This is a genomic window from Fibrella arboris (assembly GCF_041321095.1).
Lineage (GTDB): Bacteria > Bacteroidota > Bacteroidia > Cytophagales > Spirosomataceae > Fibrella > Fibrella arboris.
Genome location: NZ_JBGGWE010000015.1, coordinates 57,334 through 115,004, shown reverse-complemented (window position 1 = coordinate 115,004; position 57,671 = coordinate 57,334). Strand labels below are relative to the sequence as shown.

Below are 57,671 nucleotides of genomic sequence, written 5' to 3'. Positions count from 1 at the left end.
GAGGCAACGTACCTGGCTGGCGAAGTCAACGAGTACCTGACACACGGTATTCGGCTGAAGCCCGGCGACACGGTTTTTGATGTAGGGGCCAACATTGGTATGTTTTCGCTGTGGGTCTGTCGCCAGTGCCAGAACGACGTGACGGTCTATGCGTTTGAGCCCATTCCCGCCCTTGTCGAGGTGTTGCGGCTCAATGCCCAGCGATTTGCACCCGGTCGGCTACACGTCATGCCTTTTGGCCTGTCGCATACGCCTCATACGGCCCCGTTTACCTTTTACCCGAAAGCCACCGTCTGGTCAACGGCCTATCCGGGACTGGCTTATCAGGAGCGCGGGCAAACCAAACAGGCCACGCTGACGAGCCTCGAAACAGCGCCCCGCTGGGTACGTTGGGTGCCCGTAAAAATCTGGTCAGCACTGATCGACGTTGTGCTGAATCAGGTGATGCGCAAAACGCAGACCGTTGTCTGCCAAGTACGCACCCTGTCGGAAGTGATTGATGAACAGCAGGTTGCTACAATCGATTTGTTGAAGGTCGACGTCGAACATGGGGAGTTGGACGTGCTGCGCGGTATGGCTGACAGACACTGGCCCATGATTCGGCAGGTAGTGATGGAAGTGCACGCCATTGAGGATCGCCTGGAACAGGTCACGACGCTCCTGCGCGAACAGGGATTCAGTCAGGTGATCACCGACCAGCAGGGAGTGCTCAAAGGAACAAACATTTACATGCTCTATGCCATTCGCTGAGAACGACATGAAACGCGTCGATCTGTTGTATTTCGATGCGGCATCGGGCCATCGATCAGCCGCAGCGGGCTTGCAATCGGCTTTGCAGGCGGGTTATCCACACTGGCCTGTGCGGATGGTGAATATCGTGGATATCTTCGATCATCATCCTCGAATGGGGCCGCTGGTTCGCCGGGGGATCGACCGCTTCAACCGGCAGCTTCAAAAAGACAAGGTGTTCGACCTGAGCGGGCAGATCAACCTGTCGCTGCTCTTTCATGACTTGCTGGGCGAAAAAGGCAGGACGCAACTGGCCCGTTTCTGGGGCAACACACCGCCCGACGTTGTTGTTTCGGTGACGCCCATGTACAATCCAGCCTTGTTTCGCAGCGTTCGGTTACTGAATCCGGCGGCGGTATGCATCACCATCCCGGTCGATTTTGACGAGGCCAAACCACGCTACTGGTTTACGCCGAAAGTGCCGCAGTATTACCTGAACGCCACTGACAGGCTATACGACCAGGCGCGCGCTCTGGGCATTCCCGACAGTCATAACCTGCGCATTTCGGGCATGCCCGTCGATCCGGCCTGTTACCAGCTGCCACCTACCGATCGTGCTGACACGCTGCGCAAGCTGGGGCTCGATCCCGCGCTGCCAACGGGTTTTGTCTCGTTCGGCGGGCAGGGATGTTCGCTGCTCACGGACATTGCCGAAGCGGTGGCCGAGGCAAAGCTAGCCGTTAACCTGCTGTTTATGTGCGGCCGGAACGAAGCTGTTCGGGAAGCGATCAGCGGCTTACCAACACCTTATCCGAAAGCGGTAATGGGTTATACCTCAGAAACTCCCATTCACTACCTGCGCCTGGCCAATTTCGCCATTGGCAAGCCGGGGGCCATGACGCTCACCGAGGCCATGTTGACACACACGCCCCTGATTGCGCTGAAAAGTCGAGGGATGCGGTTGGTTCAGCGCGGTAATGAAGACTGGTTGCTCAATAAACAGGTAGGGTTGGTAGTGAATGGCCCCCGGCAGGTTGCATCGGCAATCAAACAAGTTGTAGTTTCGCCAGAATACCGGCAGCGAGCGGCTAAGCAAAGCCACCGGGGCGTGTTTGAGGCAGTAACACAGATCGGTCAGTTGGCTAACCAACTGGCCATATCGCCTCGGCGTCCGGCTGTAGAATCCGGTAACACTTTATGAATTCGAGCCCAACTTCATCGGCTGATCTACTGCTCGTTAATGAAAAGGACGAGGTTATTGGCACATCCGAAAAAATGCAGGCGCATTATGATGGGGTGCTGCATCGTGCCTTTTCGGTGCTGATCTTCAACGACCGCGGCGACTACCTGCTTCAGCAACGGGCGCTTGAAAAATACCATTCGGGTGGTTTGTGGTCGAATGCCTGCTGCGGGCATCCAACCCAGCCTGCCAACACGGCGAAGCAGGCCGAGCAGCGCCTGGACGAAGAGATGGGTTTTCGCACCGAGCTGTCGCCATCATTTAGGTTTATTTACCACGCCTCCCTGCCCAACGGCCTGACCGAACATGAGTTCGACCACGTCTTCACGGGGCAATATGATGGGGATATTCCGTTCAACCCGGCCGAAGTGATGGCTGTTCGCTGGATTAGCCGGGAAGCCCTACTGCGTGAAATGGCCGATTCGCCCGAGACCTTTACGGTCTGGTTTCACCTGCTGGTCGATCAACTGGAAAAAGGCTCAACTCAGCGCGCGATCTGACGAATGCAGCAGGTACGTTTACCCAATGGCCTGGAGGTATATGCCCTGAACCAGACGGAGCCGGGGGTACTTTATCACGAAATTTTTTCGATGGAATCGTACCGTAAAAACGGCATCGACCTGGCCGACGGGGCCTGCGTATTCGATATTGGGGCGAACATTGGTATGTACGCGCTGTTTCTGGGGCACTCGGTTTCGTCGCTGCGACTGTTCGCTTTTGAGCCGATTCCGGCCATTTTCGAGGTGCTGCAACGTAACCTGAGCAAGCTGCCCGAGACTGTCAGCCATAAAGCCCTGAATAGGGGCCTGTCTGATCGCGACCGTTCCGAAACGTTCACGTTCGATTCGTCGCTGAGCATGACGGCGGGCATGTATAGCGACGAGGTAGCCGGTAGCGTGCAGACCACCGCCAGTTCGTATGCGTGGCTACAGGCCATTGTGCAGGATGCCGCCCGGGTGAATCAACTGCCCGCCCAACTGGCCAGCAGGCTGGTGCGCTGGCTCGATACCCCTTACCTGCGCGTACCCACCCGCCTGCTGCTCGGCCTGCCGCTAACGACGCTTTTAGCCTGGCAAAAACGAAACACCAAAACGGTGACCTGCTCCTTGACAACGCTCTCGGCGGTGATCGAAAAGGAGCAGATCAGCCAGATCGATCTGGCGAAGATCGACGTAGAAGGCAGCGAATGGGACGTGCTGATGGGCATTGCACCGGCAGACTGGCCTAAGATTCGTCAGTTTGTGGTGGAAGTGCACGACATCGACCAGCGTACCCAGCGCATCGCCGATCTGTTTCGCCAGCATGGCTACCGGGTAACCGTGGCGCAGGAAGACTGGTCGCTGCACAAACTCATGAACATCTACACCGTCTACGCCACATCGACTTGACGCGTCTCGGCGGCCTGCCCATCCTGCAACGTATCCAGCAGCGCCAAAACTGCCTCATAGGCTAGGTGCAACTGTGCCTTCGTGGTGCAATAGGGCGGCATAAAATACAGCACGTTGCCCAGCGGCCGCATCAGCACGCCTTTTCCCAGCAGAAAATTGTAGGCCACATCGCGGATAGTATTGAAGTACGACCGGGCGGCGTTCCGTGTTTGGCCGTTCGTCACCAGATCGAATGCCAGCAACGTACCCCGCTGCCGCACGTTGCCTACCACTGGTGAATGACGCAGTATATCGGCAAAAGCAGCGTGCTCGTTAGCAATCCGTTGGATATCAGCGTCTCGCTCGGGCGTTAATAGCAGATCAAGGCTGGCAAGGGCGGCGGTGCAGGCCAGCGGATTAGCCGTGAAGGAGTGACCGTGGAAGAGCGTCTTCATCTTGTCGGTCGACAGGAACGCGTCGTAGATGGCGGCGGTGCAGGTTGTTACGCCCAACGCCATGGTGCCGCCCGTAATGCCTTTTGAGAGGCACATCAGGTCGGGTTGCTCAGTCAGGTAATGGCTGGCAAATAGTTTGCCGGTGCGCCCAAAACCCGTCATCACTTCGTCGGCAATGAGCAGGGTGCCCTGGGTACGTGCCAGTGCGAACAACTCGTTTAGTACGGCGGGTTCATACATGTTCATACCGCCCGCGCCCTGCACCAGCGGTTCCACGATGAAAGCCGCCACTTCGTCGGTGAACAGCGTCTGGGCAAGTTCGAGCACCTCAGCTTCACGGCCGGGAACCGGCACGGGCAGGTACGTTACGTCGAACAGGAACGGTGCAAAAGGCGCGGTAAAGGCGCTGCGTCCGCTAACGGCCATGGCGCCAAACGTATCACCGTGATACGCATCCTCGAAGGCCACTACTTTCAGGCGTGGCTGACCGATATTATGCCAGTATTGAAACGCCATTTTCAACGCCACTTCGACGGCTGTCGAGCCATTGTCAGAATAGAAAACGCGGCGTTGATTGGTGGGCAGAATCGGTAGTAATCGCTCGGCGAGTTGTACGGCGGGTTCGTGCGTGAAATCAGCGAAGATGGCGTGTTCCAGCGTGTGTAGTTGAGCCGACACCCGTTCGGCAATATACGGATGCGCATGACCGTGGATATTCACCCACCACGAGGAGATCATATCGAGCATTTCGCGGCCGTCTTCCAGGTACAATACCGATCCTTCGCCGCGAACAACGGGAATGGGTATCGGCGCGGTTTGCATCTGCGTAAACGGATGCCAAATCACCGCCTGATCACGTTGAGCAAGTGTAGTCATTCCGCAAAGGTAATTATAGTGCCCTTGCCATCAGCTACAGCAAATTGGTCGAGTGACTAATTTCACTTATCTTTAAGAAATAATTCACAAGTACGTATGGCCACCCCTGCTATTGCTAAACCGATTTCTGCCCATTTCTCGCCGTTTAGCGTCGTCAGTTCATCTCGTCAGGGCATACCTCGTTCGCAGGTAGATGAAGTAGCTGGTCTGGTTGGACTGACTGATAAGGAAATGGCGTTTGCACTAAGCATGACGCCGCGAAATCTGCACCGGCTTAAAGAAGATCAACGCTTTGGTATTGAGGCATCCGAACGGCTCATCTTGTTGAAAAACGTGTTATTGCACGCTCTGGATACATTTGAAGGTCGCTCATCGACCGTTTTGACGTGGTTACGGACGCCAATCAGAGAATTAGCTAATCAGGCTCCACTGCAACTATTGGATACCGTAACGGGCTTTGGCTTGGTGGACGATGTATTGGGCCGGTTAGATTACGGCCTGCCTGCCTGATCGTCAACATGCCTACTGTTTACCGCATCATCAGGGACAAATTTCGGGATACGCCTTTATCGGTTGAAGGAAGCCGTCTATTTGGTGGACGCTGGAATCCCAAAGGAACCGGCGTTTTATATACCACATCAACGCCCGAGTTGGGTTTGGTTGAGACACTGGCCCATGCGCCGGGTATACGGTACGAAGAGTTGCCTACATACTGGGTCTTCTCAATCGACGTACCTGACGACATTCGCTATTATCACCGCGACGAATTGCCTGATTACTGGCAGGAGGATACCTACGAACGTACCCAGCAGTGGCTTATAGATTGGTTAACAAATCCGGATTGCCTAGGGATAGCAGTTCCGTCGGTGCTGGTCCCGCTCTCGTACAACATTATTCTGCATCCAGCTTATCCGACATTCCCGCAAGTCCGTGTACTAGCGCAGGAGATTCAGCCCATAGACCGACGACTGAGGCGGTAATATCGGTTAAATGATCTGTTACAAAAAAAGGGTAGCTAACCTTCCGATTAGCTACCCTTCCTGTATAACTGATAACTGTTTCCTACCGCTCGCCGATGGCTTTGAATTCGCGGAGGGTCGAACCGGTGTATATCTGGCGTGGCCGGCCGATGGGCTCTTTCTGCTCACGCATTTCTTTCCACTGGGCAATCCAGCCGGGCAGGCGGCCAATGGCGAACATCACCGTAAACATGTTGGTTGGAATGCCCAGCGCGCGGTAGATGATACCCGAATAGAAATCGACGTTGGGGTACAGCTTGCGTTGTACGAAATACGGATCGTTCAGCGCCGCTTCTTCCAGCCCTTTGGCAATCTCCAGCACAGGGTCATTTACGCCCAGTTTGCTCAAGACGTCATCGGCCGCTTTTTTGATGATCTTGGCGCGTGGGTCGAAGTTTTTGTACACGCGGTGTCCGAAGCCGAACAGCCGGAAGCCCGTTGTTTTGGCGTTCTTGGCCATGTCGATGTATTTGGCCACGTCGCCGCCGCCTTCTTTGATCTCCTCCAGCATCTCGATCACTTCCTGGTTGGCGCCCCCATGCAGTGGGCCCCACAGCGCGTTGACACCCGCCGCAATCGATGAGTAGAGGTTGGCTTGTGATGAACCGACGAGGCGCACCGTGCTGGTCGAGCAGTTTTGTTCGTGGTCGGCGTGAAGGATCAGTAATACGTTGAGGGCTTCGGCCACAACGGGATCAACTTTATACTCTTCGACTGGCAACGCGAACATCATGTTCAGGAAGTTGGCGATGTAGTCGAGTTCGTTCTTGGGGTAATTGGTGGGGTGACCCTGCGACCGTTTGTATGACCAGGTGGCAATGGTGGGTAACTTGGCCATCAGGCGGGTAATGTGCAGGTCTGTATTCTTCCCGTCCTGTGAATCGGGATAAAATGCACTCATGGCGTTCACCAGCGACCCAAGCACGCACATGGGATGCGCATTGACCGGAAAACCGTCAAAGATTTTCCGCATGTCTTCGTTCACCAGCGTATGCCGACGAATATCGGTAGCAAAGGCTTCGTACTGCTGTTGCGTAGGGAGTTCACCGTAGATCAGCAGGTACGATACTTCCAGAAACGACGCTTTGGCAGCTAAATCTTCAATGGAATAACCGCGGTAGCGCAGGATGCCCTCCTCGCCGTCTAGAAACGTAATGGCACTTTGAGTAGCACCCGTATTCTTGTACCCCCGGTCGAGGGTAACGTAACTTGTTTGGTCACGGAGGTTGGAAATATCAACGGCTTTCTCGTTTTCAGTTCCTTCCAGGGTGGGGAAACTATACGATTTACCGTCTACGATCAGTTCAGCGGTGCTTGCCATACGTGCGTGCGGGTGTAAAGAATGTCAGCGTTAATGGGTTGTATGCTTGTAAAAAGATAACGGGCGAAATTAGCACCAAAAGCAATCGAAAACCCTGTTCAATCGCCGAAATGTTCAAGGATGGGAGCGGTTGGTTATACAACGCCAAATGTAAGCAAGCGGTTTCTACACCCGGCATCAATACGGCGGTTTGCTACATTTGCTTCATGAATCTATTGCCCCGCGTAAAAATATGCTGCATCAGCAGCCCGCAGGAAGCACAACTGGCTATCTCGATGGGCGCCGCTGCGCTAGGGCTGGTTGGCCCGATGCCCAGCGGCCCCGGCGTGATCACCGACGAGCAGATTGCCGCCATTGCCCGGCTGGTGCCGCCGCCCGTTGCTACCTTTTTGCTCACCAGCGAAACCGCCGCCGACCAGATCATTGCGCATCAGCAACGCGTACAGACCAATACCGTGCAGATCGTTGATGCGCTGCAAACGGGCGACTATGGCCAGATCAGGGCTGCTTTGCCTGGTATCAGACTCGTGCAGGTGATCCATGTGAGCAATGAACAGTCGGTAGCCGAAGCCCTCCGCATTGCGCCCCATGTCGACGCGCTCTTGCTGGATAGCGGCAATCCGAACCTGACAATCAAAGAGTTAGGTGGAACGGGGCGTGTTCATGACTGGGCGTTGAGCCGTCAGATACGCGACCAGTCGCCCGTGCCGATTTTCCTGGCGGGTGGTTTGCGGCCCGATAACGTACGGCAGGCCATCGAAGCCGTTCAGCCGTTTGGCCTCGATCTGTGTAGCGGCGTTCGCACCAACGGACAGCTCGATCCGGTGAAACTGGCGGCTTTTTTTAAAGAGATAAGGGGCGAGAGCGTGAAAGAGTGAGTGGTGAACGAGCGAATGGCGCTCTGCTATATTCCGTTTCGTATGTCAGCGAAGCTCTTTCGCTCGTTCACCATTCGCTCTACTTCATCTTCACCAGCGTAACGCCCTGCCCACCGCGATCGGCGTGTTCATCGGCCATACTAGCCACCTGTTTGTACGAGCGCAGGTGATTGCGGACCAGCTGACGCAGAATACCATCCCCTTTGCCATGCACGATGCGTAGTTCGGGGTAGCCGAGCATCAGGGCGCTATCCATGAACCGGTCGAGTTCACCAAGCGCTTCTTCGCCCCGGCGGCCACGGATGTCGAGATTAAACGAGAAGTTCATCATCTTCTCGTTCAGGTCCATACCCTGGCTACGGGGCGTTTCCCGAATACCCACGGCTTCCCGGTACGCTTTGCGGCTCACCTTCTCCAGGCGGTTCAGCTTTATGTTCGATTTGAGATCACCAATGCGAACTTCGGCGTCTTTTCCCCGAATGGCCAACACCTCGCCAATCGTTGTTTGCCCGTCAATACGCACGAAACTACCCACGCCGATGGGGCTGGTATCATGCTCGAATTCCTCTTCCGGCTCTTTCGGCTTGGCTGGCTCAACAATGACCTCCGGTTTCAGCTCTTTCTGGTCAAACTGCTGTAGGTCGGCACGTACCTGGCGGGTCGCTTCCTTGTCGGCACTGGTCTCCTTAATTTCCCGAATCGTGTTCTCAATCTTCTGATTAGCCTCCTGGACCAGTGCCTTCGCCTTGGCTTTCGCCGTGTTGAGCAACTGTTTCTGCTCGTTGTCGAGCTTTGTTTTCAGGGCGGTGTATTCGGCCAGTTGCTGGGCTACTTTGCGCTGCTTGATGCTGATGTCGAGGTTCTTCTCCGAAAAAACGCGCTTCTCGATGTCCAGCTCTTTCAGCAACTTCTCGAAGTTCACCTGCTGGTTGCCCAGTTTCTCTTTAGCCCGGTCAATAACCGCATTAGGCAGGTTGATTTTCCGGGCAATTTCAAACGCGAACGATGAGCCCGGGCGGCCCATTTCCAGCTCATAGAGCGGCTCCAGCTTCTCACCATCGAAGCGCATGGCCCCGTTGATGAGCCCGGGCGTTTTATCGGCAAACACTTTCAGGTTGGTGTAGTGCGTATTGATGACGCCATACGCGCCCGACTTGTTGAGCTCTTCCAGAATCGCTTCGGCAATGGCGCCGCCCTGACCGGGTTCGGTACCCGTACCAAACTCATCGATCAGGAAGAGCGTACGTTTGTTTGCGCTGACCAGAAACTTCTGCATGTTGGTCAGGTGCGACGAATACGTACTCAGGTCGTTCTCCAGCGACTGTTCATCACCAATGTCGATAAACAGGTTCTGAAAGACGCCCATGTCTGAATACTCGGCCATGGGCACCAGCAACCCGCACTGCATCATGTATTGCAGCAGGCCAATGGTTTTCAGGGCAATCGATTTACCACCGGCGTTAGGCCCCGAAATAATCAGAATGCGTTCGGCAGACGTTCCGGGCTGTTCGTCGAGGCGAATGTTGAGCGGGACAACGCTCTTCTTCTGCTTCTGGTGCGAGAGGTACAGCAATGGATGGCGGGCGGCAGTCCAGTTCAATACGGGCCGGTTCATCACCTGCGGCATGCCAGCCTGTAATTCACCCGCCAGCTTCGCTTTGGCCCGAATAAAGTCGATCTGCGCCAAAAAGTTGATCGCCTTACCCAGATCGGGCAGAAACGGACGAATCTGATCCGTTAACGCCAGCAGGATCCGGTATACTTCGCGGCGTTCTTCATACTCCAGTTCGCGCACTTCGTTGTTGCCGTCGAACACTTCAGCCGGTTCGATATATACGGTCTTACCCGTGTCTGACTCATCATGGATGAAGCCGCGGATCTTCCGTTTGTGCTCGGCGGCCAATGGAATAACCAGGCGGCCACCACGAATGGTCAGGCCCAGGTCGTCGGGAATCCAGCCTTGTTGGCGGGCGGTGCGGAGCATGCCATCCAGCTTCTTGCGGAGGTTCGCCTGCTCTGAAATGATGCGCCGACGAATGCTGGCCAGCTCGGGAGAGGCGTTGTCGCGTACGTGGCCCCGGTCGTCGATGACGCGTTCCAGGGCGGCCAGCAGGTTCTTGTCGACCGTGACAGGCTGGGCCAATTCGGCCAGGTAGGGGTATTGGCCTTCTTCCTGATTGGCCAGGAAGCGCAGGCAATCCTGAATGGTTTTCAGCGCCAGTTTCAGGTCGAAAAACTCGTCTTCCATCAGCGTAATGCCTTCCACGCGGGCCTTCTGAAGCTGAGGGCGCACATCGAGGTAATTGCTCTGCGGAAAATCGGGTTCGTACTGAACAATCTGCGTAAACTCGTAGGTCTGACGCAGCAGTTTATCAATCAGTTGATGATTGTCGGAGAAGCGAATTTTCTCCACGTAATCCTGTCCCAGCGGCGAGATGCAGGCCTGCCGCAGCAGCTCGCGGATTTTGTCAAAACCAAGTTTTTGTTCGAGGGTATTGGGGTAAAGCATTCAGGCGTCAAGGCCTTTCGTTTGTGGGCCTTATAGTATAACAGCAGGGTAGGGGCAGGGGTTCTGCCTAGCATGAAGATTGGCGAAGTAATAATGCAGCATGGCCCTGCCGCAATACCGTTCAGTACCCAGCAGAGCCATGCTGCATTATTACTTCGCTATTTACTACTTCACACTCTTGCCCACATCGATCAGGTCTTCAGCCGACATATACCCGATGGCTTTTTTCACCACGCGGCCGTTGCTGTTGATGAACAGCAGGGTCGGGTAGGCTTCCAATGGATAGACCTGGGCAAGCGACGGGCCTTCGCCTTTTTCCATATCCATTTTCACATTGATGAACTTCTTGTTGAAGAGGTCACCGACTGTTTTCTGCGTGAAAACATTCTTTTGCAACATTTTGCAGGGGCCACACCAGCTGGCATACGCATCTAAAAAGATGACCTTATTTTCAGCTTTTGCTTTCTTCAAAATGTCGGCCCAGCGAGCGCTGGTAAACTGAATGCCCGCTCCTTTTTCATCATCACCAACCGGCGTAAATGATGAAGCAGTCAGGAGAACAACAAGGCACAGGCTAAATAGTCGAAGCATGATTGGGAAACGGTTATGATACGTACCTAACGAACAGACAACACACTTTCGTTTCTGAAACAAACGGGATCACCAAATTTACCCCATTGCCTGCCAGACAAAAAGGTTTTTCGATAGGATTTACAGCGACCTAATGGCCAGATCGCTGTAAATCCTATCGAAAAACCTTTTTGTCTGGCAGGCAACGATGTGCTTACTCTTCGGTGCTGCGATTCCAGTCGGCATCAGCCACATGGGTTGGCTGATTGGCGTCGTCGGCCTCGGCAATAACATCGTCGATTTCTTCCACGTCTTCGGCTACCGATGTACCATTGGCCTGGTCATTCAGCCGTGAAGGCAGCTCGTTATCCAGATTTTTATCGTTTAGCTGACTAACATTAGGGTCAGTGCCCATTGTGCTGTGCATTTGTTGAGCCGCGTGTGACTCGGTGCTTTCTTTGCGGATGTTGCTTGATACGCTCATGAGTTCGTTGAGTTTACGTTAGAAAAAAGTATGGTTTATTGGTGTAAAGCCAGAGTATAGACAGCAAACTAAGCTAGCCAACAGGGAGAAGTAGCGTCAGCTAATAGGTTGGCTGGTGATCAGTAGACGTACCTGTCTGTGCTACGTTTTCATCGATTTCATCTTGCGAAGCCGGCGAATCAACAGCATCTTTTTGGGCGCTCGACTCCCCGCTGTCCTGTTTTTTGGCTTCTTCCTGCGCGTTGGGAACCGCTACCACATCGTCTGAGGCATAATCGTCGGGCCCTGCCGTTGTTACGCTAACGGTTGATGTGTTGGTCTTTCCCTCGCTGGCGGCGGCGTTGGCCAGTGCTTCGTCAGGTACTTCCATGGTGCTGTTGTCCATATCCCCCATGCGTAGTACGCCGTTCTTACTATCCATATCCTGGCTTCCCATTCCGCGGATATTGCGGCCATTCTCTCCGCCGCGAACTTCAGTGCTGTCTAACCCGTTGGCTGAGTCTTCCTGCTCTTCCCGGTGAAGGTTGTCACTCTCGTAGTCTTTATTCGCTGCGTCGTCGCTACTGTACGACGTTCTGGTCTGATCTGTGTCCATAACGTGAGTCTGATTAATCTGGCAACTAAGTAGACAACTACGTTTGGCGTAAAAGGTTGGTTAATCTGACAGTACGAATTGCCCGTTAAATATCCTTTTAATAAATAATAACAGGGCAGTATGAGCAATGTACGGTATAAATACTGATATTTGGTAACTCAAAATATACAAGCGTCTTCATGTGTTAGTTAGTACATAAAGAATCTATAATTTATTGACAGGCTGCTCTATACGGCACCCTCTTCGATCTTAATAGTTGGATAAAGCGTAATTAAAAAGCGAGACGATATTTATCGACTCGCTTTTTTGTTTTCAGTAATAATCATTCTGAGCGCTGTTGACTATCATACCAGTTACCCAAACAAAAGGGCGCCCATATGAGCGCCCTTTTGCCTAATGTAGTAATCGACCGGTCATTAGTCGACGTCCCAGAAAATCTTAGTGCTAAATACGTCAATTGTACCTTGTGAACTGATGTTCGCCACATTTGAACCTGCTTCTGAGTTCGGATAGTACAGTCTCGTTGGCCGTTTGGCGTCAGGCACCTGAATGCTTTGGGGCGTAACAGGCAAGTTTGTACGGCGATATTCTGACCATGCCTCTAAACCGCTGAAGCCAGTCAGAGCAATCCATTTCTGAATGGCAATAGCAGCCAGTTTATCGGTCGTTACATCCCAGTCGTAGTTCTGGATTTTGCTTCCCTTGAAAGCAGTAGCCCCGGCGGTATTGGCGCCCAATAATCGGAACGACTGCAAAATACCCGCCTCAAAATAAGACTGAGCAGTACCTGGCAGGGTTACATCACTATACCGTTGTTTGGCCTCAGCCAGCAAAAACTGAATTTCAGCTCCAGTCATAAGAATAAATGACCGGTTGTAGTCACCCTTTACCAGCAGGCTCGGACCAACAGACGATGTATTGGCTGGCAAGTACCCAGAGCTAGCTCCGAAGGGAGTTCCTGAATAGTTGGCGGCAACTTCTGCTTTTGTGCTGACACCTGGGGTGCTGCTGTTTTCACCACCGGTGGCATACGCAATACGCTTCAGTCGCAAGGTATCATTCGAGGCTTTAAGGTTATTAATCAAAAACTGCGTTGGACGGGGGTAGTTATTCAAAGCCCGTTTTGCGCCCGTAGCGTCATAACCCCACCGGTCATAAATAGGATTCAACTGACCTGCTGCCGGCTGGTAGAAGGATGCCCCGCCAACCCCTACGTCTGCCCCCGTAATAAAGCCCGAGCCTTCGGTCACGATCTTGTTGATCTCCGTCTTTATGTACGTGTCACGGCCGGCGACTTTAGACTGCCGAATCAGAATGCGCATTTTGAGTGAGTTCGCAAACTGGATCCACTTTGTCAGGTTACCATTGAAGACGAGATCTGAGGAATTGACCGTGCTGCTGAATGGGTTTGCTTTCATATCAGCAATAGCCTCGTCCAGCGACGTGATCAGTGATTCGTAAACCGTTTTCTGATCATCAAGCTTGGGCGCCAGCACAGCAGCACCTTTAAGCGCATCGGTGTAGGGAATATTGCCATACATATCAACCAATTGCTGATACAGCATTGCCTTCATCACCTTTGCCGGCCCCTTTAAAAATTTCTGATTGGTAGCGTCTGCGTTGTTAATCACAAACTGATAATCTTCCAGATTATCATAGTAACTATCCCAATAGTTAAAATCACCGTTCGTGAAGTTGTAGGCAAATATGGTTGTCGAAATGATGTAACCATTCCCCTGCGACCATTGCCCTGCCCAATACGTACCTGTCTCGTTGGCATTGAGCATATTGACCGTCGTAACGTTCAACGCATTGGTGAACACATAGTTTGGCGACGCCGTCGGTAACTGGTTCGGGTTGGTATTAATGTTTAAAAAATCTTTGGTATTACAACCGGTACCAATCAGAGCCATCAAAGCGGCTATAAATAGTGGTTTGAATTTCATAGTAAGTCGAGGCTAGCTACTAAAAAGTGAGGTTGATGTTTACACCGTACTGGCGCACAGGTGGCGTTTGGCCGGTTGTGTTGATACCAATACCAACTGATGAGTTTGTGGTTGGCACAGAGGTGGCCTGGCTACCTGGCGTTGGGTTCCCCTGGTAGCTAAACTCAGGGTCCGTGTAGTAATTCAGCTTGTCGACGATTGTGAGCAGATTGCGGCCATACAGCGCGATGCTGGCGCCCGACAGGATCTTCGTCTTGCTTACCAGGCCTTGCGGTAGACGGTATGACAGGTTGATGTCGCGAAGCTTGATAAACCAGGCTGGCGTAACGAAGTTCTCAGAGATCAACCGGTAGTTGTCAACCCATAACGAATATTCAGCTTCCCGTACATTCGTTGTATTGGGTGATACGCTACCATCGGCGTTCAGAATAGCTGAGTTGGGATAGACGTGAGGCGCGCGATCTTCAGTCCATTTACCAGTTCCAGTGAAGGTCATCTGCCGCCCCAGATCACTAAACATGACGTTGCCACCCCGATACTCGAAGTTAAATGTAAAGCCGAAGTTGCCGTATTCCATTTTCGAGCCTAACCCTGCGATGTGACGGGGTAGTACACCGCCACGGGCCAGCAGTGAGGTATTACGGAGCGGGTAACCAGTTGTGGCGTTAACCAGCACCCGGCCTGATCCATCTGGAGCATATTGGTAACCATCCGTTTTCAGGACAGGGAAACGGCTATCCTTGATAACGTTTGTGTTGGCGTAGGAGAAACCACCAATCTGGAATTCATTAATACCAGGATACAGGTCGATTACCTTGTTATCATTGTATGAGTAGCGAACGCTGGCATCCCATGAGAATTTGCCACCACGAGCAATCAGGTATTTCAGTTCAGCTTCGTAGCCCCAGTTTTTGGTTTCACCTACGTTGATCAGCAGGTTGCTGAAACCCGTTGAGTTAGGCACACGCACAGTAATTACCTGACCTTTCGAGTTCTGCGTATAGGCTGATACATCCAGGGTAATGCGGCTATTTAGCAGTTGAAACTCACCACCTACTTCGGCCGAATACACGGTTTCGGGCTTCAGGTTGGGATCGGGCAGTGTGTTGCCTACCGTCAGACCAACCGTGTTGCCGTATGGGAAGTTAGCCCCGTTGGGGTACGTTAGGTCCAGGCCATAGAGCGGGATGTTGTCATTGGCGTTCTTATTGTAGTTTGCCCGTAATTTGGCATAGTTCAGGAACGAACTCTTGATGCCTGGGAAGGCGTCAGTGGCAATGAATGAGAGAGCGGCTCCATAATATGGATACGACCAATAATTAGATGGGCGATCTGGCTTGTAGAACTTCGACGTCTGATCGAAACGGAATGATCCATTCAGAATCAGCCAATTTTTGTAGTTGGCCGTATAGTCAGCGTAGTAACCCAGCCGACGCTCTTCCGTAAGAATCTGGCCACCTGTCAGGATACCCTGCCGGTTCGATACGTTGAATACCCCCGGCACCACGATTGAGCTCGACGCTTCAGAAATGTTATTGGTTGTGCGCTGATACAGGCTACTCCCTAAAACCAGTCGGTTCGATACAGTACCAATGGTTTTCGCCAACTGGATCTGGAATTCGTTGTTGATTACGTTTTCCGTGCCTGAATAATCCTGTACAGACCCTGGAATGTCTGAAATGGCCCGGTAAATGCCCGTGCCGTCACCATCCCGGAAGAATGGAGCCGGAATAAATGATTTGCTTTTAGCCCAGTCTGAATAAATGAACTTGCCCGTTGTGTTTTTGCCTGTCCGGGAGTTGTTCATAACCCCTAAACGCTCGGTGAATGTCAACCAGGATGTTGCCTTGAACGTCAGGTTTATATTACCATTCAGGTTCGCATCTTTGTAATTCAACCGGTTATTGTCAGCCTCAAAATAGGGGTTGTTGTAGTAGTCATTGTAGAATCCGTTCGGGTTGGCAAGCGGATTGTTCTGCCAATCGCGTAGGGTGCTAAGGGGCAGGTTCGCCGGCTGATTCAGTACGTTGTTATAAAAGTCAGACGACGTACGGTTATAAACCCCCTGGATGTAGGCCGCGTTGAAGCTGGCAATCAGCTTGCCATATTCTTTCGTTGCCGACAAACGGGCACTTGTCCGGTTACTCTTATCGCCAGGTACGATGCCATTGACTGACTGGTTCTCCATCGACATATAGAACGAACTGGTTTCATCGCCGCCTTGGAAATTGACCTGATTATTCACTGATACCCCTGTATCAAAAGCCTTCCGGCGGGCATCTGGAACAGCCGAATAGGGAATCAGAAGCTGACTGCCATCTTCAGCCGTACGACCCTGAATGCGGGTTGAGCCATCAAATGCATCACCATACTGCTGGTTTTCATACGAACGCCAGTTGTCTTTCATACGCTCCAGGTAATCGGTCTTATACCCTGTTGTACCGAAAGCGGTGGCATAGTGTGAGCCAGAACCGTATTTGTCCTGAATCTGAGGCAAAAAGCTGATCTGCTCAAAGTTTGTACTATTCGAATAAGCCACTTTCAAACGGCCTTTCACGCCTCTCTTGGTCGTGATAATCAAGGCGCCGTTAATACCGGCCGACCCGTACAGCGTAGCGGCCTGACCACCTTTCAGAATCGATACGTTATCAATATCATTCGGGTTAATGGTTGACAATACGGTTGATGTCGTCTGCATACCGTCGAGCACCACAAGCGCTTCGTTGTTACCTGTTAATGACCGATAGCCCCGGAGTACGATTTTGACGGCTGGGTCAACACTGTTGTTCACGTTGTAGACAGCCAGACCGGTCACTTTGCCTGAAAGAGCCTGTGCCAGTTGTGGTGACCGACCGACGATCACGTCTTCATTATCTACTTTGGAAACAGCATAGCCAATTTCACGAGGATTCTTCCGAATACCCTGTGCCGTTACCACAACTTCCTGTAGTTGCGAGGCATCTGCTTTCATCGTGATATTCAGCGTTGTCTGGCTACCGGTAATCACTTCCTGATTGACGAAGCCGATAAACGAGAAGATCAGGCGGGCGGTACCTGATGGAACGCTGATTTTATACTGTCCGTCAACGTCGGTTGTAACCCCACGGGTAGTGCCCTTCAGGGCAATATTGACTCCTGGCATAGCTGCCCCGTCCTCAGATGAGGTTACCCGGCCGGTGATTGTCCGGTCTTGCGCTAAAAGAGGAACACTCACTAAGCACAGCAATAGCTGCGCTATCAGTAAAAGTTTTCTCATTGGTTAGAAAGTTGATTAGTTTGATTAAGTATTAAAGAAAAATTAACATTTCATCAAAACTACCAGATTGTTGCCAAGTGAACAAATTGTTGGTCTAGGTTTTTATATCTTCTTTATTCTGGAATATCAGAGAATAGCTTTATAATATTCTGTTTATGGCGGCTTTTTAGAATTTTTGGCGAATTAATTGTCTTTAATCTAGTAAAATTCAATAGTAAGTATAATTAGTATAGTTAAACAGTAGAATAAGTGATATGTACTAAAGGATACCCTCATATCTGGTTTGTATTTCACGTAAATACACAAAAAACAGGAAGCGGTACCCATCACACTGGGCACCGCTTCCTTAAATTAGTTAAACATTTCAGGGCCTGCCGGGTTGGCCGAAGGCAACGAAGATGCTATTTCCGCGTTAGCGTTTCATTAATCACCCGATCGCCCCCGGCACCAGCATATTTGTAGTTCAGCGTATATGTTTTGGTCGCCGGGTTGTACCGGTTCACGCCAAATTGAACAGTACCCGTGTTGGCGGCTCCTTTCGGGATCAGCGTAACCGTATTGTCGGCATTCACCCGCAATTGCATCAGCCAACCGCTGCCTCCTAAGTCAGCGAAGTTGGTCTGCACCGTGTTCAGGTCGACAGTTTGTAGCTCTTTCTCTTCGTTGATATTACGAGGTCCATTCACGGGGTGGTTAAATACACCGGTGGCCAGGTACGTGCCATCGTACTGATTTTTTAGTTTCAGCGAGATAATCTTGTACCCATAGTTGCTGCTTACAGCCAGGTTGTTGTTCGTTCCAGTAACCCGGACGGCCAGCGCGTAATTGGCGTCATTATAGGCCGTCGGGTTGGTGATCTTGTCGGCACCTGAGTAAAACGTGATCGACACAGGCGCGAGCCGTTGACCCGCTTTGATGGTCGTACTCGTCGTGGATAGCTGATAGAGTGTCGACGGAAGGGGCTTATAAGCAGTCCCGTTCGCGGTATTGTAGGCAGTTAGTACGGCGGGGTCGACGGCCAGATTCACCGTCACATCCTGACCCAGGGTTTGTGGCCCCGACAGGTTGACGTTGAAGGAATAGCTGAGCGGTGTACTCTGAATGGTCAGCCCGTTATTGGCTACTACGCCATAAAAGGCCGACGTGGGAATGTCGATCACCGAGGCGGCCCCGGCAAAATCGACATAGTGGGCGTCGTCTTTGAGGCAGGAGGTCAGGCTTAAGGCAAGGCTGCCGATAAGCGATAAACTGATAAGTCTTTTCATGGTATTTGATGTCTTGAATTACTTGATCCAGAAGATCTTGGTCTTGTCGAACTGGCTGTCGGCGCCCTGGGCTTTCACGGCCGTTTCGTTGTACTGGGTCTCAGTCTGCGGATACAGCAGGCGGGCCGGGATCTGTTTCACCGAGGTGCTGGGGTCCTGCGAGATGGGGACGGCCGGAATGCCGGTGCGACGGAAATCGCTCCAGGCTTCAAAGGGCGCGATGCCGTTGAGTGAATTCCATTTCTGGGTCAGAATCAGGGTGAGCTTGTTCGTCGCTGCATCCCAGGTGGCATTCGGGTTGCCACTATCGAGGAGTAGCCGGGCATAGTCTTCCGCTGTTCCTGAGTCATCGAAGATACCCAGGTACGTATACGACTGGATAATGGCCGTTTCGTAGAGTGTTTTGGCATTGCCTGTAATGTAGCCTCGTTGCACTGCCTCGGCCTGTAACAATAACGACTCCGTACTTGAGAGAAGGATAGCGGCCTGCGTTGAACCTTGAAGCAGTCCGGGCCCAATGCTGGAAACCTGGCTATTGACCAGGGGCGAAATGGTGCCGAAGAAAGTCGCGTTGAAGCTGCTGCCGCTCACCGGGTTGTAGAAACCAAACACACGGGTGTCCTGGGTGCTAATCAGGAAGTTCAACGCGTAGCGACCTGCCCGATAGATGTTGTTGTTCTCTACCGGCTGACCGTTCACCCCGTTACCGTAGGTGGCATAGAACGGATTTTGCTGGTTGGCCGAATTGGTGTAACCTGGATTGACCGTGGCATACTCGTCGGCTTTCAGGAAACCATAGGGCGATGCTTTTAACGTGGCTAATGCAGCCTGGACGAAGGCCTGCCGATCAGCGCGCTCGCTCTGGCGCAGGATCATCTTCAGCTTCAAGGTGTTGGCAAACCGACGCCACTTATTGATGTCGCCTTTAAACATGATATCATTATCGCCCGGATTGGTGATCGTCTCGCCGGCGCTGGCTCGTTTCTCGCCACTGGCAAACAGGGCCAGGGCCGCATCCAGCTGCTTGAAGAGATCTTCATACACCGCCACCCCGTTGTCGTAGGTGGGCTGAGCCACCGTCAGCCCCTGCAGGGCATTGGTGTAGGGGATGTTGCCATAGGTGTCGACCAGGATCTGAAAGTGGAACGCCTTCATGATCTTGGCCATCGCCTGCAGGTTGGGCTGGTTCTGGGCCGCCGCCTGCTGCTCGATGTAGTTGTAGTTCTTTAGGTTGGTGTACGCATTGTTCCAGATGCCCTGATTGAACGTGTTGGTGAACTGGTAGTTCTTATCCGAGGTAGCGATCGAATAGTTCCCACTGTAGTTCCAGTAGCCCATCCACAGGTTCAGAAAGGTGAAGCTGGTCTGGTAGTAGGTCGCCGTGTTGGCCAGGGCGTTGGGCAGCACCAGCTCGGGCGTAGCCGCCGTGACCTGGTTGGGGTTGTTGTTCACATCGAAGAACTCGTCTTTACAGCCCGATGCGGTCAATAACAGTAAGACCAGTGATCCAAGGACTAATTTTGTATTGCTCATGATAATGTCTTGGTTGGAAGTTAGAAACCGATACCTACGCGGAAGCCGTAGAAGCGGGTAGGCGGTGTCTGGTATTCGTCGGTCGTACCCTGGGCGTTGGAGTTGTCCAGCGAGTACTCGGGGTCGGTGAAGACGTTGGTCTTGGGCCGCAGCATCAGCAGGTTGCGGCCCGTCAGGGCGATGTTGAAGGTCTTGACAAACTTGGTGAAGCCCAGGATCGAGGCGGGGATGTCGTAGCTGATCGACACTTCACGCAGCTTCCAGAAGTCGGCCGAGGTCACGTAGCTCGAGCCGGCATTGTGGTAGCCCGAGTTGGTCCAGAACTCCAGGTTACCATCACGGGTCGTTACGCTGCTATTATTAACGAAGCTGTTGCTGCCATCTGCGTTGGCTGTGGCCAGCACCGAGCCGGGGAAGATAAAGTTCTGCCGGTCGTTGTAGGTGGTCCGAATGCCGGCTCCGGTGAACTCCAGGGCGTTGCCGATGGCATTGTAGATCACCGCCCCACCCCGATACTCGATGGTGGTATTCAGCGATACTCCTTTGTATGCGAACGTGTTGGTCCAGCCGAATCGGTGCTTGGGCTGAGTCGTGCCCTGGTATTTGAGTTCTGTATCCAGGATAGGGTATCCGGTAGTGGGGTTCACCACCGGCCGTCCCACAAACTGACCGGAGGCGTCGTAATAAGCCCCTGTGGGGTTAGTGTTCTGCACCCGGGCGATGTCGGTGGTGTAGAGGGCGGGGTAATTCTGCCCCTTGGCTGCATACACATCTGACCCCGCGCCGTTCGAGAGCGGAATGTTGATGCGGTCCAGACCGGGATACACGTCCGTCACCACGTTGTTGTTGTAGGTGTAGTTGAAGCCCACGTTCCAGCTGAAGCCACCAGCGTTTACCACCGGACGAGTTGATTTCAGTTCTACTTCAATGCCCTGGTTCTTCATGGTGCCCGTGTTGATCAGGGCGGTTGAATAACCCGTCGAGCGCGACACCTGGATGGGCACCGTCTGGTTGGTGGTCTCCGTGTTGTAGACCACCACCTCGGCGTTCACCCGGCTGAACAACCCGAACTCGATGCCGGCTTCGATGTTGGTGGTGAACTCGGGCTTCAGGTCCGGCGAGTTCAGGCGGTCGCTGAGCACAAAGCCCGGCTGGCTGCCGAAGGGGAAGAAGGCCCCCACCCCCGTGCCGGGGTTGAAGGTGTTCTGCAGCTGGTAGGCCGCCACGTTGACGTTACCCGCCTTGGCATAGCCCCCCCGCAGCTTCAGGTACGTCAGGGTGTTGTTGCCTTTCAGAGCGGGGATGGCCTCCGAGAGCACCGCCGAGACGTTGGCCCCGGGGTAGAAGAAGGAGCGGTTGGCCGGGGCCAGCAGCGAGGTCCAGTCATTGCGGCCCGTCAGGTTGACAAACAGGAAGTCTTTGTAGCCCAGCGTCAGGTCGCCGAACACGCCCACCAGGCGGCTTTGCGAGATAGACTCCGAACCCACCAGCTGGCCCAGCCGGTTGGCTACGTTATAGACGCCGGGCACCACCAGCTGCCCTGCCGAGGTGCTCACCTGGCGGGCGTACTGGATGCGCGTTTGCTGGCCCAGGATGAGCCGGGTGGTGAAGTCGCCGAACTTGGGGGAGAGCGTCACCAGCAGGTCGCCCGTAAAGCGCGTACTGATAAAGCTCTGATCGGCCACGTTGCCATTGACCTGCTTGACCGACGAGGCGATGTTGCCCGCGCTCCAGGGGTCGGACTTAGCGTAGTCGCTGAACGACACCGCCGAGAGGTTGCTCTTGAACTGGCTGGCGTTGATCTGGCCGCCCAGGCGATACAAGACGTTGAACCAGGGCTTGACCTGGTAGGCCACATCAGCAAAACCCTGCACGGCGTAGGCATCGGTTTTGGCGCGGGAGTTGTTGCCCGACACCTGCCACCAGGGGTTGGGGTAGTAGGCATTGAAGTAGCCGTTCACGTCGCCATACGGACCGTTGATGTCCATGATGCGGGGATCGCGCAGGGGGGCGTGGGCGGGCTGGTTCAGCACGTTCCAGTACACCGGACGGCCTTGGCCAAAGTCGCCATTCTCTTTATTATAGTTCGAATACGTGAAGTTGATCTTGCCATTGGCCGAGAACTTACCGATGGTGCGCCCCCCGTTCATCAGGAAGTTGGTCCGCGAGTACTTGTCGTTGGGCACTACCCCGTTCTGGTCCACCCGCTGGATGCCCAGCCCGAAGTACTCCGAGGCATCCCCGATGCGGTACGACAGATCATGCTGCACCGTACTGCCCGTGTTGAAGAAGGCCCGCCGCGGGTCCACTCCCGTCGAGGCGAAGGGCACCTTCAAGGTGTCGAGCCGGATGGAGCCATCCGCGTTACGGACCTGCACCCCGTAGCCCAGGGGCTGGATCGAGCCATCGTAGCGAGGACCGAACTGCTGGTTTTCGTAGGGTACGTACAAGCGGTAGCCATTGGCATCCAGGAAGGGGTTGCCCTCTCCGCCGTTGGAGCTGAAGGTACGCTGCAGGTCGGGCATGTAGGAGATGCTCTCGAACTGGGTGTTGTTGGTGTAAGACACCTGGGCCTTGTTCTTGCCGCCCCCCCGCTTGGTGTTGACGATCAGCACCCCGTTGGAGGCATCCGAGCCGTAGAGGGCGGCGGCTGAGGGTCCCTTCAGGATGGAGGTGTTGTCGATGTCGTTGGGGTTGATCGAGCTCAGGAAGGAGATGTCGGTCAGCACACCGTCGACCACCAGCAGGGCCTGGTTGTTGCCCAGGAAGGAGCGGTTGCCCCGGATGGTGAGCCGGGGGTTGGCCCCCACCCCGTTGTTGGTGAGGTTGACCTGCAGACCGGCCACCTTGCCGGTCAGACCCGAGGCGATGTTGACGGGGGCTGCCTGGACGATCTGCTCGTTGTTGACCCGGGTGACGGAGGTACCGATCTCGCGGGCGTTACGCTGGATGCCGAAGGCGGTGACGACGACCTCGTTGAGGTTGGTGGCGTCGGGAGCCAGGGTGACGTTGAGGGTGGTCTGGGTGGAGGTGACCACTTCCTGGGTGACGAAGCCGATGAAGGAGAAGACCAGCCGGACGGTACCGGCGGGGACCGAGAGGCGGTAGTTGCCCTCGGCGTCGGAGGAGACGCCTCGGGTGGTGCCCTGGATGGCGATGTTGACGCCGGGCAGGGGGGATCCGTCTTCGCCGGAGGAGACGCGGCCGGTGATGGTGCGGTCCTGGGCCAGCAGCGGCAGGCTGACAAGGCACAGCAACAGCTGTGCGATCAGTAAAAGTTTTCTCATTGTTAGAAAGTTGAATGGTTTACATGAAAAAATACAATTTAATAGTACTAATCTAGTGAGTAGTTGTACATGAACAAAAAGTAGTAAGCCTTTTTAATTAATTATAATCGGTATTCTATTCGTAGAATAATGACTAGTATGGTGAGTAGTTTACAAAGGTTGCCAGTCTGCAATGGAGAATCGATTTTATTTATTCCTGTTAGATATACTCGGGTCCGTACAAGTATGGTTACCTAACACGTGTAAGTCACATGGGCCAGTGTATAAACCGGAAAGCGGTGCCAGATCTGATCTGGCACCGCTTTCCGGTTTATACACTGGCCCATGTAATAGGTACGTTGCTGATTACTCAATGGCAACGTACCTGAACCGTTCGCTTTGCTTGGTTAACACATGTATTGTCAAATTTCAATGAGCTGTTGTGTCAACTACCTACCGAATTTATGGCCTATGTATCCACCCGACCGAATAGTCGTAATGGACAGACTACGCTATACAATGTACTGCGTAATTATTGCCATTATATTAAACTTGACCTTACCGATACAGATCGGACAAGTAGCGGAAGTTGGATCATACTAACTCGATATTCGGAGCTACTCGACACAGTATGTTGGCTTAAGCCTACTCATACAAACAGAAAGCGGTGCCAGATCTATTCTGACACCGCTTTCTGTTTGCAGACTATGCGTGTGATTAACACATACCGGGTAGTTGCCGATGTACATGAGTGGCAACGTACCCAACCTGACTATTCTATTCCCGCGTCAGGGTCTCAGTAATTACCCGGTCACCACCTGCGCCTGGGTATTTGTAGTTCAGCGTATATGTTTTGGTCGCCGGATCATACTTGTTCACGCCGACCTGTACAGTGCTTGCATTGGCGGCTCCTTTCGGAATCAGCGTAACCGTATTGTCGGCGTTCACCCGCAGTTGCATCAGCCAGCCGCTGCCGCCCAGATCGGCAAAATCGGTCTGCACTGTATTCAGATCAATCGTCTGAAGCGTTTTCTCCAGATTAATGGCTCTGCTCGAGCTAGGCGTGGGGTGCGTAAAGTATCCTTTAGATAGGTACGTGCCATCATACTGGTTCTTGAGCTTGAGCGAAATGATCTTGTAGCCGTAATTGCTGCTCACGGCCAGGTTGTTGCTGGTTCCCGTCACCCGGATGGGTAAGGCATAGTTAGCATCATTGTACGCCGTCGGATTGGTGATCTTGTCGGCACCCGAGAAGAAATTGACCGTTACCGCAGCCAGGCGCTGACCCGCTTTAATGGTCGTGCTCGTCGTGGTAAACTGATACAAGGCAGCAGGCAGCGGTTGATAGTTTGTGCCGTTGGCTGCATTGTAAGCCGTTAATGCGGCGGGATCAACGGCCAGATTTACCGTCACATCCTGACCCAGGGTTTGTGGCCCCGACAGGTTGACGTTGAAGGAATAGCTGACTGGTGCGGTCTGGATAGACAGCCCCTGGTTGGCTACTACGCCATAGAAGGCCGACGTGGGAATGTCGATCACCGAGGCGGCCCCGGCAAAATCCACATAGTGGGCGTCGTCTTTGAGGCAGGAGGTCAGTCCGAAGGCCATGCCTGCTGCGACGAATAGACTAAGAATTTTTTTCATGGTCTTTGATGTCTTGAATTACTTGATCCAGAAGATCTTGGTCTTGTCGAACTGGCTGTCGGCGCCCTGGGCTTTCACCGCTGTTTCGTTGTACTGGGTCTCAGTCTGCGGATACAGCAGGCGGGCCGGGATCTGTTTGATCGACGTACTCGGATCCTGCGAGATCGGTACGGCCGGAATACCGGTGCGACGGTAGTCGCTCCAAGCTTCGAAAGGAGCAATGCCATCTTCAGAAATCCACTTCTGGGTTAGAATCAGGGTGAGCTTGTTCGTCGCCAAATCCCAATTGACGTTGGCACCTCCGTTTGACAGGAATTCACGTGCATAGTCTTCTGCTGTGCCTGCTTCATCCTGAACGCCCAGGTACGTATACGACTGAATGACGGCCGATTCGTAGAGCGTTTTGGCGTTGCCGGTCAGATAACCGCGCTGAACCGCTTCAGACTGCATAAACAGCGACTCGAACGCGGACAACAGAACGGCATCCTGCGTTGAGCTTTGGAGAACACCGGGCCCAATGCTTGAAACCTGGCTGTTCACCAAAGGCGAGATCGTGCCGAAGAAGGTCGCATTAAAGCTGTTCCCGCTCACTGGGTTGTAGAAGAACGATGTACGGTAATCCTGATTGCTGATCAGGAAGTTTAATCCGTACAGACCAGCCCGATAGATATTGAAGTTCTCTACCGGCTGACCATTTACCCCATTACCAAACGTAGCATATAACGGATTTTGCTGATTCGTTGAGTTCGTGTAACCCGGGTTCACCGTTGCCGCTTGATCAGCCGTCGTAATAAAACCATAAGGCGACGCTTTCAACGTAGCCAGCGCGGCCTGAACAAACGTCTGCCGATCGGCGCGCTCACTCTGGCGCAGGATCATCTTCAGCTTCAAGGTGTTGGCAAACCGACGCCAGTTGCCGATGTTACCCTGATACAGGATATCGTTAGCACCCGGATTGGTGATCGTCTCGCCAGCCGCGGCCCGCGTTTCGCCACTGGCAAACAGGGCCAGGGCCGCATCGATCTGCTTGAAGAGATCCTCGTACACCGCTACCCCGCTGTCATAAGTAGGTTGTGCTACGGTCAGCCCCTGCAACGCACTTGTGTATGGAATGTTGCCATATGTGTCGACCAGGATTTGAAAGTGGAACGCCTTCATGATCTTGGCCATTGCCTGCAGGTTGGGCTGGTTCTGGGCCGCCGCCTGCTGCTCGATGTAGTTGTAGTTCTTTAGGTTGGTATAAGCATTGTTCCAGATGCCCTGATTGAACGTGTTGGTGAACTGGTAGTTCTTATCCGAGGTAGCGATCGAATAGTTACCACTGTAGTTCCAGTAGCCCATCCACAGGTTCAGAAAGGTGAAGCTGGTCTGGTAGTAGGTCGCCGTATTGGCTAGGGCGTTGGGCAGTACCAGTTCGGGCGTGGCCGCCGTCACCTGGTTAGGGTTGTTGTTGACATCGAAGAACTCGTCTTTACAGCCCGACGAAACGGCGAGCAGCAGAGCGAGGGACCCGATGGCTATTTTTTTGCTAAACATGATCTTGTCTTGATTGAGGTTAGAAACCAATGCCTACGCGGAAGCCGTAGAAGCGGGTAGGCGGTGTCTGGTATTCATTCGTTGTACCCTGGGCGTTGGAGTTATCCAGCGAGTACTCGGGGTCGGTGAAGACGTTGGTCTTGGGCCGCAGCATCAGCAGGTTCCGGCCCGTCAGGGCGATGTTGAAGGTCTTGACAAACTTGGTGAAGCCCAGGATCGAGGCGGGGATGTCGTAGCTGAGCGACACTTCGCGTAGCTTCCAGAAGTCGGCCGAGGTCACGTAGCTCGAGCCGGCATTGTGGTAGCCCGAGTTGGTCCAGAACTCCAGGTTGCCGTCGCGGGTCGTTACGCTGGTGTTGTTGGCAAACGAGTTGCTGCCATCTGCGTTGGCTGTGGCCAGTACCGAGCCGGGGAAGATGAAGTTCTGCCGGTCGTTGTAGGTGGTCCGAATGCCGGCTCCGGTGAACTCCAGGGCGTTGCCGATGGCATTGTAGATCACCGCACCACCGCGATACTCAATCGTCGTATTCAGCGACACACCTTTGTAAGCGAACGTGTTGGTCCAGCCGAAGCGGTGCTTAGGCTGTGTGGTGCCCTGATACTGCAACGTCGTGTTCAGGATGGGGTAACCCGTGGTTGGGTTCACAACGGGTCGGCCCACAAATTGTCCCGTCGCATCGTAGTAAGCCGCATTAGGATCCGTGTTCTGCACCCGGGCGATGTCAGTCGTATAGAGCGCAGGGTAGTTCTGACCCTTAGCCGCGTACACATCCGAACCCGCACCGTTCGAGAGTGGAATGTTGATCCGATCAAGACCTGGGTATACGTCCGTTACAATGTTGTTGTTGTAGGTGTAGTTGAAGCCAACGTTCCAGCTAAATCCGCCGGCATTTACCACCGGACGGGTGCTTTTGAGTTCTACTTCAATCCCCTGGTTTTTCATCGTGCCCGTGTTGATCAGGGCGGTTGAATAACCCGTCGAGCGCGACACCTGGATGGGCACCGTCTGGTTGGTGGTCTCCGTGTTGTAGACCACCACCTCGGCGTTCACCCGGCTGAACAACCCGAACTCGATGCCAGCTTCGATGTTGGTGGTGAACTCGGGCTTCAGGTCCGGCGAGTTCAGGCGGTCGCTGAGCACAAAGCCCGGCTGGCTGCCGAAGGGGAAGAAGGCCCCCACCCCCGTGCCGGGGTTGAAGGTGTTCTGCAGCTGGTAGGCCGCCACGTTGACGTTACCCGCCTTGGCATAGCCCCCCCGCAGCTTCAGGTACGTCAGGGTGTTGTTGCCTTTCAGAGCGGGGATGGCCTCCGAGAGCACCGCCGAGACGTTGGCCCCGGGGTAGAAGAAGGAGCGGTTGGCCGGGGCCAGCAGCGAGGTCCAGTCGTTGCGGCCCGTCAGGTTGACAAACAGGAAGTCTTTGTAGCCCAGCGTCAGGTCGCCGAACACGCCCACCAGGCGGCTTTGCGAGATAGACTCCGAACCCACCAGCTGGCCCAGCCGGTTGGCTACGTTATAGACGCCGGGCACCACCAGCTGCCCTGCTGAGGTGCTCACCTGGCGGGCGTACTGGATGCGCGTCTGCTGACCCAGAATCAATTTAGTGGTGAAATCGCCGAACTTGGGCGAGAGCGTCACCAGCAGGTCGCCCGTGAAACGAGAGCTGAACGAGCTTTGGTCGGCTACGTTGCCATTGACCTGACGCACCGACGAGGCGATGTTGCCCGCGCTCCAGGGGTCGGACTTAGCGTAGTCGCTGAACGACACCGCCGAGAGGTTGCTCTTGAACTGGCTGGCGTTGATCTGGCCGCCCAGGCGATACAAGACGTTGAACCAGGGCTTGACCTGGTAGGCCACGTCGGCAAAACCCTGCACGGCGTAATTGTCCTGGCGGGCGCGGGAGTTGTTGCCCGACACCTGCCACCAGGGGTTGGGGTAGTAGGCATTGAAGTAGCCGTTCACATCGCCATACGGACTAGTGATGTCCATGATGCGGGGATCGCGCAGGGGGGCGTGAGCGGGCTGGTTCAGCACGTTCCAGTACACGGGACGACCCTGAGAGAAATCACCGTTTTCCTGGTTGTAATTGCTATAGGTGAAATTGATCTTGCCGTTGGCCGAGAACTTACCGATGGTGCGCCCCCCGTTCATCAGAAAGTTGGTCCGCGAGTACTTGTCGTTGGGCACTACCCCGTTCTGGTCCACCCGCTGGATGCCCAGCCCGAAGTACTCCGAGGCATCCCCGATGCGGTACGACAGATCATGCTGCACCGTACTGCCCGTGTTGAAGAAGGCCCGCCGCGGGTCCACTCCCGTCGAGGCGAAGGGCACCTTCAAGGTGTCGAGCCGGATGGAGCCATCCGCGTTACGGACCTGCACCCCGTAGCCCAGGGGCTGGATCGAGCCATCGTAGCGAGGACCGAACTGCTGGTTCTCGTAGGGTACGTACAAGCGGTAGCCGTTGGCATCCAGGAAGGGGTTGCCCTCCCCGCCGTTGGAGCTGAAGGTACGCTGCAGGTCGGGCATGTAGGAGATGCTCTCGAACTGGGTGTTGTTGGTGTAAGACACCTGGGCCTTGTTCTTGCCGCCCCCCCGCTTGGTGTTGACGATCAGCACCCCGTTGGAGGCATCCGAGCCATAGAGGGCGGCGGCTGAGGGTCCCTTCAGGATGGAGGTGTTGTCGATGTCGTTGGGGTTGATCGAGCTCAGGAAGGAGATGTCGGTCAGCACCCCATCGACCACCAGCAGGGCCTGGTTGTTGCCCAGGAAGGAGCGGTTGCCCCGGATGGTGAGCCGGGGGTTAGAACCTACCCCGTTGTTGGTGAGGTTGACCTGCAGACCGGCCACCTTGCCGGTCAGACCCGAGGCGATGTTGACGGGGGCTGCCTGGACGATCTGCTCGTTGTTGACCCGGGTGACGGAGGTGCCGATCTCGCGGGCGTTACGCTGGATGCCGAAGGCGGTGACGACGACCTCGTTGAGGTTGGTGGCGTCGGGAGCCAGGGTGACGTTGAGGGTGGTCTGGGTGGAGGTGACCACTTCCTGGGTGACGAAGCCGATGAAGGAGAAGACCAGCCGGACGGTACCAGCGGGGACGGAGAGGCGGTAGTTGCCCTCGGCATCGGAGGAGACGCCTCGGGTGGTGCCCTGGATGGCGATGTTGACGCCGGGCAGGGGGGATCCGTCTTCGCCGGAGGAGACGCGGCCGGTGATGGTGCGGTCCTGGGCCAGCAGCGGCAGGCTGACAAGGCACAGCAACAGCTGTGCGACCATTAAAAGTTTTTTCATTATTAGTTGACCAGTTTATATGAAAAGATAACGAACTATATCCTCTATAGAACATATCTATAAGACTCACCAAAATTACCTGATAGTTGTCAAGCGAACAAATCGTTTTTACATGTATTTAACTAAGATTTGTATGGTGATCAGTAAAATAATCTATATAAAATTCTGCGAATAGATTAATTAAGAATAATACTCAGAATAAAAAAAGCTTCGCAAAAAAATACGAAGCTTTTTTTAGTGCTATATACTTGGGTTAAACTACTCCCGCAACTGATCGGGCTGCCACGCGTCCACCAGTTAACTCAGCTAGTAGTTCGTCGACGTTGACAGTCGCGAAACTGCTGGCGTAATCCGACATGGCGTAGGGGATAATGAGGGTGTTTCCGTGGACCTGTCCGCCGCAGCTGTATACCACGTTGGGTACGTATCCCTCCCGTTCGTTCTCGTCGGGGCTTAGCAGTGGTTCTTTGGTTCGACCGATCACTTTTGAGGGGTCATTGAGGTCTAATAAAAAGGCACCGATCGCATACTTACGCATAGGGCCTACACCATGACTCAGCACCAGCCAGCCGGCCGCTGTTTCGATGGGCGAACCACAGTTTCCCAACTGGACATACTCCCACGGGTACGTTGGTTTGGCGATCAACTCTTTAGTCTGCCAGAAGTACAGATCGTCGGAGTACATTAAGTAAATATTTTCTCCATCCTGCCGCGACAGGGTCGCGTAGCGCCCGTTGATTTTGCGCGGAAACAGGGCCATGCCTTTATTCTGCACTTCGGCACCGTTCAGTGTGCTAATTGAAAAGTGCGTAAAATCCTTGGTCTCCAGCAGTTGTGGAAAAGTTACCCGACCATTGTAAGCCGTATAGGTTGCATAGTAAGTGATCTCACCATCATCATCGCAGAACTCCACAAACCGGGCATCTTCGATGCCATTTGTTTCGTTGGGTGAATGTGGGAAAATGCAACGTTCATCAATGCTCTGATCGTCGTCGAAGTGCATTTCGTAGTTCGACCGTGCCAGGGCCAGCAGTCCACTGGTAATGGTTTCGTATTCGGCATTGTGCCGAAACTGGCTCATTACCCGTTTTACCTGCGCGTCGATATCCTGCAAGGTAAACTCATCACTCAGCCCCGCCAGAATGCCTTCCGAAATACTGTTGATCAGCCGGAGTTCATACAATTTCTTCACAAAGGTGGCCTTGTCGAACTTTTGACTGACAATGGCTTCGGGTGAGGTAACGTACCTGGAAGGCTTTTGCAACACTACCTTGCCTTCCTCATCAATGTAGCCTGTTCGAAACGAGATCGACGAAATATGGCCTTCGCCCGTCGCGCGCAGACTGAGCACAAACCGCTTATAACCCGGTGGCAGATTTGTCTGATCGGGGTGCCAGACCATCGATGGGTTGAACAACGCCGCCGATTCCAGCGAATATTCCATGGTGAAATAGGCCCCCAGCAGCAGCTTCCGCTCATCGGTCAGGGGTTCGTCAGTCAACAACTGTGATTTGACCTGATCGAAACGACCGAGGAAAAAGGTGTTCAGTTTATGGTGACGATTGCCAAACTCGCGGATTACCTCTTCGAGTTTTTGCTGCACCTCTTCTTCGGTTAGTGAATTAACCCGGGCAATGATTTTCAGGGTGCGGGTACTGTTGCCCAGGTCAAAAGGACGAAACAGTACACGAGCTGGGTCGGGACGTAATACAACGCCTGTACGGGTGGCTTTTAGGCTCATAGGTCAGTAATCAGTGAACGGTAATCAGCTATCAGCAGCTACCAATAATCAGCCAACGGGCGCGTTGGCTTTATCAATATGATTTGCCAGATGAACGATCGAACAATGACAACTGATAACCGATTGCTGATAAAATCTACAGATTAATGTAGCTAAGATAATACGCTGACCACGGAACGGGCTATGGATTTCTCAATTGTGGGCTGAAAGGCCAGTTGCAATTCAGCCAGCGATAGCAAATAAGCCAACGTAGATTCAGCTCCCTGGTTCTGGTTAACGCGGTCGATGTGCAGACCGTCCCGACAGCCACCCGTTAGCGAATCATAAAGCGGTAAACCCAGGTCGTTCAGGCCAGTGAACCAGCGGAAAATGCGCATGGCTCGCCGTTGCCAGTCAATGTCTCCGGTAATGCGCCAGGCCGCCAGGCAGGCCGAAATGGAACTGTAGGCCTCAAGTGGCTGCTGATCGAATTCGGCCCTGTGTTTACCTTTTTCATGAAAACCATTTGAGCCAATTGGCTGAAAATGGGTCCGATTATCGGCTGGCAAATTGGTTTTTTGAGTGTCTGATACCGGTTTCGAGGTTTGCAGTTCCATCAACCAGGTCAGGGCCTTCAGGCCCACAGCAACGGCGTCTGAGTCGCCGGAAACGATAAGGGCATGGCATAACACCCCGTTATCGTAGGCCACCGTGTTTTCAAACCACTGCCAGTCTGGGGTCGCTGTCTCGTTGAAGCGGAACATCAGGTTAGCCACCAGTTTTGTGCGGATGTTCTTCGCCAGCCGGTCGTCGCTGAACCGTTTCAGGTATTCGTGAATGCCCAGCAAGGCAAAGGCCCACGCCCTGGGCGACTGCATCGTGAGCGTGGAGGGCAACACTTGTTCCAACAGGCTCATAGCCCACACCAGCGAATTTTGCTCGTCGGTACGCCCAATGCACGTACCCAGCGCCCAGATTGTACGGCCGGTGCTGTCTTCTGATCCCACGTCTTCGAGCCAGCGCCGGTCATAACTCATGAAGTTTCGGAACTGACGATGCTCTTCCGAATAGGCATAATTCAGGAAAGCCATGTATGTATCGGCCAGCTGATCGATGTGCCGGTCGTGAACACCCGATTCTTTCAGGAGCAGGGTCAGCATCAGGGCCCGTGCGTTATCATCGGTACAATAGCCTTCCTGGTAGAAAGGCAGGTGATACCGGGCGTGCTGCACCATCCCCGTTGAATCGGTCAGGCGGTACACATGATCGAGCTTGATGGTAGGCAGGTGAAGCCCACCGCTCAATCCTCCCGGATACAGCCCCGGCGTATAGGTTGCGCTCATCCGCTCATGCCGGGCCTGCGCAAATGAATCGGCATACTGCCCTATCACGTGCTCCCAGGTCATACCGCGACCCATCAGGTAGGCCCGTTTGCGCATGGCATGCCGGGCAGGCTCGTCGCTCAGGAGATCAATGACTTCGCCGGCAATGGCGTCGGCATCACCAAAAGGAACCAGCCTGCCCCGATCGTCGGCCAGCAATTCTTCGGCATGCCAGTAAGGCGTCGACACCACCGCTTTGCCTACACCTACCGAATAGGCCAGCGTACCCGAGGTAATCTGGGCCGGGTTCAGGTAGGGAGTGATATAAATATCGGCCGCGCCCAGAAACTCGAGCAAATCGTCGAGTTCAACAAACTGGTTATAAAACTGGATGTTGTTCCGCACACCGTTTTCCTCGGCCAGTTGCTTCAATCGATCGCGGTAAGCTTCGCCTTCATGCCTGATCAGATGCGGGTGCGTGGCGCCCAACACCATATACACCACATTGGGGAACTGCTCGACGATGCGCGGCAGCGCGTTGATCACGTTCTCAATGCCCTTGTTAGGCGATAGCAGGCCGAAGGTGAGCAGGATCTGTTTGCCTTCCAGCCCAAAGCGATCTTTATAAAAATGCGGATCAACGAACGGCATATCGGGGATGCCATGCGCAATGACGTCGATCTTTTCGTCAGGAATTTCGTAGATGGTTGTCAGGAATTGCCGCCCTTTCTCCGACATGCAGACTACCCGCGCCGATAGGTCGGCAATGGCTTTCAAGGTCAGTAGCTGATCCTGGTCCGGGTTTTTCAGGATGGTATGAAACGTGGAAACGATGGGCATCGTCAGCCCGCGAAGCAACGTCAGAATGTAGTTGCCGGCGGGCCCACCATAAATGCCATATTCATGCTGAAGGCAGACAACGTCAACGTTTTTAGAATTCAGAAACTCAGCGGCTTTCCGGTAGGCCTCAAGGTCATGCTGGTAAAAGTCGTACCGGACTTCTTCCGGGTAGTCGTATCCTTCAGGCGTATCATTAACCGAAACTACCCAGGGTGTTGCCTCCGGGATGAACCGGGCATAGGATTGGTACATGTCGGACGTAAATGTGGCGATGCCGCATTGACGGGGCAGGTAGTCACCGATAAAAGCTACGTTTTTCGGGCTTTGTTTCCGGGGTAATAGGGGTGAAGAAGTTGACACCATAACTGATTGAGTAGCGAGTGTTTGTTGATGCATCAACCTAATAGGGTGGGTCCATGTTTGAATACTTTATAAACTGGCCCAACGCAAAAAGCCAGCACGATCGTGCTGGCTTCGTAAGGGCGTAGGTACGTTTGGCAGCCTACTGTTTGAGCAGCCGAATCGTTTTTGTCTGGTTGCCGGTCTGGAGCTGATAAATATACACCCCGGTAGGCAGGTTGGCCCCGTCGACGCCGATCCTGTGCACGCCGGCCGACTGAACATCCGTGGGAGTATCCTGGCGGAGTACCGCACCGCGGGCGTCTGTCAGGGTATGTTTGACGGTGCTGTTTTCTGGTAAGCTATATTCAACCGTTGTCTGATTCTGAAATGGGTTGGGCCAGGCCGAGAGGGTCAGCACTGAACTGGCCTCGGCGGACCGGGCCGAAACAGGCGCGATAGTTGCCGCGAACACAGAACCCGCCCGTGCCTCAAAACCAGGCTGAAGCACGATGGCTTTGCCCGCTGTGTAGGTAGCCGTCGCGGCACGTTCGACAACGTTTGTCGCCGTGATCTGTTCAACAGCCTCAACGCGAGCAGGGGCGGTGGCTTTTATGGCATCGACAACAACGGCCGACGTGTTGCTAAAGACCGATTTGGGTGCTGTCTGCTGCACAGCATTCTGCGCCCGGACGGCCACAGCGGTAAGGCAAAGGGAAAGAAGAAGTAGCGTCTGTTTCATGGAAGCCAATCGTTTTAACAAGTTTACAGAATTTCAGGCACATGTTTAGTTATTGCTTCGAAAAACGATTGTAGGGATACAACTGATTTTACGAACAAGGGGTTATTTTTAACCAATCAATAGTGTCATTAACAGACCTGAATACCCTGTCATGAAAGTAGAACACATCCGCGAACAACTCCACCTGCTCATTGAAGAGGTCGATGATATTTATGTCCTGAATGGGCTATACCGCAACCTGCTGGCCGATAAACGGCAACGGGAAGCCTATGAGCAGGAGCAGGTCCGTAAGGCCAAAAAGAACGAAAAATAAGGCATTGAGCAGGCTAAAACGGACCGGAGCGAGCTAGCTGTTTCGCTACAAAAATAGAGCCGGAAAAAGATGGCACGATGCCCCCCTTATCTTGCCGCTTTCACCCCCTGCCTGCCAGCTGCATAGGGCGTAAATTTGATCTGTAATCTTAAAACAACAACTACTTTATGACACAGATCAATGCCTACATGCACTTCAACGGCAACTGCCGGGAAGCCATGACGTTCTATCAGGAATGCCTGGGCGGGGAGCTAACGCTGTTGCCGGTTGGGGAATCGCCACTGGCCGACCAGATGCCTGCTGCTCTGCATGGCTGTATTCTCCATGCCTGCCTGAAACGGGGCAGTCTGGTACTATTGGGGTCGGATATGGGCGTCGGTCAGGAGCCCGCGATCGGTAACTCGGTCTCTATGGTGCTGAATTGCAGCAGTGAAGCCGAAATTAATCGACTGATCGACCAGCTATCGGCCGGTGGTGAAGTAGTTCATCCGTTAGAGAACACGTTCTGGGGAAGCATTTTTGGGGATGTGGCCGATCAATATGGCTTTCACTGGTATCTGAATTTCGACAACGTACAGCCTGCCCTGGCCACTCACTCGTCTATCGCTGCATTAGTATGAAAACTATAAACATCCTCTATTGGGCCTTTACGGGCCTCTTTGCATTTTTTATGCTTGGCTCGGCTATTCCCGATATACTAATTATGCCGATGGCCGTAGAAGGCTTCAAGGGAATTGGTTTTCCCGCTCACCTGGTTCCTTTTCTGGGTTGGGCCAAGTTGCTGGGCGTGATTGGTATTCTGGTGCCAGGGTATCCCCGTAGTAAAGAATGGGCCTATGCCGGGTTAATGTACGATATCATTGGGGCGATCTACGCGGTGGCCTTCGTAAAACCCATTAGCACCTGGATGCCTATGCTGCTTATACCGGCTATCGGGGCTGCCTCGTATAGCTATTATGTCAAACGCCAACAGGCGCTGGCAACAGGTGCATCAGTAGCTGCTTAGTAGTCATAAAATGGTCATTCGCTGCGCTGTCGTTGATCGTCATTAGTTGTCATTGGTATTCTTTTGATGAATGACAACTAATGACGATCAACGACAGCGCAGCGGATGACCATTCATTCGTTCACTCCTTCGATCTCTTCGACCAGCTTGTCGTACCAGGGCTGGCCGTAGGCACGCACAAGGGCTTCCCGAACGAATTTATAAACAGGTACGTGTAGCTCTTTGCCAAACCCACAGGCGGGCGCACAAATGGGCCAGCGGTCGTAGTTCAATGCGTGGTACTGCTCATACTTGGTGACCCGAATGGGGTACAGATGGCAGGAAATAGGCTTTTTCCAGTTGACTTTCCCATCGTTATAGGCGGCTTCGATACCACATTTAAGAATGCCCTGCTCGTCGTAGATCGCATACACGCACTCGCGGCCACCAACCGTTGTGGTGACGTAGTCGCCATCTTCATCCGCTTCGTAAAGGCCTTGTGCCTCAATGGCCTGGATGCCCGCTGCCGACAGGTATGGCTTCACCTCGGGATACACTTCCCGCAGTTTTTCCAGTTCGCCCATCTCGAGTGGTGCCCCGGCGTCGCCTTCTACGCAGCAGGCGCCTTTGCACTTATTGAGGTTGCAGACAAAGAACTGTTCAGCAATGTCGTCGCTGATCACGGTATGGTCGATCAATATCATGGGCGCTACTGGCTTACTTTTAATTTTTGACCCTCTTTCACCCCCAGGTCAGGCAGGTTGTTCCACTGCATCAACTGTTCGATGGTGACATTATAGCTTCTTGAGATTCGGTACAGGGTCTCGCCCTTTGCCACAACGTGGTACGTTGGCTCAGCAGCGGGTGGAGCTACCGTAGCCGGTGGCGTTGACCGGGTCGAACCGGCGGGCGTAGGGCTCGTTGTGGGCTGGCCCGCAGGATAACCGACAGGTACGTTCGGTATGGTCAGCGTTTGCCCGACAGAGAGCTTGCTGTCAAGCGTCAGGTTGTTGGCCGCCAAGAGATCGTCAACAGTTACACCATAATACCGGGACAGGCTGTAGTAGGTCTGACCCGCTTCGATCGTGTGCTTCACCGCCCGGCCTTTGCTCGGTTCGGCCGAAGTGGGGTCTGCCGTAGTCATAGGCGGCAAGGGCGGAATCTTCACCGTTTGGTTACGCGGTAAAGGCGTTCGGTCGGTGGGCGGCTGCTGAGGCTGTTTTTCGGGCAGGCTGGTCTGAACAGGCCGTGTGTTTTGGTTGCTGGCTGTGCTGGCTACCGGGTCTGGCGTTTCCTGGAACGTACCTGATAGCTGCCGGGCGGGAGTAGTCCGTTCACGAACGGCTTCACCTTCCGAGCGAACAATGATCGTGCGTTGGGGTGAACCTGCGTCGCGCGGAGCGGCGATGGGCACTTCCACCGTTTCGCCCGGATTCGCCCGATCAGGCGTAACGGCTGTAGTCACTGTGGGGGTAGGCGTAGCGGCAGGGGCCCGGTTTACGGGACTACCCGTTGACTTCGATGACGCCGGACTGGTATCGGTTACGCGCTCTTCGTCGGACTGGCTCGTAGGTGTTGCGCTGCCAACCAGTTTGGGCTGGTACCGCTTGCGTTCTGAAGCATTGCGCGGAATGGCATTGGCCGTTTGGCCCCCAGCTGGTAAGTCGCGGCCTGGGCGCTCAGCAACCGGGCGTGTAGCCGGTGTAGCGGGTGAGTTATCATAAACGGGTGGGGTAGGGGCCGTCATGATTTCGACCGGTGTTTTGGCCGGGCGACGTTCGCGCAGCCAGAGAACACGCCCTACCTGGAGCTTCTGCACCCGGTCCATGCGGTTGTAACGGAGCAGCTTTTTCAGCCGGAGGGCATAGCGTTGCGAAATGCCACGCATGGTCTCGTCGGGGCGTGCGGTATGGAAAGGGACCAGCGCCTTCTTGCGTTTTTTGGCCAGGTAGTACACGTCGCCAGCCGTGATTGCGTCGCGCTCACCCAGATCATTGTAGCGCAGAAAGCTCGACAGGCTGATCTTCGCCTTACGTGCCAGCGAACCCGCATTATCACCGCCCTGCGCCTGAATGCCGGGCAATCCGTTGATCTCATACAATACCGGGTCATTCACGGAGGCCGTGGCCAGCGTCACGCGTTTCAGAACCGGGAAGCCGATATCGTCGGTCACGATGGCTTTAATGGGTTTATCTGTCGTTTGAGCAATGCGCTGCCGCAGGTCGTTGATCTGTCCGTTGGGCGTGGGGATCACCAGGACATAGGGCTTGTCGATGGGCACGTGATCGATCAGGAGCCAGCGGTTGTAGGTACGTATGTCGTTGGCGTTCAGGCTTAATTCGCCCGCAATTTCGTCGATGGTTTTGCCTGCACCGCCCGAGTATTCAACCAGCGAAAAAGTGTTTACGGGCTGGTATGTGCGAATGGCGTACTCAACGGCTAGCTTATGGGCAAAGAACCGGAGCATGTAGCGGTCGGTGCGGCCGTCGAGGGTAATATCCCGAGCGTTGGCCCAGTCGGGCGAGACAATCTTGCTAATGCCGCCGGTTCCCAGGTAAAATGAGAAGAGCGACGACAGCCAGTTGGTGTACATACCATTGCTACGACGCAGATACCGGGCCGCCGCTGCCGTTGAGGCCGATATGTTCTTCCGCTCATCCACCTCTTCATTCACCACCATGCCGTAGTCCTGCGCTGTTTCGCGCTTGAACTGCCAGAACCCAACGGCCTGCGACGACGATACGGCGTCGGGCGTGAGTGAGCTTTCCTGCAAGGCCAGGTACTTGAAATCGGTCGGTATTTTCTCCGTCAATAAAACCGTTTCGATGATCGGAAAATACAGCAGCGCCCGGTCGAGTTTGGCGTTCCAGTATTGCCGGTTGCTCATCAGGGCATTCACATCCTGCTGGATCAGCCGCCGGGCGTCGGCATCAAAACGGACCGTCAGATCGGCAAAGGTTACCTGATCAGGAACGGTCGGTGTGGGTAAAGGCTGGGCCGTAGCCGCCAGGGAAAGCCAGAAAAAAAAGAAGGACAGGGCGTGTTTCATAAGTTATAATTTGCGGGCAATGAGCACGCCATCACGAACGGGCAGCAGTAGGTTCTCGACGCGCGGATCACTGTGAATTTTGTGATTGAAGGCAATAACGGCCTGTGTGTCTTTGTCAGAAGGTTTCACTGGTTCAACTACTTTACCGCTCCAGAGTACATTGTCGGAGAGAATAAAGCCACCGGACTTAACTTTATCGAAGACGAGATCATAATACAGCGCGTAGTTTTCTTTGTCGGCGTCAATGAAAACCAGATCGAACGTCTCGTCCAGGGTGGGAATAATGTCACTTGCCCGGCCAATATGCAGGTCGATCTGGCTGGCGTAGGGGGTTTCGGCCCAGTAGCGGCGGGCGATCGACTCCAGTTCTTCGTTCTTGTCGATGGTGATTACCCGGCCACCGTCGGCCAGGCCTTCGGCCAGGCAGATGGCCGAATAGCCAGTATAGGTACCGATCTCGAGTATCCGGTTCGGCCGGATCATGTGGGAGAACACAGACAGCATCCGCCCCTGTAGATGACCCGATAGCATGCGCGGGTGTAAGACGTGGGCGTAGGTGTCGCGGTTAAGCCGTTGTAGCACACCGCTTTCGGGCGACGTGTGCGCATCGGCGTAGTGGGCAACATCGGTCGGCAGGAAGTTCATTCAGTGCGCTGCAAAGAGGAATTAACTATAAAAGTACGGTTTTATCCAAAAACGGCAGAAACTGATTGATACGTATACCTGGTTCGATACGTCCTGAGTGGGAACGTACCTGATGGCCGTGAGGCAGGCTACGGTTTTTGGGTGTCGATGATGATCGTGACGGGCCCATCATTGACCAGCGACACCTGCATATCGGCGCCAAACGCGCCAGTCTGAATCGGATGACCAAGCGTTGCCGATAATTGGGTGATCATCTGCTCATAAAGTGGAATGGCCACCGCTGGCCGGGCGGCGTCAATGAAACTGGGGCGGTTCCCCTTTTTTGTGTCGGCATGCAGGGTAAACTGACTAATCAGCAGGATACTGCCGCCTACCGTGGCCAGGTCCAGGTTCATTTTGCTGGGGCGGCCTTCTGTAGCTTCGTCGTTGAAAATGCGCAGGCCGGTAATTTTTTTCGCCAGCCACACTACGTCGTCTGACGTATCGGTATGGGTTATGCCCAATAACACTAAGAAGCCGCGCTGAATCTGGCCATGTACCTGTCCGTCAATGCGCACAGCCGCCTCGGTAACCCGTTGAATAACTGCAACCATATAAAAGGCATTAGATGAATAGTACGCCAGGCTGCCATGCCGTGCCTGGCTATTTCTTTGCGAAACAGGACCCGGAACGCTCGGGCAGCGTACTGACGACAAAACTAACCCTTCGGCTGGCCAGTTCTGGTATCAATAGCGATCATTATCTTCATATCACCCAACCGACTAACTGTCCCTCACTATGGCTACGCTCGCTGCTCTTCGCGACTTCCCTCAGTTTGAGAACGTACCTGACGCCCAACTGGTCTGGCTGCTCGAACGCGTCGACGAGGAAAATTTCCCGAAAGGGCACGTGATCAATGAACCCGGCAAACCGGTTGACTCCCTGCGGCTGCTGCTCGCCGGGCAGATCGTCATAACCGGTCAGGCATTGGAAGACATGATCACGTACCTGGCACCGGCGGTGCTGGGCTTGCTGCCGTACTCCCGGATGGCGGAAGCGCGGTTTCCCATCGTTGCCGAAACCGATGTGCGCACGCTGGCCCTGCACCGGGACCACCTCCGCGACATGACCAGAGACTGTTATGAACTGACCGAAACATTCGTACAGCAGATGACTGACCGGGTGCGCACGTTTGCGCATCAGGTGCAGCAGGAAGAGAAAATGGCTTCGCTTGGGCGGCTCTCTGCCGGGCTGGCACATGAGCTGAATAACCCGGTTTCAGCAATCGTGCGCAACGCCGAAGCACTAAAAGGGCATATGCGGGCCACGCCCGAACGATTTAAAGAAATAATGCGGCTGTCGCTCACTGATGAGCAAACCGACACGGTGGATGAATGGCTTTTCGACAAGCTGGACCACCGCGCCAAGCCATTATCGCTGCTGGAACGGAGCAGCCTGGAAGATGACCTGACCGACTGGCTCGACGACCATAACGTCTCGGTTGATGATCCTGGCACGGCTGATCTGGCCAGTACGCTGGCTGATTTTAGCTTCTCCGAGGCCGATCTGGATCATATTCTGGAGCAGGTGGGCGATCAGAATCTGGCGGGCGTGCTGTCGTGGGTGAGCAACAACCTGATAACCGAAAAGCTGGTCATCGATATCGGTGAAGCGTCGGGCCGGATGGCTACGCTGGTGGCGTCGATCAAGTCGTATACGCATATGGACCGGGGCACTGGTAAAGAATCCATTGACCTGGCCGAAGGTATTCGGAGTACACTCACGCTGCTGGGCCATAAAGTGCGGGCCAGACAGGTAGCCGTCTCCATTGATATTCCTGCCGATCTGCCCGGCCTATGCGGCTGGCCCGGTGAGCTGAATCAGGTCTGGACCAACCTCATCGATAACGCACTGGATGCGATGCCGGAAAGAGGAGGTACGTTGGCCATTCGGAGTTATGTTGACAGCGAACGGTTTATCTATACCACGTTCACCGATAATGGTTCGGGCATTCCCGAGGCGATCCAGAAGAAGATCTTTGAGCCTTTCTTTACCACCAAAGGCATCGGAAAAGGCTCCGGCCTGGGCCTCGACATTGTACAGGGTGTGGTCAAACACCATAATGGCAGCATCAACGTTCACTCAAAACCGGGTGAAACGACCTTCACCGTCTGCCTGCCGATCGAATAAGGTGTTTAGTGTCAGGTTTCAGGCTTCAAGTTTCAAGTTTCAAGTTTCAAGTGCTTCGCTGATCTACAACACCATAGACCAGCGAAGCACTTGAAACTTGAAACCTGAAACTTGAAACTTGAAACCTGAAACTTTCCCTACTTCACCACTGCACCGCCTTTCATGACCAGACGTACCTGGCGAATGGCGTTGATCTGGCGGGTTGGGTCGCCTTCCACGGCAACGAGATCAGCCAGCAGACCCGCTTTAATGCGCCCCCGGTCGGCCAGATGAAAAACGTCGGCATTGACCGAGGTGGCCGATCGCAGCACGTCGGTCGGGGTCATGCCGTAGTCAACCATCAGCTCAAGCTCGCGGGCGTTTTCGCCGTGGGGGAACACGCCTACGTCGCCGCCGGCACAGATGGTCACGCCTGCCTGCAATGCCTGTTTCACCGTTTGCCGTTTCTGGGTGATGCGGGCCGGCTCGGGGCTGTTTGGGTCGCCCTTTTTCCAACCCCGGTATTGCGCCACGGCGTCACCAGCGGCAATCGTGGGGCAGAGGGCCGTGCCGTGCTGCTTCATGAGGGCAAAGATTTCGGGGGTGCCCGCGTCGCCATGTTCAAGCGTTTCGCAACCGGCCAGAATGGCCCGCCGCATACCCTCGGCTGTGCCTGCATGAGCTACAACGGCCCGACCGCTGCTTTTGGCTACATCGACAATAAGCTTTAGTTCTTCGATGGTGTAGGTTGGGCGGGCGTCGGCCATCAACCCCCAGCGGTAGTCGGCGTAAACCTTCACCACGTCGGCTCCTTTGCCAATCTGCCGCCGCACCGCCTGAATCAGCTGGTCGTGTCCATCGGCTTCTTCGGCTCCCTGCGGAATTTCGATATCCGGGCTGAATCCTTTTGGGGCATAGCTGCCCGTAGCGATAAGCGCCCGCGTGGCCACAATCATACGCGGCCCCTGAATAACCCCCTGGTTGATAGCCTGTTTCAGCCCCACATCGTCGTAGTCGGCTCCTTCTGTACCCAGATCACGCACGGTGGTAAAGCCGGCACGGAGCGTCTTTTCGGCATGAACGGTGGCGCGGGCTACCCGCAACGAACGGGCTTCGCGCAACACCTGATCGTCCCAGGGTGTTTCGTTGTAAGGGTGCAGCAGCAGGTGCGAATGCCCTTCAATGAGGCCGGGGAGCAATGTTGTGTTTGGAAGGTCAATGACGGTTACCGATACACTGGTTCCACCCGTTAAACTGGCAACAGGCCCGGCGGCGTCAATTTTATCGCCCCGCACCCGGACGGCCCAGCCTTCGTGCATGGTTTCGCCATCGAAGACGCGGGCGGGCCGGAGGAGCGTAACGGGTTGGGCAACAGATGGTAAGCTAAAAAGAAAGGTAACTAGATAGCGGTAGATGAAGCGCATGGGCTATTGGTTCAGAATCCAAAGCCTAATGTAAGGAACAGCGGGCATATTGCCGTTGCAGGCAAACAACCTATCTACCTCGGTTTGGCCCGTTCGTACTGAACAGGCCACGGTTGATCAGCACCCAGCCGGGCGGCCGCATGAAGCGGAAAATAAGGGTTTCGCAGAAACTCACGCGCCAACAGAATCAGATCTGCCTGCCCACTGGCCAGAATGTTCTCGGCCTGGGCAACGTCAGTGATCAAGCCAACAGCACCGGTTAAAAGGGCGGTTTCGTGTCTGATGCGCTCGGAAAAAGAAACCTGATACCCAGGGGCGGTCGGAATTTTAGCGTTGGGTACGTTGCCCCCCGTTGAACAATCGATCAGATCAACCCCTTGCTGCTTCAGCAGAGCGGCGAGCGCTACGGAGTCAGCGGCCGTCCAGCCACCGTCGGTCCAGTCGGTAGCCGAAATACGGACGAAAAGCGGGTATTCAGCCGGCCATATCGCCCGGAGGTCGTCAACGATTTCGCGTACTAACCGGACCCGGTTGTCAAATGAACCGCCATACTCGTCGGTTCGCCGGTTGCTGAGCGGCGATAGGAACTCGTGAAGCAGATACCCGTGTGCCGCGTGGATTTCGGCCACCACAAAGCCGGCCAATAGAGCTCGTTTGGCCGCCGCCCGGAAATCGGCCCGCAGCTGTTGAATGTCTTCAATGGTCAGGGCAGTAGGGGTGGGCTCGTCGGGTGTGAAGGGTAAAGCACTGGGGGCCACGGTCTGCCAGCCGGTTGGTTCGTCAGGTTGGATGGCTTTGCCGTTATCCCAGGGGCGCTGATGACTCGCTTTTCGGCCGGCGTGCGCCAACTGAATGCCCGGCACAGCTCCGTTGGCGGCTATAAAATCGGTAATACGTTTCAGGCCCGGAATGTGTTCATCGGTCCAGATACCCAGATCGTGCGGGGTAATTCGGCCTTCGGGTGAAACGGCCGTGGCCTCGGTCAGGATCAGGCCGGCCCCGCCCACAGCCCGGCTACCGAGATGAACCAGATGCCAGTCACTGGCAAAGCCATCGATGCTCGAATACTGGCACATGGGCGACACAACCAGGCGATTCTTTAGTTGAATGCCGCGCAGCTTGAGGGGTGAAAAGAGGAATGACATCATCAGGTATGTGTTTCAGGCGTATGAGAACTGTGAATAGGGCGCCAGCGCAAACGGTCTGTTTGCGCTGGCGCGTCTGGTTAGTACCACTAACGCAAAGATTCGATTAACGTTTGGGGACTGGAGGATATATGCTTAAATAGCGTTATCAGGATCAATCTGCTTACCCGTTCAGCCCATACCCCCGTATTAATGACCTTTCGAGACCTGTTCAACTATGCCGCTGCCCAGCCAGGTGTCATGGCCTGTTTCCTGCTGCTCTGCCCCGCCCTTGCTTTTCTGTTGAATCGATGGGCAGGCGATACGCCGCAGGACATTTGGCCGTGGCGCTACGTCTACGCCGGCCTTGTGTATGCTGCCTGTATCCCCGGTATGTTTGCCGTTACATTGGCCATCTACCTGTTTCTCTTCGAGCGGCAGAGCATCTGGACTATGAACCTTGTGTTGCAGGTATTGCCTGTACTGACCATGGTTGCCACGCTCATGCTCATCAGGAAGAAGCTGCCCTTTCAATACATTCCCGGTTTTGGTCGGCTATCGAATTTTCTGACACTGATTGCCGGACTCATTGGTGTGTTGTGGTTCGTTGATCGGCTACGGTTGGTGGCGTTCACCTACGTGCCGTTCAGCTATATCCTGATTGGTTTCGTTGCCCTGTTGCTTATCATTCGCTTTGCCTGGAGCCGCATTTTTTAGGCATAGGCTCGCGCCAGACTGGCGATAAAACGTCTGCCCTCTACCAGCCAACAACACCTGTTTCTAGTTGTATAAACAGGATACCGACTTAGCGACGCATGAGTGACGATGGAATACAACTTCTGATTACCGGGATTCTGCCTGAAACCAGCGCTGCTGTCAGCTACTTCCTGGAGCCGGTTGGAGGTGGAGATATATCGTATCGGGCAGGTCAGTTTCTAACGCTACTGATCGCCCGGCAGGGTCATGTTGTTCGCCGTTCGTATTCGTTGAGTTCAGCGCCCGACGAGCCTCTTCGGCTGACCATCAAGCGAGTGCCAAACGGGGAAATTTCGCGCCATCTGCTTGATACCCTTCGGGTTGGCGATGTGCTGGCCACGCTGCCGGCGGCAGGCCGGTTCACGGTAGCGGCCGACCAGCCCGGCGATCTGGTGCTCCTGGGAGCCGGGAGCGGCATAAATCCCCTGTTCAGCATCCTGAAAGATGTGCTTCGTCACCAGCCCGATCGGCGGGTCACACTGCTATACAGCAACACGAGCGAAGCCGATATTATTTTCTATAACGAACTGGCTGACTGGCAGGCAACGTACCCGGCGCGGTTTCGGCTGATTCACCTACTGACACACCCGGTAACCCGCCACGTTGGCCGACAGGGGCGATTGAATAACCTGCTGCTCGAAAGCCTGTTACCCGACCTGATTGGTGCGTCGGATCGGGACGCGCTCCGGTTCTACATCTGTGGACCGGGCGATTACATGCGGATGGTGCAGTTCACGTTACTGGTCAATGGCATTCAGGCCGATGCCATCCGAAAAGAAAATTTTGTGGTCGAAACCGCTGTTGTCGACGCCGCGCTGGGTACGTTGCCACCCGAAGCTACCGTTGACCGAACGGTCAGACTGGCCTTCCGGGGGCAGCCTATCAACCTGAACGTACCGGCCCGAACGTCTGTTCTACAGGCTGCGCTCGCGGCTGGTGTTTCGCTGCCCTACAGTTGCCGGGGTGGCCGCTGTTCTACCTGCCTGGCCCGTTGTGTATCGGGTAAGGTATACATGACGATCAACGACGTACTGACCGACCGGGATCTGCGCGAGGGCTGGGTGCTTACCTGCACTGGCTATCCGCTAACCGATACGGTTGAGTTGGCCCTATAACTCCATGTGATGAAACTCCCCATACTACTTGCCATTGATGACGACGAGCAGGTGCTTGACGCCCTTCGCCGCGACCTACGGGCGCACTACCGTAAAGATTACCGGATCTTAACCACCTCTTCGGCCAATGAAGCACTGGCCTCACTGGCTGAATTAAAGAAGCGGGGCGAAACGGTTGCCCTGCTCTTGTCTGACCAGAAAATGCCCGACATGCTGGGCGTCGATTTTCTGCGCGAAGCACGCACCATCTATCCTGCGGCCAAAAAAGCGCTACTGACCGCCTATTCTGATATCGACGCGGCCGTTCGGGCTATCAACGAAGTTCAGCTCGATTACTACATTGCCAAACCCTGGGACCCACCCGAAGAAAAACTCTATCCGGTTCTGGATGGGCTGCTTTCTGACTGGCGCTCCAACTACGTACCCGACTACGTGGGACTTCGCCTGATTGGTTATCAGTTCTCACCCAGCTCACATCAGCTTAAAGATTTTCTGGCCGGTAATCTGTTTCCCTACTTATGGCTCAATATTGAAGCCGATGAACGGGCGAAGCAACTCCTGGACCTGCATAACCTGACTGCGGCCGACCTGCCCGTGGTTGTCTTTGAAGATGGATCGATACTGAAGCAGCCGTCTATTCAGGAATTGGGCGAAAAGCTGGGGCTAAGCCCTAAAGCTGAAGGAGATCTGTATGATCTGGCTATCATTGGGGCTGGGCCGGCAGGGCTGGCGGCCGCTGTATATGGTGGTTCAGAGGGCCTGCGAACGATCCTGATCGATAAACGCGCACCGGGTGGCCAGGCAGGTACGTCGTCGCGAATAGAAAACTACCTTGGTTTTCCCAACGGCTTAAGCGGCTCCGAACTTACGCAGCGAGCTATTTCCCAGGCCAAACGCTTTGGGGTCGAATTCCTGGCCCCGCAGGAGGTAAACGAAATCCAGTCGGAAGGGCAATACAAGCGTATCAATATGGCCGACGGCAGCGCCATCACAACCCGCGCTATTTTGCTGAGCACGGGCGTTTCGTACCGGAAACTACCCAACGACAGCCTGGACAAGTTTACAGGGGCCGGGGTCTACTACGGTGCTGCTACCACTGAAGCGTATGCGTTTAAAGGCCAGCCGGTATATATCGTTGGCGGCGGGAACTCAGCCGGTCAGGGAGCTATGTACCTCTCCCGGACAGCATCAGAGGTGTTCATCTGTATTCGCCGCCCGAGCCTGTCGGAGACCATGTCGCAATACCTGATCGAACAGATTGAGCGCACACCGGCTATCAAGATACTACCCTGTACGGAGATAGTGGAAGGCAAAGGCAATGATAAGCTGGAGTCGCTGGTGCTTGAAGACCTGAATACAAACCAACAACGCGAAGTGCAGGCGGCGGCCGTTTTTATCTTCATCGGCGCCAAACCACTCACCGACTGGATTGAGATGGACATCATTCGTGATGATAAAGGCTTTATTCAGACGGGCCGCGACCTCATCAAGCATCCACGATACCGCGACATCTGGAAACAGAAACGCGAGCCCTATTCGCTCGAAACCTGTAGTCCGGGCATTTTTGCGGCAGGTGATGTTCGTTCTGGTGCGATGGCCCGTGTGGCCTCGGCCGTAGGCGAAGGGGCAATGGCCGTCAGCTTCGTCCACAAATACCTGGCCGATAGTTGACCCAGGTACGTTGATTGCTGAGCAGCCTGCTCGGCAATCATTGGCCGTTCGGGCAGTAAATAAATAAGCTGAAATTTTACCAGGACTGCGTTTTTGTGTATAGGTAGATTTATCATATACGGGTTTTTTATGCCCTTATATGTACTTATACGCAACAGCAGCATGGTAAAGCATGGCTTCATATTATTGGTGCTGTTGGCGGCTCAGGGCCTTTGTGCTCAACCCTTCACGCTTTCCGGTACCGTCCGGGATTCGACTAGTGGCCAGCCTTTGAGCCGGGCGGCTGTTGTTATTGATTACGACAGGTTTGCTTCTGGCACGTTAACGGATGCGCAGGGGCACTTCTCCATTACACTGGGTGCAGGCAATCACATCGTTGTTGTCCGGTACCTGGGGTATCTGTCCTTCCGGCAAACCATCAGCCTTGCTCATCATAGGGAGCTCGACATCAGGTTGTCGGCTATAGCTGGGCAACTGGAAGAAGTGATCGTGACGAGTAAGGGGTATGACCGTAACGTGCAGCAACCGCTACTGGGGGTGAGTCAGGTTAATATCAAAACTATAAAGCGAATGCCTGCCGCGCTGGGCGAGGTCGATATTTTGCGAAGTCTGCAGTTGCTGCCCGGCGTAACGAGTGTGGGTGAGGCCGCCAATGGGGTGAACATTCGCGGAGGAAATACCGACCAGAACCTGATCCTGCTGGACGATACCCCCATTTTCAACCCCACCCATATGTTCGGCCTGTTCTCGGTGTTTCCACCCGATGCTGTCAGTGGGCTTGATCTCTACAAAGGCAACGTACCTGCCCGCTATGGTGGGCGCGCTGCGGCGGTGCTGGATGTGGCGCTGCAAAACCCTAACCTCGAGCAGTTTCGACTGGCTGGCGGGGCCAGTTTAGTGGCCAATCGGCTAACCCTTGATATCCCGATCAGCAAGGGTAAGCTGGGCGTACTGCTGTCGGCCAGGGGCGCGTTCAATGATTTTCTACTACCCATTGCCTCCCAAAAGTTAGAGAATATTCGGGCCAGGTTTGGCGATGGGGTCATTAAAGCCTTCTGGCGCGTAAACAGTGCCAACACGGTAGTGGCCATGGGGTATGTAAGCAACGATTTTTTTCAGACCGACCTGCTGGGCAGTATAGCCAATATCAACGCCACCGCTACGCAGTACGACCATCAGACTACCAATGCCATGATTCGTTGGTTCCACGCGTTCTCGCCCCGTACCAATCTACAAACCACCGCCTTAGTCGCTCACTACACGCCAGCTATCCTGTCGGTGGAGCCTTCGGCCAATAAAGTCAGGCTTGAGCAGAGCCTGGTACAGCGACAGGTAAAATCGAACCTGAATAGTCAGCGCGAGCGCCATAAACTGGAAGTGGGATTGAGTGCGACGCAGTACCGACTCAACCCCGGCGATTTGCTGCCAGGTAGTAGTACCAGTGTCAACTACCGCAGCACGCCGCCCGAGCAGGCACTCGAACTGGCCGCACACACTGAAGCGGAATGGAGTATCACCGATAAGCTGGCCGTGTCGGCCGGATTGCGGTACAGCCGCTTTCTAAACCTCGGTCCGGCTACGGTACGCCAGTACGCGCCCGGCGAAGGGCCAGATGAAGCGTTCATGACCGATTCGGTGCGCTATGGCGCCGGGCAGGTAACGGCGCAGTATGGCGGATTTGAACCCCGGCTTGGGGTGCGGTATGCTGTGGGCGCGAATGCTTCTGTCAAAATCGGCTATAACCTGATGCGGCAATATGTACAGTCGGTGACCAACACCACTACCCCGCTGCCTACTGCGCGCTGGAAAACAGCCGATGCGTACATCCAACCTCAACTCAGCCAGTTGATTTCGGCAGGTTGGTTTCAGAATCTCAAAAGCAACATCTACGAACTGTCAGCGGAGGTGTACTGGCGCAGTACCCAGAACGTGGTCGATTACAAACCAGGGGCTGACCTTCTCTTACAGCCCTATCCGGAAACACAACTTTTGCAGGGACGTAGCCGGGCTTATGGCGTTGAACTGATGCTGGCCCGTAAAAAAGGCGAACTGACCGGCTGGATTAATTACACCTATGCCCGCACCCAGAATCAGGTGGCCGAAGGAGCCAACTTTCGGCAGCGCATTAATGGAGGCGACTGGTATAACGCCAATTACGACCGACCTCATAGCCTGAACGCCAGTCTGAACATCAATCAGGGGAAGCACCATGCCTTTGCCTTCAACTTTGTGTATAGTACCGGAAGGCCTTACACTGCTCCTGAAGGCTTCATCCGTTATGGCGGACGTACCTACCCCTATTACGACGAGCGTAATCAGTATCGGCTGCCCGATTATCATCGGCTCGACTTTTCCTGGACGATCACTAACGCGACGATGAAGAATCGCCGTTGGCAGGGCCGATGGACATTTACCGTTTATAATCTCTACGCCAGAGCCAACGCCTACTCAATCTTCTTTCGTACAGAAGGACAGGCCACCAAGCCCTATAAACTCACCGTATTTGGCTCGCCTATTCCTAGTTTAACGTACAATTTCGACGTCAAATGAAACGCGCTGGTCATTCTGTTGTCTTGCTGGCGCTGCTTGTGGCAGCCTGCGTTGAGCCCGCTGAACCGGAGTTTAACGCAACGGTGAATGTGATCGTGGTGGACGGCACTATTACGAATTTGCCCGAAGCACAGATTGTGGCGATTAACCGCTCGAAAGCTGACTCATTGACGGGGCGGTTTGGCAGCCTACCCGTGACAAAGGCTCGCGTTGAGGTCGTGATTGACTCGAGCCGGGTGATAGCCTACAGCGAAATCAGGCCAGGTACGTATCAACTACCCGATGGGTTTCGGGCAGAGCCGGGTCATGCCTACCAAGTGCGGTTTACTACGGCGGAAGGAACCCGGTATCAGTCAGACCAGCAGGTGATGCCAGCGGCTGTGCCCATCCAGAACTATACGGTGCAGTTTAACGCCAATAGCCTACCGGGTACGCAATATGGTGGTTTGCAAGCCGGGCATGACGTAGCTATCGATACGCAAGACCCCGCCGGTGTTCGTAATTATTACCGCTGGGACTGGCTGCTCTATGAACGGCAGGACTGGTGTCGTAGCTGCTATCAGGGTGTGTACGCCGTATACGGCATACTGCCCAGAACCTATATTTTCGGGTCATACTTTGTATCGGGCGATAAGTTATATGAGAACTGTTTTGTCCCGCCTTTCACCACCGATCCGTCGGCTCCCCAAGTGTCTGGTGGCTATTGGTATTATGATTATGAATGCCGAACCCGCTGCTGGGAAATTATCCGAAGCTACTCGCTCAATCTTTTCGACGATACGTTTAGTAATGGTGGTTTAATCAGTAGTCGCCGGATTGCACAGCTACCGTTTTTTCAACGAACAGGGGCATTGGTGCAACTTCGACAGGCATCACTGACGAAAGAAGCGTATCAGTATTACAAACTGTTTCAACAGCAAACCCAGAATACAGGTGGTCTGGCCGATACACCACCCAGCGCCATGGTGGGGAATATTCGGAATGTGGCCAACAGTCGTGAAAATGTAGTCGGTTTCTTTACGGCCTCGGGTGTGGCAGTCGTTACTCATTGGCTCGACCGGAAGGATGCAACAGGGGCAGCACCGGGCCTGTTTCAGGCGTTGAGTAGCCGTGATCCCTACCCGGAGCCATCCCCACCTTATACGGGAGAGCGACCTCAACCTAAAGTTTTGATCTGGGGTGGACCGCCCCGCGTTCCTACTGCAACCTGTGAACTGAGCGACAGCCGGACGCCGTTCAAGCCTGAGGGCTGGCGGGATTAATGGTAAGTGCCGGAGTTTTGGTAAAGCGGATCAACTGCTAATAAACCTGGTGCCGCTATGGCACATAACGGGCTGGTCACTGGTAGCTGGTTATGCGGTCTGTATCAAGCCGTTCAGGTACGTTACCGGCAAAAGCAGAGGCCCGAGTCGGTAACGTACCTGAACATAAAAAAGCCCTGCTGATGGCAGCAGGGCTTTTTTATGAATCGAAACTTGGTATGACCTAGTAAAACTTAGCGCGACGGTCGGTGATGTTCGCGGCATCTTTGATCGCCTCGTTCACATAGACTGTGGTACGCTGGCCCTGATTCTGTTGGATCGAGGTTTTGTACATCGCGTAATCAGCTACGTTTGGTGCAGGTGTGATGCGGGTAGGCTCTACAATGAGAACACCACCTTCACCGGCAAATGGTTTTGAGCGCTTACCTGCTTTCAGGCCAAAGGCACGGCCCAGGGCTACAGGGTCAACACCGGCACTGCGCATGAAACCAGTAGCGAGGTTGATGTCTTCGGCCGTTTCAACGATAGCGCCAGCCCCATATTTCTGAGCAATGGTTTCAAGCGGGCCGCTCGGGTTGCCCAGTTTCGCCATGATTTGCTCGGCCTTCTTCTGGTTACGCACTTTAGCGGTTAGCTCGGCCCGATAGTCGTCAACCTTCACTTCGTCTTTGGCGGTGCTGCCCGTCAGAACGGCCACTACGTATTGGTCGCCCACCTGGAACGGCTCCGATACGCTGTTTTTATCCGTCTTGTCATCGAATGCCCAGCGAACAATAGCGCGCGCGTCGGTAAGGGCGTTGATGTTCGATGCCGTTTCAGGAATACGATCTGCGTTGGCAATAACCAGCGCCTTGTCCTTTTTAACATTCTCGTCGAATGCGTCTTTGGTGCGGCTGTTGGCCGCAAACTGGCTGGCTTTCTGATACGCTTCGTTCGTGGTAGCTTCACTAGGCGTAATGGTTTTGCCAATGCCGGCTACGCGGTACAACTGGTTGGTTTTAGGCTCGGTAATTTTGATGATGTGGTACCCGAAATCCGTTTCAACCACCCGCGGGATCAGGCCTGAACCGGCGAATCCGAAAATGGCTGACTCGAAAGGCTTCACCATCCGGCCGTCGTTTTTGAAGTAACCCAGGTCACCACCCTGCTGTGCTGAACCATCTTCACTGTTGCTTTGCGCCAAGGCTTCAAAGCTGGCACCACCCTGAATCTGCTTCAGGATGCTTTCGGCCCGGCGGCGGGCGTCGGCCTTCGCTGAGTCGGTTTTAGCCGTGGCACGGATCAGGATGTGGCTGGCCCGAATGGTAAAACTGGTGTCTTTCTTGGTGCCACCGTACTTATAGATGAAGTACGTGTTGCCTTCCCGGAATGGACCATATACGCCACCCGGCGAGAAGGTTGGAATAGCCGCACGGAGTTGCTCGGGCATCTCACCGGCCGTCAGGTAGAGCGGCACAGGTACGTCGCTGTTCTGACGGGCAAACGTTGAGTCGTTTTTAGCACCACCCAGGCCACGAGCCAGTGTTTTGATGTCATTATACAGCGACGCGCTATCCTCTTTCGATGGGTTCACCGCAAACGATACGTACTGGATCGAACGGGTGTCGGCACCGGGATACTCGTCTTTGTGCTTGCTCAGGTAGTCGCTCAGTTCCGAGTCGGTAACCTTCACCGTCGTATCGTTCACTGAGTAGTAGGGAACGAACAGGAATTTTACGTCGGCCTTTGTGTTCTGCGCCTGATATTCTTTCTGTGCCTCAGCGGTAGTCGCGTAGTTCGACAGCCGCATCAGGTTGTCGAACTTCTCGCGGAGACGGTTCGTGCTGATCTGCTGCTCAAACGACGCCCACTGGGCCTGCTGAGCAGGTGGCACGTTCCGCAGGCCTTTCAGGTACTGAACAACCTGATTTTTGTCGAACACACCGGTCGAGGGATTGGTGAATGCCTGCCTTACTTCGGGGCTGACATTGTTTCCCTGCACCATATCCACGAGTTCTTCGGGCGATACAGTCAGGCCGAGCTTATCGAATTCTTTCTGGTACGCCGTTTCAAAAATGAGTTGATTCCAGGCCTGTTCCCGAATCTGAGTCATTTCCTGTTCACCTGGTGCGCGTCCTGTCTGTTGTTCATACTGCGCCCGCACCTGCTCCACTTTTGCCTGGAAGTCCTGGTTATCAATGGTTCGTCCATCAATTGTTCCGATTTCCTGACTATTGTTGCCAAACAGCGTACTCTTGCCGCCCAGCAAATCGCTCCCCACAATGAACAGAATCAAGCTAACGGCGATTACGCCAACTGCTAATCCGGAGCGTTCACGGATTTTGTTAATTAATGACATCTCGGTTTATACACGAATTTAGCCCGCAAAATAACAATCTTTCCGGCAGGGATACAAGAATAGGGCCAAAATGGGCGGCAGTTTAATGTATTCCGAAATCCTGCTAAGGTAACCGTGGATGATGGCCCGTAAGTGCCTGTAGCACAGATAATGTTGCAGATCGACGGCTTAAAAATCAACCATTTTCAGGACCGTGAAGCGGGCAAAAAGCTCTTCACTGTACCACTTTCGCTGCCGGGTTTTCCTGACAATTTCCCGGTGTCCGCTCTGTCGGTAGGCAAACATATCGACCAGCGACGCGTTGCGCCACACGCTGATCGTGCATTGCTGGACCAGCGGTTTTTCGCCTGCCCCCAGGGCCAATAACAGGTTATCACCCTGTTCGTCGATGCGTTTACGGGCTTCAGGTACGTTGCGCCAGAAATCGAATAGGGCACCGGTTCGGATGCTGGCCCGCGTTAACACGGCGATGGGCAGGTTGTCGGGTAACGCCTGAGCTGGCCAGGGATCAGGTACGCTGGCATCGGCCTGAAACGGATCAACGCCATCCCAAAGGCCATGCGATTTGATCGGCTTCAGGTATAAGGTCGGCGCCACTTTTTGTGGCGACCCGGTCGCGGTAGGCAGAAAGGGTTGCCAGGGCGCCGAGCCGAAAAAGTGAGTCGCCTCGGCTTCAGATTCCCAGACACCCAGGAATACATAGCGCGACAAATCGGGGATGAGGCCAAAGTTCTTGCCGGTGCCCAGCAACTTCTGAAAACGCAGGCCCGGTGCGTTGAACGGCTTCATCAGCCATCGCCCCATATTTGCGAAAGCCCGGTAGCGCTGCCCAGGTGGGAAATTCAATACAGTTACAGTAACAAGCGACATGGACGTACGAAAGACAACTTCATACATGTAAACGCCAAACAGTTCGCAGGGGTTTGGGGTACTTTCCCTGATCGGCTACCTTTGGTTCGTAAAGTAGCCTGAAGCTCCAGCTTCGGGAGTAATTAATTGCTACTATCCGTCCCGAAGCTGGAGCTTCAGGCTACTACTGTCGCTACCGGTATGCCCCGCCTTTTACTCGCCCTTTTCTGCTTCATAACTGTTACCTCAGCACAAGCCCAGCAGCCACTGCGCACGCTTACCTGGCAATTTCCGCTGCCCCGTCCGCACACGGGCGTGCTGCTCGGCAATGGTACCCAGGGGATCATGGTTTGGGGGGGTGGCCGAACGCTGCATTTTACCATTAGCCGCAGCGGTTTCTGGGATCACCGTGGCGGCGTTGAGTTTACGACCAAAATCACCTATGCAGAGCTGAAGGCGAAATTACAGGCGGGTGACAAAGCCGGTATCGATGCGGCTTTTGCCGCCCCCAGACTGGACAAGCCATCACTGGGGCATCCGCAGCAACTGGGTGGTGGACGGCTAGACGTGACGCTACCTGAAGGCTGGCTGATTCAGTACGGCAACCTCTTCACCGACCGGGGCCTGTTGCAGCTCATTGTGCGTGACCCACAGCAGGTGAGCCACGTGATGAACGTTCGGCAGGCGGCCAGCCTGGAAGTGACGGAGCTGGAAATTCCGAAAGATTTACGGGGGAAACTGACGTACAAGCTCATTCCGCACTACACGTTTGTGGCCGAGGCGCTGCGGGCAGCCAGTATCGAAGAACCACAGTGGGTACTTAAAGACAATAATGGCAAGGGCGCTTTTATTCAGCCACTTCCAGAAGATGATCCATTGCTGGTAGGCTACGACCTGATCAATGAGCAGCACCTCTATATTCAAACGAGTAATCTGTATTACAATCGCAAAACCCGCCGGTTCGACTACCCCGCTATGCAGGCTTTGCTCGACCGGGCGCCCTCTGCTGTAGCCAGTGCCGACACATTCTGGCAGAGCTACTACAAAGTTGTTCCCCAGATTGCCCTGCCTGATCCGCTATTGCAGGAGATTGTCGACTATGGCCTGTACAAGCAGGCCTGCGCCACGTCGCCGAACGGGCTGGCCTGCACCTTGCAGGGACCGTTTATGGAAGATTATCAGCTACCACCCTGGAGCAATGATTACCATTTCAACATTAACGTGCAGATGATCTACACGCCAGCACTGGCGACCAACCGACTGGCGAATTTCAAACCACTGTGGCGAATGATTGGGAGCTGGATGCCACAACTGCAAAAGAACGGCGAAGCGTTTTTCGGGCGCAAAGGGGCCTTGATGTTGCCGCATGCCGTAGATGATCGGTGCCACGTGGTAGGTACGTTCTGGACCGGCACTGTTGATCACGCCTGCACCGCCTGGATGGCCATGATGGCGTGGCAGAATTACCGCTATGGGCTTGAACAACCCGATGCGCCACAGTTGTTGAGCCAGACAGCCTGGCCACTGCTCAACGGAGCGTTTGAAGGGTATTTTGCCATGCTGGAAGAAGTATCAGCTGGCGATGGCACGAAAAAATACAGCCTGCCACTTTCGGTCAGTCCTGAATACCGGGGCGCAGACATGAACGCCTGGGGGCGCGATGCCTCGTTCCAACTGGCAGCGCTGCATCGAATTTGCCGGATTTTGCCTCAGGCCGCTGCCGCACTGGGTCAACCTGTTGATCCCCGCTGGGCCGATGTAGACAAACGATTGCCTGCCTACACGACGTACACAGGTACGTTCGTGAATGAATCCAGGCAAAGCAATGAACGTATTGCGTTATGGGACGGTATGGACCTGGTAGAAAGTCACCGGCACCATTCCCATCTGGGCGGTATTTATCCGTTTGCCACGCTGGCTATGAATGACCCCGCGCAACGTAAACTGATCGATAACAGCCTGCAAGCCTGGCGGTATAAAGGAGCTGGCGGTTGGGCGGGCTGGTCGGTGCCCTGGGCATCGACGATCCTGAGCCGGACGGGGCAGACCGGCGCGGCCATTAAGTGGCTGCATTACTGGAAAGAAAATTACACCAATGAAGGTCGGGGCACGTTGAGCAACGCCAACACGAACGGCACGAGCCTGCTGGGTTCGCCAGACTGGGAACTGGAAAAGCAGAACCGCGAAGTGATGCAACTCGATGCAGGTTTCGGTGCCTTGAACGCTGTGCTCGAATTGCTCGTACAAAGCCGCGACGAAGCGATTTATGTGCTTCCCAACCGACCACGTACCTGGCAGAATTTACGATTCGATGATGTCAGGGCCGAAGGGGCTTTCCTGATTGGCGCCACTGTGAAAGAAGGCAATGTCACGGAGGTGCGGGTGCGCAGCCTGGCGGGTGGCAAGCTAAATCTGGTGCATCCGTTTGGCCGCAAAGCCATAGTGAACGGGCAACCACTTGAATCTGAGCAACTGGTCCGCGACTGCAAGCCGGGCGATGTGCTGATCCTTAAAGCGATGTAGGTGATTTTCCACAGAAGTGGGGATAATTTTTAATGCATGACGACCAACGGCTCTGCCTGGGACTCAGTCAGTCCCAGGCAGAGCCGTTGGTCGTCATGCATTAAAAATTAGTCGTCTTTGCCGTCGGGGTCAACTTTGTCTTCGGCTTTATCGAAGGCTTTGCCAATTGATTTGCCGGCCT

At 54.3% G+C, this 57,671-nt stretch carries 44 protein-coding genes (2 of these 44 only partly in view); 18 read left to right on the top strand and 26 right to left on the bottom strand.

Translation table 11 applies throughout. The annotated features are described in order from the left end of the window. The 4 genes in view from ACAW75_RS22045 to ACAW75_RS22030 are tightly spaced (at most 3 nt apart) and all read left to right on the top strand, a layout consistent with a single transcriptional unit that may run on beyond the window. Positions 1-750, top strand: the 3' portion of a protein-coding gene (locus ACAW75_RS22045; protein ID WP_370730928.1) for an FkbM family methyltransferase. Its footprint begins 60 nt before the window's first position; only the last 750 of its 810 coding nucleotides appear in the window; its start codon lies beyond the left edge, outside the window; the stop codon is at positions 748-750. Continuing rightward, entirely contained in the window at positions 737-1,930 is a 1,194-nt protein-coding gene (locus ACAW75_RS22040; protein WP_370730927.1) for a glycosyltransferase family protein, read from the top strand. Before ACAW75_RS22045 ends, ACAW75_RS22040 begins: the two co-directional genes overlap by 14 nt. Next, positions 1,927-2,469 (top strand): isopentenyl-diphosphate Delta-isomerase, encoded by a 543-nt coding sequence (idi, locus tag ACAW75_RS22035; RefSeq protein WP_370730926.1) that lies wholly within the window; start codon positions 1,927-1,929, stop codon positions 2,467-2,469. The genes ACAW75_RS22040 and idi overlap by 4 nt, the downstream gene beginning before the upstream one ends. Positions 2,470-2,472: 3 nt before the next feature. Further along, positions 2,473-3,357 carry an FkbM family methyltransferase gene (locus ACAW75_RS22030; RefSeq protein WP_370730925.1) on the top strand — a complete coding sequence of 295 codons (885 nt, stop codon included), beginning with the start codon at positions 2,473-2,475 and terminating at the stop codon, positions 3,355-3,357. Here ACAW75_RS22030 and bioA read toward each other — a convergent pair. After that, positions 3,339-4,667: an adenosylmethionine--8-amino-7-oxononanoate transaminase gene (gene bioA / locus ACAW75_RS22025; protein ID WP_370730924.1), complete on the bottom strand. Its 1,329-nt coding sequence runs from the start codon at positions 4,665-4,667 to the stop codon at positions 3,339-3,341. The two genes, ACAW75_RS22030 and bioA, sit on opposite strands and share 19 nt — an antisense overlap. A 96-nt stretch (positions 4,668-4,763) precedes the next feature. Here bioA and ACAW75_RS22020 point away from each other — a divergent pair, with 96 nt between their 5' ends. Both ACAW75_RS22020 and ACAW75_RS22015 read left to right on the top strand, forming a co-directional pair. Beyond that, the gene (locus tag ACAW75_RS22020) at positions 4,764-5,177 is read left to right on the top strand and encodes an Xre family toxin-antitoxin system antitoxin (RefSeq protein WP_370730923.1); all 414 of its coding nucleotides are present in this window, start codon (positions 4,764-4,766) and stop codon (positions 5,175-5,177) included. 8 nt (positions 5,178-5,185) lie between these two features. Continuing rightward, positions 5,186-5,647: an RES family NAD+ phosphorylase gene (locus ACAW75_RS22015; RefSeq protein WP_370730922.1), complete on the top strand. Its 462-nt coding sequence runs from the start codon at positions 5,186-5,188 to the stop codon at positions 5,645-5,647. A gap of 82 nt (positions 5,648-5,729) precedes the next feature. On the opposite strand, the gene ACAW75_RS22010 is transcribed toward ACAW75_RS22015, so the two are convergent. Further along, positions 5,730-7,007 (bottom strand): citrate synthase, encoded by a 1,278-nt coding sequence (locus ACAW75_RS22010; RefSeq protein ID WP_370730921.1) that lies wholly within the window; start codon positions 7,005-7,007, stop codon positions 5,730-5,732. Positions 7,008-7,213: 206 nt separating this feature from the next. On the opposite strand from ACAW75_RS22010, the gene ACAW75_RS22005 reads away from it, so the two are divergent. Continuing rightward, positions 7,214-7,885 carry a phosphoribosylanthranilate isomerase gene (locus ACAW75_RS22005; RefSeq protein WP_370730920.1) on the top strand — a complete coding sequence of 224 codons (672 nt, stop codon included), beginning with the start codon at positions 7,214-7,216 and terminating at the stop codon, positions 7,883-7,885. A gap of 79 nt (positions 7,886-7,964) precedes the next feature. Here ACAW75_RS22005 and ACAW75_RS22000 read toward each other — a convergent pair whose 3' ends face one another. The 15 genes from ACAW75_RS22000 to ACAW75_RS21930 all read right to left on the bottom strand — a co-directional run bounded on the left by ACAW75_RS22000 (position 7,965) and on the right by ACAW75_RS21930 (position 34,738). Beyond that, complete coding sequence (locus ACAW75_RS22000; RefSeq protein ID WP_370730919.1) at positions 7,965-10,394, bottom strand: endonuclease MutS2; 2,430 nt, start codon at positions 10,392-10,394, stop codon at positions 7,965-7,967. A 165-nt stretch (positions 10,395-10,559) separates the two neighbouring features. Further along, on the bottom strand, positions 10,560-10,985 hold the full coding sequence (locus tag ACAW75_RS21995; protein ID WP_370730918.1) for a thioredoxin family protein: 426 nt from the start codon (positions 10,983-10,985) through the stop codon (positions 10,560-10,562). A 193-nt stretch (positions 10,986-11,178) separates the two neighbouring features. Next, complete coding sequence (locus tag ACAW75_RS21990; RefSeq protein WP_370730917.1) at positions 11,179-11,448, bottom strand: hypothetical protein; 270 nt, start codon at positions 11,446-11,448, stop codon at positions 11,179-11,181. Positions 11,449-11,548: 100 nt separating this feature from the next. Beyond that, complete coding sequence (locus ACAW75_RS21985) at positions 11,549-12,043, bottom strand: hypothetical protein (RefSeq protein WP_370730916.1); 495 nt, start codon at positions 12,041-12,043, stop codon at positions 11,549-11,551. Positions 12,044-12,459: 416 nt separating this feature from the next. Next, positions 12,460-13,989, bottom strand: coding sequence for a SusD/RagB family nutrient-binding outer membrane lipoprotein (locus ACAW75_RS21980; RefSeq protein ID WP_370730915.1), 1,530 nt, complete (start codon positions 13,987-13,989; stop codon positions 12,460-12,462). Positions 13,990-14,008: 19 nt separating this feature from the next. Continuing rightward, complete coding sequence (locus tag ACAW75_RS21975; RefSeq protein WP_370730914.1) at positions 14,009-17,245, bottom strand: SusC/RagA family TonB-linked outer membrane protein; 3,237 nt, start codon at positions 17,243-17,245, stop codon at positions 14,009-14,011. A gap of 401 nt (positions 17,246-17,646) precedes the next feature. Further along, on the bottom strand, positions 17,647-18,510 hold the full coding sequence (locus tag ACAW75_RS21970; RefSeq protein ID WP_370730913.1) for a BT_3987 domain-containing protein: 864 nt from the start codon (positions 18,508-18,510) through the stop codon (positions 17,647-17,649). Between the two features lie 18 nt (positions 18,511-18,528). Further along, positions 18,529-20,043 carry a SusD/RagB family nutrient-binding outer membrane lipoprotein gene (locus ACAW75_RS21965; protein WP_370730912.1) on the bottom strand — a complete coding sequence of 505 codons (1,515 nt, stop codon included), beginning with the start codon at positions 20,041-20,043 and terminating at the stop codon, positions 18,529-18,531. A 20-nt stretch (positions 20,044-20,063) separates the two neighbouring features. Further along, a complete protein-coding gene (locus tag ACAW75_RS21960) occupies positions 20,064-23,330 on the bottom strand; it encodes a SusC/RagA family TonB-linked outer membrane protein (protein WP_370730911.1) in 3,267 nt (1,088 codons plus the stop codon). 756 nt (positions 23,331-24,086) lie between these two features. Then, positions 24,087-24,953, bottom strand: a complete 867-nt coding sequence (locus ACAW75_RS21955; RefSeq protein ID WP_370730910.1) for a BT_3987 domain-containing protein — start codon at positions 24,951-24,953, stop codon at positions 24,087-24,089. Between the two features lie 18 nt (positions 24,954-24,971). Continuing rightward, positions 24,972-26,489: a SusD/RagB family nutrient-binding outer membrane lipoprotein gene (locus tag ACAW75_RS21950; protein ID WP_370730909.1), complete on the bottom strand. Its 1,518-nt coding sequence runs from the start codon at positions 26,487-26,489 to the stop codon at positions 24,972-24,974. Between the two features lie 19 nt (positions 26,490-26,508). Then, entirely contained in the window at positions 26,509-29,775 is a 3,267-nt protein-coding gene (locus ACAW75_RS21945) for a SusC/RagA family TonB-linked outer membrane protein (RefSeq protein ID WP_370730908.1), read from the bottom strand. A 253-nt stretch (positions 29,776-30,028) separates the two neighbouring features. Then, positions 30,029-31,516: a glycoside hydrolase family 130 protein gene (locus ACAW75_RS21940; protein ID WP_370730907.1), complete on the bottom strand. Its 1,488-nt coding sequence runs from the start codon at positions 31,514-31,516 to the stop codon at positions 30,029-30,031. Positions 31,517-31,668: 152 nt separating this feature from the next. Next, on the bottom strand, positions 31,669-34,020 hold the full coding sequence (locus ACAW75_RS21935) for a glycosyltransferase family 4 protein (protein ID WP_370730906.1): 2,352 nt from the start codon (positions 34,018-34,020) through the stop codon (positions 31,669-31,671). Between the two features lie 139 nt (positions 34,021-34,159). Continuing rightward, entirely contained in the window at positions 34,160-34,738 is a 579-nt protein-coding gene (locus tag ACAW75_RS21930) for a T9SS type A sorting domain-containing protein (protein ID WP_370730905.1), read from the bottom strand. 151 nt (positions 34,739-34,889) lie between these two features. On the opposite strand from ACAW75_RS21930, the gene ACAW75_RS21925 reads away from it, so the two are divergent. From ACAW75_RS21925 to ACAW75_RS21915, 3 genes are all read left to right on the top strand, one after another. Further along, on the top strand, positions 34,890-35,051 hold the full coding sequence (locus ACAW75_RS21925; protein WP_370730904.1) for a hypothetical protein: 162 nt from the start codon (positions 34,890-34,892) through the stop codon (positions 35,049-35,051). Between the two features lie 167 nt (positions 35,052-35,218). Then, entirely contained in the window at positions 35,219-35,671 is a 453-nt protein-coding gene (locus tag ACAW75_RS21920) for a VOC family protein (protein WP_370730903.1), read from the top strand. Further along, entirely contained in the window at positions 35,668-36,057 is a 390-nt protein-coding gene (locus ACAW75_RS21915; protein ID WP_370730902.1) for a DoxX family protein, read from the top strand. The genes ACAW75_RS21920 and ACAW75_RS21915 overlap by 4 nt, the downstream gene beginning before the upstream one ends. A gap of 113 nt (positions 36,058-36,170) precedes the next feature. Here ACAW75_RS21915 and ACAW75_RS21910 read toward each other — a convergent pair whose 3' ends face one another. From ACAW75_RS21910 to dtd, 4 genes are all read right to left on the bottom strand, one after another. Next, positions 36,171-36,740, bottom strand: a complete 570-nt coding sequence (locus tag ACAW75_RS21910; RefSeq protein ID WP_370730901.1) for a DUF3109 family protein — start codon at positions 36,738-36,740, stop codon at positions 36,171-36,173. Between the two features lie 5 nt (positions 36,741-36,745). Then, complete coding sequence (locus ACAW75_RS21905) at positions 36,746-39,085, bottom strand: LysM peptidoglycan-binding domain-containing protein (protein WP_370730900.1); 2,340 nt, start codon at positions 39,083-39,085, stop codon at positions 36,746-36,748. Positions 39,086-39,088: 3 nt separating this feature from the next. Next, positions 39,089-39,730, bottom strand: a complete 642-nt coding sequence (locus ACAW75_RS21900; RefSeq protein WP_370730899.1) for an O-methyltransferase — start codon at positions 39,728-39,730, stop codon at positions 39,089-39,091. Positions 39,731-39,858: 128 nt separating this feature from the next. Then, complete coding sequence (gene dtd / locus ACAW75_RS21895; RefSeq protein WP_370730898.1) at positions 39,859-40,323, bottom strand: D-aminoacyl-tRNA deacylase; 465 nt, start codon at positions 40,321-40,323, stop codon at positions 39,859-39,861. A gap of 184 nt (positions 40,324-40,507) precedes the next feature. Here dtd and ACAW75_RS21890 point away from each other — a divergent pair, with 184 nt between their 5' ends. Further along, positions 40,508-41,899 (top strand): sensor histidine kinase, encoded by a 1,392-nt coding sequence (locus ACAW75_RS21890; RefSeq protein ID WP_370730897.1) that lies wholly within the window; start codon positions 40,508-40,510, stop codon positions 41,897-41,899. A 137-nt stretch (positions 41,900-42,036) separates the two neighbouring features. On the opposite strand, the gene ACAW75_RS21885 is transcribed toward ACAW75_RS21890, so the two are convergent. Beyond that, positions 42,037-43,302, bottom strand: coding sequence for a metal-dependent hydrolase family protein (locus ACAW75_RS21885; protein WP_370730896.1), 1,266 nt, complete (start codon positions 43,300-43,302; stop codon positions 42,037-42,039). A gap of 74 nt (positions 43,303-43,376) precedes the next feature. After that, positions 43,377-44,447, bottom strand: coding sequence for an NADH:flavin oxidoreductase/NADH oxidase (locus tag ACAW75_RS21880; RefSeq protein ID WP_370730950.1), 1,071 nt, complete (start codon positions 44,445-44,447; stop codon positions 43,377-43,379). A 192-nt stretch (positions 44,448-44,639) separates the two neighbouring features. Here ACAW75_RS21880 and ACAW75_RS21875 point away from each other — a divergent pair, with 192 nt between their 5' ends. The 6 genes from ACAW75_RS21875 to ACAW75_RS21850 all read left to right on the top strand — a co-directional run bounded on the left by ACAW75_RS21875 (position 44,640) and on the right by ACAW75_RS21850 (position 52,007). After that, positions 44,640-45,143 (top strand): hypothetical protein, encoded by a 504-nt coding sequence (locus ACAW75_RS21875; RefSeq protein ID WP_370730895.1) that lies wholly within the window; start codon positions 44,640-44,642, stop codon positions 45,141-45,143. Between the two features lie 98 nt (positions 45,144-45,241). Next, on the top strand, positions 45,242-46,297 hold the full coding sequence (locus tag ACAW75_RS21870; protein ID WP_370730894.1) for a 2Fe-2S iron-sulfur cluster-binding protein: 1,056 nt from the start codon (positions 45,242-45,244) through the stop codon (positions 46,295-46,297). 9 nt (positions 46,298-46,306) lie between these two features. Next, positions 46,307-47,968 (top strand): FAD-dependent oxidoreductase, encoded by a 1,662-nt coding sequence (locus ACAW75_RS21865; protein ID WP_370730893.1) that lies wholly within the window; start codon positions 46,307-46,309, stop codon positions 47,966-47,968. Positions 47,969-48,097: 129 nt separating this feature from the next. Further along, positions 48,098-50,518, top strand: coding sequence for a TonB-dependent receptor (locus tag ACAW75_RS21860; protein ID WP_370730892.1), 2,421 nt, complete (start codon positions 48,098-48,100; stop codon positions 50,516-50,518). Continuing rightward, entirely contained in the window at positions 50,515-51,780 is a 1,266-nt protein-coding gene (locus ACAW75_RS21855) for a DUF4249 domain-containing protein (protein ID WP_370730891.1), read from the top strand. The genes ACAW75_RS21860 and ACAW75_RS21855 overlap by 4 nt, the downstream gene beginning before the upstream one ends. Before the next feature lie 92 nt (positions 51,781-51,872). Beyond that, positions 51,873-52,007 (top strand): hypothetical protein, encoded by a 135-nt coding sequence (locus ACAW75_RS21850; protein WP_370730890.1) that lies wholly within the window; start codon positions 51,873-51,875, stop codon positions 52,005-52,007. Here the strand turns inward: ACAW75_RS21850 and ACAW75_RS21845 are convergent. Together ACAW75_RS21845 and ACAW75_RS21840 are read right to left on the bottom strand one after the other, a co-directional pair. Next, entirely contained in the window at positions 52,004-54,118 is a 2,115-nt protein-coding gene (locus ACAW75_RS21845) for a peptidylprolyl isomerase (protein WP_370730889.1), read from the bottom strand. The two genes, ACAW75_RS21850 and ACAW75_RS21845, sit on opposite strands and share 4 nt — an antisense overlap. Before the next feature lie 168 nt (positions 54,119-54,286). Further along, complete coding sequence (locus ACAW75_RS21840; RefSeq protein WP_370730888.1) at positions 54,287-54,988, bottom strand: DUF3291 domain-containing protein; 702 nt, start codon at positions 54,986-54,988, stop codon at positions 54,287-54,289. A gap of 180 nt (positions 54,989-55,168) precedes the next feature. Here ACAW75_RS21840 and ACAW75_RS21835 point away from each other — a divergent pair, with 180 nt between their 5' ends. Next, positions 55,169-57,490, top strand: a complete 2,322-nt coding sequence (locus ACAW75_RS21835) for a glycosyl hydrolase family 95 catalytic domain-containing protein (protein WP_370730887.1) — start codon at positions 55,169-55,171, stop codon at positions 57,488-57,490. 107 nt (positions 57,491-57,597) lie between these two features. Here the strand turns inward: ACAW75_RS21835 and ACAW75_RS21830 are convergent, their stop codons facing one another. Next, positions 57,598-57,671 carry the 3' portion of a sll1863 family stress response protein gene (locus tag ACAW75_RS21830; RefSeq protein ID WP_370730886.1) on the bottom strand. The gene runs 436 nt beyond the window's last position, so the window shows 74 of its 510 coding nt (coding positions 437-510); its start codon lies beyond the right edge, outside the window — the gene reads right to left on this strand; its stop codon occupies positions 57,598-57,600.

Coding starts and splice junctions, on each gene's coding strand:
- ACAW75_RS22040 (WP_370730927.1), top strand. CDS start 737: ATGCCATTCGCTGAGAACGACATGAAACGCGTCGATCTGTTGTATTTC.
- idi (WP_370730926.1), top strand. CDS start 1,927: ATGAATTCGAGCCCAACTTCATCGGCTGATCTACTGCTCGTTAATGAA.
- ACAW75_RS22030 (WP_370730925.1), top strand. CDS start 2,473: ATGCAGCAGGTACGTTTACCCAATGGCCTGGAGGTATATGCCCTGAAC.
- bioA (WP_370730924.1), bottom strand. CDS start 4,667: ATGACTACACTTGCTCAACGTGATCAGGCGGTGATTTGGCATCCGTTT.
- ACAW75_RS22020 (WP_370730923.1), top strand. CDS start 4,764: ATGGCCACCCCTGCTATTGCTAAACCGATTTCTGCCCATTTCTCGCCG.
- ACAW75_RS22015 (WP_370730922.1), top strand. CDS start 5,186: ATGCCTACTGTTTACCGCATCATCAGGGACAAATTTCGGGATACGCCT.
- ACAW75_RS22010 (WP_370730921.1), bottom strand. CDS start 7,007: ATGGCAAGCACCGCTGAACTGATCGTAGACGGTAAATCGTATAGTTTC.
- ACAW75_RS22005 (WP_370730920.1), top strand. CDS start 7,214: ATGAATCTATTGCCCCGCGTAAAAATATGCTGCATCAGCAGCCCGCAG.
- ACAW75_RS22000 (WP_370730919.1), bottom strand. CDS start 10,394: ATGCTTTACCCCAATACCCTCGAACAAAAACTTGGTTTTGACAAAATC.
- ACAW75_RS21995 (WP_370730918.1), bottom strand. CDS start 10,985: ATGCTTCGACTATTTAGCCTGTGCCTTGTTGTTCTCCTGACTGCTTCA.
- ACAW75_RS21990 (WP_370730917.1), bottom strand. CDS start 11,448: ATGAGCGTATCAAGCAACATCCGCAAAGAAAGCACCGAGTCACACGCG.
- ACAW75_RS21985 (WP_370730916.1), bottom strand. CDS start 12,043: ATGGACACAGATCAGACCAGAACGTCGTACAGTAGCGACGACGCAGCG.
- ACAW75_RS21980 (WP_370730915.1), bottom strand. CDS start 13,989: ATGAAATTCAAACCACTATTTATAGCCGCTTTGATGGCTCTGATTGGT.
- ACAW75_RS21975 (WP_370730914.1), bottom strand. CDS start 17,245: ATGAGAAAACTTTTACTGATAGCGCAGCTATTGCTGTGCTTAGTGAGT.
- ACAW75_RS21970 (WP_370730913.1), bottom strand. CDS start 18,510: ATGAAAAGACTTATCAGTTTATCGCTTATCGGCAGCCTTGCCTTAAGC.
- ACAW75_RS21965 (WP_370730912.1), bottom strand. CDS start 20,043: ATGAGCAATACAAAATTAGTCCTTGGATCACTGGTCTTACTGTTATTG.
- ACAW75_RS21960 (WP_370730911.1), bottom strand. CDS start 23,330: ATGAGAAAACTTTTACTGATCGCACAGCTGTTGCTGTGCCTTGTCAGC.
- ACAW75_RS21955 (WP_370730910.1), bottom strand. CDS start 24,953: ATGAAAAAAATTCTTAGTCTATTCGTCGCAGCAGGCATGGCCTTCGGA.
- ACAW75_RS21950 (WP_370730909.1), bottom strand. CDS start 26,489: ATGTTTAGCAAAAAAATAGCCATCGGGTCCCTCGCTCTGCTGCTCGCC.
- ACAW75_RS21945 (WP_370730908.1), bottom strand. CDS start 29,775: ATGAAAAAACTTTTAATGGTCGCACAGCTGTTGCTGTGCCTTGTCAGC.
- ACAW75_RS21940 (WP_370730907.1), bottom strand. CDS start 31,516: ATGAGCCTAAAAGCCACCCGTACAGGCGTTGTATTACGTCCCGACCCA.
- ACAW75_RS21935 (WP_370730906.1), bottom strand. CDS start 34,020: ATGGTGTCAACTTCTTCACCCCTATTACCCCGGAAACAAAGCCCGAAA.
- ACAW75_RS21930 (WP_370730905.1), bottom strand. CDS start 34,738: ATGAAACAGACGCTACTTCTTCTTTCCCTTTGCCTTACCGCTGTGGCC.
- ACAW75_RS21925 (WP_370730904.1), top strand. CDS start 34,890: ATGAAAGTAGAACACATCCGCGAACAACTCCACCTGCTCATTGAAGAG.
- ACAW75_RS21920 (WP_370730903.1), top strand. CDS start 35,219: ATGACACAGATCAATGCCTACATGCACTTCAACGGCAACTGCCGGGAA.
- ACAW75_RS21915 (WP_370730902.1), top strand. CDS start 35,668: ATGAAAACTATAAACATCCTCTATTGGGCCTTTACGGGCCTCTTTGCA.
- ACAW75_RS21910 (WP_370730901.1), bottom strand. CDS start 36,740: ATGATATTGATCGACCATACCGTGATCAGCGACGACATTGCTGAACAG.
- ACAW75_RS21905 (WP_370730900.1), bottom strand. CDS start 39,085: ATGAAACACGCCCTGTCCTTCTTTTTTTTCTGGCTTTCCCTGGCGGCT.
- ACAW75_RS21900 (WP_370730899.1), bottom strand. CDS start 39,730: ATGAACTTCCTGCCGACCGATGTTGCCCACTACGCCGATGCGCACACG.
- dtd (WP_370730898.1), bottom strand. CDS start 40,323: ATGGTTGCAGTTATTCAACGGGTTACCGAGGCGGCTGTGCGCATTGAC.
- ACAW75_RS21890 (WP_370730897.1), top strand. CDS start 40,508: ATGGCTACGCTCGCTGCTCTTCGCGACTTCCCTCAGTTTGAGAACGTA.
- ACAW75_RS21885 (WP_370730896.1), bottom strand. CDS start 43,302: ATGCGCTTCATCTACCGCTATCTAGTTACCTTTCTTTTTAGCTTACCA.
- ACAW75_RS21880 (WP_370730950.1), bottom strand. CDS start 44,447: ATGTCATTCCTCTTTTCACCCCTCAAGCTGCGCGGCATTCAACTAAAG.
- ACAW75_RS21875 (WP_370730895.1), top strand. CDS start 44,640: ATGACCTTTCGAGACCTGTTCAACTATGCCGCTGCCCAGCCAGGTGTC.
- ACAW75_RS21870 (WP_370730894.1), top strand. CDS start 45,242: ATGAGTGACGATGGAATACAACTTCTGATTACCGGGATTCTGCCTGAA.
- ACAW75_RS21865 (WP_370730893.1), top strand. CDS start 46,307: ATGAAACTCCCCATACTACTTGCCATTGATGACGACGAGCAGGTGCTT.
- ACAW75_RS21860 (WP_370730892.1), top strand. CDS start 48,098: ATGCCCTTATATGTACTTATACGCAACAGCAGCATGGTAAAGCATGGC.
- ACAW75_RS21855 (WP_370730891.1), top strand. CDS start 50,515: ATGAAACGCGCTGGTCATTCTGTTGTCTTGCTGGCGCTGCTTGTGGCA.
- ACAW75_RS21850 (WP_370730890.1), top strand. CDS start 51,873: ATGCGGTCTGTATCAAGCCGTTCAGGTACGTTACCGGCAAAAGCAGAG.
- ACAW75_RS21845 (WP_370730889.1), bottom strand. CDS start 54,118: ATGTCATTAATTAACAAAATCCGTGAACGCTCCGGATTAGCAGTTGGC.
- ACAW75_RS21840 (WP_370730888.1), bottom strand. CDS start 54,988: ATGTCGCTTGTTACTGTAACTGTATTGAATTTCCCACCTGGGCAGCGC.
- ACAW75_RS21835 (WP_370730887.1), top strand. CDS start 55,169: ATGCCCCGCCTTTTACTCGCCCTTTTCTGCTTCATAACTGTTACCTCA.